Origin of the sequence: Roseivivax jejudonensis (genome assembly GCF_900172265.1) — a bacterium.
GTDB classification, from domain to species: Bacteria; Pseudomonadota; Alphaproteobacteria; order Rhodobacterales; family Rhodobacteraceae; genus Roseivivax; species Roseivivax jejudonensis.
On sequence record NZ_FWFK01000003.1, the window covers coordinates 559789 to 616104 of the forward strand.

A 56316-nucleotide genomic window follows, 5' to 3' on the forward strand; every position below is an offset into this window, starting at 1 on the left:
CCGCGATCAGCGAGGGCGAGCGCGCGCGCATCGGCAAGATCTGCGCCGAGGCCGTGGCCGAGATCGGCTATTCCGGCGCCGGCACGATCGAGTTCCTCTACGAGGACGGCGAGTTCTACTTTATCGAGATGAACACCCGCCTGCAGGTCGAGCATCCGGTGACCGAGGCGGTCTTCGGCGTGGATCTCGTGCGCGAACAGATCCGCGTCGCCGCCGGCGAGGAGCTGTCATTCGTGCAGGAGGATCTGCAGATCAACGGACACGCGATCGAGGCGCGCATCAACGCCGAGAAGCTTCCGAGCTTTGCGCCCTCCCCCGGCCGGATCACGCAATACCACGCTCCCGGCGGGCTGGGCGTGCGGATCGACAGCGCACTTTACGACGGCTACCGAATCCCGCCCTACTATGACAGCCTGATCGGCAAGCTGATCGTGCACGGCCGCGACCGGACCGAGGCGCTGGCCCGGATGAACCGCGCGCTCGGCGAGTTGATCGTCGATGGCGTGGACACCACGATCCCGCTGTTCCGCGCGCTGCTGGAGGAGGAAGCGGTCCAGACCGGCGCCTACAATATCCACTGGCTCGAACACTGGCTCGCCCGGGACGGGGTGTGACGGTCTCCCCTCAGCTCGTTCTGCAGGCCTACCGGGTCGGGGTCTTTCCCATGGCCGAACACCGCAACGACCCGGATATCTTCTGGGTCGATCCGCGGCACCGCGGGATCATTCCGCTCGACCGGTTCCGCATATCGAAGAGCCTTGCGCGGACGCTTCGCAAGGATCGGTACGAGGTGACGCTGGACCGCGACTTCGCGGGCGTGATGCATGCCTGCGCCGACCGGCCGGAAACCTGGATCAACGCTGAGATCCTCGGGCTCTATGCGGCCCTGCACGAACAGGGTCATGCGCATTCGCTGGAAGTCTGGCAGGACGGCGAACTCGCCGGAGGCGTCTACGGCGTCGCCTTCGGTGCCGTCTACTGCGGCGAGAGCATGTTCAGCCGCCGCCGCGACGGATCGAAGATCGCGCTGGCCTGGCTCGTCGATCACCTGAAGACGACCGGGTTCCAGCTGTTCGATACGCAGTTCCTGACACCGCATCTCGCATCGCTCGGCGGGGTCGAGATCACGCGTTCGGAATATCAGGACCGGCTGGCGACCGCCGCTGCAGCAAGCGCCGATTTCCTGGGTGCGCCGCTGCCCGCGAGCGGTCAGGACGTGGTGCAGCGCAACACCCAGACGTCATAGCGCGGGTGATCCATCGGGTTGAGCGCTGGTGCGGTGGCGATCATCCAGCCGCGAAACACCGGATCGGGAACACCGACTTCGCGCACCGTCAGGAAGGCAAAGGCGTCACCGGCCGGGTCGCCCTGCGGATAGCGGCATTCGTCGAGCGTGATCTCGATACGGCCCACCGGTTCGGACCGGCCGGCCGCGAGCTGAACGTCCTGCACCTGCCCCGTAAGCTTGTCGAGCGCGCGCAACTCTGCGCCGCCGCCCTCGCTGGTGGCCACGCGATCCTGCGCGGACGCCGGCACGGCCAGTGCCGCCGCGGCAGCAACGCCAACGGCACGCGCGATCCCGCGGATCCGTCGGGTCACTCGGGGCTCCACGCCTCGTAGTCGGCGCGCTCCGCCGGCTTTTCGCGGCGGATCGACCCCGCCGGCGCATAGGCCAGCGCCGTTCCCGTCAGGTTTTCGACATGGGGTTTCTCCCACGCGCGGTGCGTCAGCGGACGCTCCGTCGGCGGCTCTTTCCAGGTGTGATGCAGCCAGCCGTGCCAGTCGGGATCGACGCGCGAGGCCTCGGCCTCGCCGTTATAGATCACCCAACGGCGCTTGCCATCTTTCGTCTGGTAGAACGTGTTGCCCTGCGCGTCCTCGCCGACCTTCTGCCCGTGACGACGGGTATAGAGCAGCGTGTTGAGCGTGCCCCCGTTCCACCACGTGACGGCTTGCAGGAGTGTTTTGAGGATGCCCATGGACGACTCCGTTTTGGCTGGGCCGGTTATGCCGCAGCGCAGACCGAACGTCCAGTGGCCCGGCGCCGCAGGCAATCGAACGCAGGCCAGGTGATCGGGAACATGCCGGTCCGTCACGAAGGTCCGGTGCGCGCCGGGCACGGAAGTCTCCGAAGGGCGCACAGTGGCCCGAGGCCTGGCGGCCCCGGGCAAAGCGTGGCCGGGGCGCTGCCCCGGCCGGACGCGATCAATTCATGTAGTCTTGGGTGAAGCTGTCCATGCTTTCGAGGTCTTCTTCGTTCAGACGCGTCACGAAGGCGTAGTCATCGCTCTCGACGAGGTTCACGTCATCGAGCTGGATCAGGATGTCCTTGTCCCCGATGTCGAGAAAGCCGCCGATCTCGGCGACGAAGCCGCTCAGATTGCCGGACGTATCGAACACGACGTCGGAGATCGTGCCGATCTGGTTCCAGTCTCCGCCGACGGCATCGTAAGTGAAGTCGGGATCCCAGCCTTCATCCTGCGCTTCGTTGGTCGTGTAGATCTCGGCGCCGGTGATGTCGCTGGCTCGGATCATCTGACCCTGCGCGTCGGAACCCGAACCGCTGTCGGAGGCCATGTCGGTGTCCGACATGTCGGATCCGTCTTGGCTGTTCGTTGCGGCGTTCTGCGTGTCCTGCATGGACCCGCCGTCGGACGCCGCGTTCTGCTCGGAATTGTGCTGGTCCGCGAAGGCCGCCGGGGTTGCGGCGACAAGCAGAGCGGCGGTGGTGGTGAGCAGATGTTTCAAGGCTGTCTCCTTGCGTTGTTGGATCTGTCCACCAACGGATGCACCTGCGCCACGTTCCTGAATGTTACATTACAAGCGATTACAAAGCGACGCTCATCCATCGGCGCCGGGTGTACGCCCACGCGAAAGGGGCGCGCCGGTTTCCCGGGCGCGCCCCTCGAACACGATCAGGCGATGGTCGTGCCAATCAGCCCGCTGTCGCGCTCTCCTTCTTCTGGTCGGCGTAGATCATCAGCGGCTTGGCCTCGGACGTCACCGCCTCGTCGTTCACCACGACCTCGACCACGTCTTCCATGCCCGGCAGGTCGAACATCGTGTCGAGCAGGATATCCTCGAGGATCGAGCGCAGCCCCCGAGCGCCCGTCTTGCGGGCGATCGCCTTCTTCGCGATGGCCGACAGGGCATCGTCGGTGAAGGTCAGCGTCGTATCCTCGAGCTCGAACAGTCGCTGGTACTGCTTGACCAGCGCGTTCTTCGGCTCGGTCAGGATGGTGACGAGCGCATCCTCGTCGAGATCCTCGAGCGTGGCCAGCACCGGCAGACGGCCAACGAATTCCGGGATGAGACCGAACTTCAGAAGGTCCTCGGGCTCCAGATCCTGGAACACCTCGCCGATGTTGCGGTCCTCGACGTTGCGCACGTCGGCGCCGAAGCCCATGGCCGAGCCCTTGCCGCGCTGCGCGATGATCTTGTCCAGCCCGGCGAACGCGCCGCCGCAGATGAACAGGATGTTCGTCGTGTCGACCTGCAGGAACTCCTGCTGCGGATGCTTGCGTCCGCCCTGCGGCGGCACCGACGCGACGGTGCCCTCCATCAGCTTCAGCAGCGCCTGCTGAACGCCCTCCCCCGAAACGTCGCGGGTGATCGAGGGGTTCTCGGACTTGCGGGTGATCTTGTCGACCTCGTCGATGTAGACGATGCCGCGCTGCGCGCGCTCGACATTGTATTCGCTCGACTGCAGCAGCTTGAGGATGATGTTCTCGACATCCTCGCCGACGTAGCCCGCTTCGGTCAGCGTCGTCGCGTCTGCCATCGTGAACGGTACGTCCAAGATCCGCGCCAGCGTCTGCGCCAGAAGCGTCTTGCCGCAGCCCGTGGGACCGATCAGCAGGATATTCGACTTCGACAATTCGATGTCGGAGGATTTCGCCGCATGGTTCAGACGCTTGTAGTGGTTGTGCACGGCAACCGACAGCACGCGCTTCGCCATCGCCTGACCGATCACGTAGTCGTCCAGAACCTTGCAGATCTCGTGCGGCGTCGGAACGCCGTCATGGCTCTTGAGCCCGGATCCCTTGGTCTCTTCGCGGATGATGTCCATGCACAGTTCGACGCATTCGTCGCAGATGAACACCGTCGGGCCGGCGATGAGTTTGCGAACCTCGTGCTGGCTCTTGCCGCAGAAGCTGCAGTAGAGCGTGTTCTTGCTGTCGCCGCCAGAGTTCGTCGCCATATTCAAACCTTTCCCGGCCTTCGCAGAATTCGGCCCGGACGCGCAGCGGGTGACCCGCAGCGCCGTCCGGTAACGAGACTAGGACAGACCCCGACCCGTCACAATCCGAAAAGTTGTCACGGGGCGCGCGCGCCCCGCGTCGTGCTTAACGTCTGGTCCTGCGCCGCGCGCGACGCTCAGGACGTCGCCTCCTGAGCCTCTTCGCGGCTCGCGACGATGTCGTCGATGAGGCCCCATTCCTTCGCATCCTCGGGCGACATGAAGTGGTCGCGCTCCAGCGCGGCCTCGACCTTCTTCAGCGTCTGGCCGGTATGCTTCACGTATATCTCGTTCAGACGCCGCTTGAGTTTGATGGTCTCTTCGGCGTGGATCATGATGTCCGTCGCCTGGCCCTGGTAGCCGCCCGAGGGCTGGTGAACCATGATGCGGCTGTTGGGCAGCGAGAACCGCATTCCGGTGGCACCCGCGGTCAGCAGCAGCGAGCCCATCGAGGCCGCCTGACCGATCACCAGGGTCGACACCTTCGGCTTGATGTACTGCATCGTGTCGTAGATCGACAGTCCGCTGGTCACCACGCCGCCAGGCGAGTTGATGTACATCGAGATATCCTTCGACGGGTTCTCCGCCTCGAGGTGCAGAAGCTGCGCCACGATCAGCGACGACATGCCGTCGTGAACCGGCCCGTTCACGAAGATGATCCGCTCCTTCAGCAGGCGCGAAAAGATGTCGTAGGCACGCTCGCCGCGGCTGGTCTGCTCGACCACCATCGGCACCAGCGTGTTCATGTAGGTCTCGAACGGATCGGTCATGTCAGCCTGCCTCATGTCGGAAGATTGTTGCCGGTCTGGCGTTGCCAGAGTCTTAGTAGTGCCTCCGCACAGCCGCAAGGGGCGCCCCGGTGATTTGGCCCCGCGGCCGCGGGCGACATCCGGTCCCGCGGCCGAGCGCCGCGTTGAAGCCCGCTAGGCGCCCGCTAACTGCCCGCGAAACCACCTCTGGAGGACCGGCGATGCAGGCGCTCGAGCACTTTCCCCCGACCCGCGAAACCGGCCTCGACCGGCTGGCGCAGTTCGTGCCGCGGGCCGGGAAGGACTACCAGACGAACCGCAACTTCGATCTCGGGTCGGGCGCGCATGACCACGTCTCGCAACTCTCGCCCTACTTCCGAACGCGGCTCGTGACCGAGGAAGAGGCGCTGCGCGCCGTGCTCGAAGAGCACAGCCGCTCGGCCGCCGGAAAGTTCATCGACGAGATGTTCTGGCGCACCTACTCCAAGGGCTGGCTCGAGATGCGCCCGACGGTCTGGTCGGCCTACAAGGGCGAACGCGACCAGGCCTGGGACGACGTGCAGACCCAGTCCGGCCTGCGTCAGGAGTGGGAGGCCGCCTGCCGCGGCGAAACCGGCATCGAGTGTTTCGACCATTGGGCGCACGAACTCGTCGAAACCGGCTACCTGCACAACCATGCGCGGATGTGGTTCGCCTCGATCTGGATGTTCACGTTGCGCCTGCCCTGGGCGCTCGGTGCGGATTTCTTCCTGCGCCATCTCTGCGACGGCGACCCGGCGTCGAACACGCTCGGCTGGCGCTGGGTCGGCGGGCTGCACACGCCGGACAAGACCTATCTCGCGCGGGCCTCGAACATCCGCAAATACACGAACGAGCGGTTTCATCCGAAATACCAATTGGCCGGAGAAGCCGCGCCTGTGGACGGCACCCCCAATCCCGAGCGCATGGCCCCGCCCGAGGGCGACACGCCCGACCGCGAGCGCCGCACGGTCCTGCTGCTTCACGAGGACGATTGCGCGCCCGGCTGGATGCTCGAGGACGGACCGGCGCCGGTCGCCACGGCCACGCTCGACGCGACCGGCGGCATCTCGCACCTGGAGCCCGCGCCGCACGTGAAGGCGTTCCGCGATGGCGCGCTGGCCGACGCGGTCGCGCAGCACGGCGATGTGCTGGGACCGGTGACCTACGCGCTCGACAGCGCATCGGCCATCGCCGCGTGGGCGCGCGAGCATGGTGCAGAGCAGATCGTGACCTCGTATCCGCCGGTCGGCCCGGCCGCCGATATCATCGCCGGGATCGACGAGGTGCCGGTGATCCGCCGGCTGCGCCCGTTCGACGCCCGCGCGTGGCCCTACGCGACCGCCGGGTTCTTCAAGTTCAAGGACAAGATCCCGAAGCTGCTCGGGGCGCTTAAGGGGGTCGAGGTCGCCTGACCGCCGCCCTGCCCGGCCCCCTCAGGCCGCGCCGAAGACCGGCACATCGCGGCAGGCATGAACCGCACACTCGAGCTCCAGCGTCGAATGGCCGATCCCGAACCGATCCGACAGCGCCATTTTCACGCGCGCCTTGATCTCGTCGGCCCGGTCCCACGCCCCGGCCTCGACAGCGACATGTGCCTCGAACGACACCGTGTGCTGGCTCATCAGCCACAGATGCGCGTGATGCACGCCGGCGACGCCGGGCACCTCGCGCACGGCCTCCACGACGCGTTCGGAATCCATGTCCTCCGGCGAGCCGAGCATCAGGATCCGGATCACCTCGGGCATCTCTCCGAGGCTCGTCCAGAGGATGTAGCCCGCGATCAGCAGCGTCACCGCCGGATCGACCCAGACCCAGCCGAAGAGCAGGATCAGCGTTCCCGCCGCGATCACCCCGACGGACCCCAGCGCGTCGGCCACGTTGTGCACGAAGGCCGCGCGGATGTTCACGCTGTCCTTCGACATCGCGTAAGTCAGCGCCGCGGTGCCCAAATCGACGATCAACGCGATGCCGGCGACGATCACCACGATCCAGCCGGTCACCGGTTCGGGGGCGAAGACGCGGTGAATCGCCTCGTAACCGAGGTAGAGCCCGATCACGACCAGCGTCGTGTAGTTGACGAGCGCGGCCACGACCTCGGCCCGGCGATAGCCGAAGGTCATGTCGGCATCGGCCGGCCGCCGCGCGATCCGGCGCGCGACGAAGGCGATGACCAGCGCGGTGGCGTCCGAGAGGTTGTGGATCGCATCGGCGATCATCGCGAGGGAGCCCGAAACGATCCCGCCGACGATCTGCGCCACCGTCAGCGCGACATTGAGGCCCACGGCCGCGGCGACGCGACCGTCGCCGGCCTCGGGATCGACGTGATGATGCCCGCTGTCATGCGGCATGGCATGTCTCGCTTTCCACCCAAGAGGATGGCGCGGGCCCGCTGGCGCGGCAAGGGCTGCGCCCGCTGCCCGTCACCCCGCTTCGGTCAGGCGTGCGACGTAGCGGGCCAGCGTGTCGATCTCGAGGTTCACGCGATCTCCGACCTCGACCGCGCCCCAGGTCGTGACCTGCTTGGTGTGCGGAATGAAATTGATGCCGAAATCGGCGCCCGACACTTCGTTCACGGTCAGCGATGTCCCGTTCAGCGCGACCGATCCCTTCGGTGCGATGAACCGCGCCAGCGCCTCGGGCGCGCGCAGCATGACCCGCGTGCTGTCGCCGTCATCGGTGATCGCCACGACCTCGGCGACGCCGTCCACGTGTCCGGACACGATATGCCCGCCAAGCTCGTCGCCGACCTTGAGGCTGCGTTCGAGATTCAGCCGGTAGCCCACGTTCCATGCACCCAGATTGGTCTTCGACACGGTCTCGGCGCTGATCTCCACGTCGAACCAGTCGGACCCGGTGCCGACGACCGTCAGGCAGACCCCGTCGCAGGCGATCGAGGCGCCCATGTCGATCGTCGCGGTCGGATAGGCCGTGGCAACGCGCGCCCGCAGGTCGCCCCGCTGCTCGAGCTCGCGGATCTCGCCGATATCGGTCACAATTCCGGTAAACATGCTGTCCCCTTCCGGGCCCGGCCCGGCAGTGGCGCGGGCCTTAATTTCGCCGGCATCCCTGCGTAGGATCGCGGCGCGAACGATGCGGGGAATAGACGCGCCACATGGTCATGGCAACCGGAGAGCGACGGGTTTTTCTCTTCCTGCAGGGGCCGCACGGGCCGTTCTTCCACCGGCTCGGCGCGATGCTGCGCAAGACCGGGGCCGAGGTCTGGCGCGTGGGCTTCAACGCCGGCGACCGGGCCTTCTGGTTCCACCCGGAAAGCTACCTGCCCTACAGCGGATCGGCAGCGGACTGGCCGGACACAATGGGCCGGATCTGCGCCGAAAAGGGCGTGACAGATCTCGTGCTCTATGGCGACGTTCGCCGCATCCATGCCGAGGCAGTGGACGCGGCGCGCGCCCGGGGCCTCACCGTGCACGTGTTCGAGGAAGGCTACATGCGGCCCTACTGGATCACCTACGAACGCGGCGGATCGAACGGCCACTCGCGGCTCATGACGATGTCGGTCGATGACATGCGCGCGGCTCTGCAGCATTCGGACATGGAAGCTCCCTTGCCGCCCGCGCATTGGGGCGACATGCGCCATCATGTCTTCTACGGGGCGCTCTACCACTTCTTCGTGCTCTTCCGGAACGGCGACTACCGCAACTTCCGCCCGCATCGCGGCCTCGGCGTGGCGCAGGAATTCGCGCTCTACCTCCGCAGGCTGCTGCTGATGCCGCTGATCGCCGCTGAGCGGTTTGTGGCGCAGTCGCGGATCCGGCGCGGCGGCTTTCCCTACCATCTCGCGCTTCTGCAGCTCGAACACGACGCGAGCTTCCAGCGCCATTCGCCGTTCGAGACCCTGACCGATTTTCTGGAGGTCGTCGTGCGCGGCTTTGCCGAGGGCGCGCCGGGCCACCATCACCTCGTCTTCAAGGCGCATCCGCTCGAGGACGGCCGCGTGCCGCTGCGGCGCACGATCCGCCGGCTGGCGGTCGATCACGGCGTGGCCGATCGGGTGCATTTCGTTCGCGGCGGCAAGCTCGCGCGGCTGCTCAACGACGCGCGCACCGCGGTGACGGTCAATTCGACCGCCGCGCAGCAGGTGCTCTGGCGCGGCATCCCCCTCAAGGTCTTCGGCGACGCGGTCTACGCCAAGCCCGAGTTCGTGTCCGACCAGCCGCTGCCCGAGTTCTTTGCCACGCCGACCCGGCCCGACGCCCGCGCGTACCGCCAGTATCGCCGCTACCTTCTCGAAACGAGCCAGCTGCCCGGTGGCTTCTACTCGTCCCGAGGCCGGCGTCAGCTCTTGCGGCAGGTCGTCGACATGATGCTGGCGGCCGACGATCCCTACGACGCGCTCCGGCGCGGCACCGCCGCCCCGCGCCCGCCATTGCGCGCGGTCACCTGAGCCGCGCCGACACCGCCGCTTCGGCCGCCGCATCCCCGGCCAGCGATGCCGTCCGCGTCTGCACGCCATGCGCGGCACCGCGGCCCTGCCGCAACACCGTGGCCCCGGCCCGGTTGGGCGAATCGTCTACAATCTTCCGTTTCCACGAAACTTTGCTACGGTGGCGAAAAAGACACCGAGGCAGACAAGAACAGGTCGAGGAGACCGAGCAGTGCAACGATCCCCATCCCGATGGACGCGGGGGGTCGCGATCGTCGTCGCGGCGTCCCTCCTTGCGTCGTGCGGCCTGCCGCGCGTCGGCCCGAACAAGCGAGAGATCTTCGCGGGCTCGGTCCAGCGTGAAGGCGACGCCTTCGTCGTCGAGGTGAACGATCGCGTGACCCGCGCCACCGCCGTCGTCCCGGCGTTGGGCTTCACCGACCAGCTTCGAAATGCCGGCGTCGTCGGCTCCGACACGATTTCGCCGGGCGACTCGCTCGGCCTGACCATCTGGGAGAACGTCGACGACGGCCTTCTCGCCGGCACGGGCGCGAATGCCACCGTGCTGGAAGAGGTGCAGGTCGACGGATCCGGCTTCATCTTCGTGCCGTATGCAGGACGCATCCGCGCCGCCGGCAACTCGACCGAAGCCGTGCGCCGGATCATCACCGACCGCCTCGGCGACCAGACGCCGGACCCGCAAGTCCAGGTGCGCCGCCTCGCCGGCGACGGCCAGACCGTGTCGATCCTCGGCGCGGTCGGCGCGCAGGGTGTCTACCCGATCGAGCGGCCGACCCGCACGCTGGGCGCCATGCTGGCCAACGCCGGCGGCGTCGCCATTTCCCCCGAGATCGCGCAGGTGAAGCTGCAGCGCGGTGGCCACACCGGAACCGTATGGTTCCAGGATCTCTACGATCATCCCGCGATGGACATCGCCCTGCGCGGCGGCGACAAGATCCTCGTGGAGGAGGACACCCGATCCTTCACCGCGCTCGGCGCGTTCGGCACGCAGGCGCGCGTGCCGTTCGAGAGCCAGACCATCTCGGCGGTCGAGGCGCTGGCGCAGGTTGGCGGCCTCGTCGCCACGGCGTCGGACCCGACGGGCGTCTTCGTCTTCCGCAACGAACCGGCCGAGATCGCCAACCAGGTGCTCGGGCGCACCGACCTGATCGGCGCGCAGCGTCTGGTCTACGTGCTCGACCTGACGCAACCGAACGGCATGTTCACCGCACGCGATTTCGTCATCCGCGACCAGGACACCGTCTACGTGACCGAGGCGCCCTTCACCCAGTGGAGCAAGGTCATCTCGTCGGTCACCGGCACGCTGGGGACGGTCTCGACGCTGGCCACGACATCGGAAACGCTCTCCGCCGCCGGCGGCTGACATGGCCCGACCGGGCCCGGACGAACCCGACGACGCCGGGGCGGTCTCGCCCCGGCGTTGTCGCGTCTACGCACTCGGCCTTCTGCGCGACGCCCGCATCCGCCGCATCCTCGCGACCGCTGGCTGGAAGGTCGCGCCGGGCTGGCCCACGGGCAACGACGCGGTCGCGGTCTGGGGCGCCTCGCCCCATGCCTGGCGCGGCGAACGCGTCGCGGCCCGGACCGGCGCGCCGCTCCTGCGGATCGAGGATGCGTGGCTGCGCTCGCTCGACCCCGGGCGCACCGGCGAGCCGCCGCTCGGGCTCCTGATCGACAGCGCGGGCGTGCATTTCAACGCCGCCCGCCCCTCGGATCTCGAGACGCTGCTGGCAAGCCATCCCCTCGACGATGCCGCGCTGATGACCCGCGCCCGCCACGCCATCGCGCGCCTCCGCCGCGCGCACCTGTCGAAGTTCAGCGCGACGCTCCCGGACGTGCCGGCGCCCGAGCCCGGCTACGTGCTCGTGGTCGACCAGACCCGTGGCGACGCCTCGGTCCGGGCGAGCGGCGCCGACGCCGCGCGCTTCCGCGAGATGCTCGTCTTTGCGCAGGAGGAACACCCCGGCGCGCGCATCCTCATCCGCGCGCATCCCGAAACGGCCCGCGGCTTCCGTCCCGGGCATTTCGACGACTCCGACCTCTCCGCGCGCGTCGCCTTCTGCGACGCCGAGGTCTCGCCCTGGACGCTTCTGGAGGGCGCCGTCGCCGTCTATACCGTCTCCTCGCAGATGGGCTTCGAGGCCATCCTCGCCGGGCATCGCCCCCGCGTTTTCGGACAGCCCTTCTACGCGGGTTGGGGGCTGACCGAGGACGATCGCCCCGTCCCGCGGCGCGAGCGCCGGCTGTCCCGCACACAGCTCTTTGCCGGCGCGGCGATCCTCTACCCGGTCTGGTACGATCCCTATCGCGACCGGCGCGGTGACATCGAGGACGTCATAGGCGCGCTCGAGGCCCGCGCGCGGGCCTGGCGCGAGGATCGCGCGGGCTGGGTCGCGCGCGGCATGCGGCTGTGGAAACGCGGCCCGCTGCAGAGGGCCTTCGGCGTCCCGCGGGGCGTGGTCTTCGAAAACGATCCCGACCGCGCGGCCGGGCTCGCCGCACGCGACGGCCGCCGCGTCATGGTCTGGGCCGGCAAGGCACGCGACACCGAAGCCGAGGGCACCGTGCGGATCGAGGACGGCTTCCTGCGCTCGCGCGGGCTCGGGGCGAAGCTCGTCCCGCCGGCCTCGCTCGTCGCCGACGACTTGGGCATCTACTACGATCCGCGGCGCCCCTCGCGGCTCGAACGCCTGATCGCCGACAGCGCCGACCTGCCGGAGGACGCCCGCGCCCGGGCGCGCGGGTTGATCGACATCCTCGTGTCGCGCGGGCTGTCCAAGTACAACCTTTCCGGGGCTCTGCCCGACCTCGCGACCCTGCCCGAGGGGCGCCGCATCCTCGTGCCCGGACAAGTGGAGGATGACGCCTCCATCCGGCTCGGCAGCCCCGAGATGCGCTCGAACGCCGCGCTTCTCGCCCGCGTCCGAGCCGAGAACCCCGACGCCGCGATCATCTGGAAACCGCATCCCGACGTCGTGGCCGGCCTGCGCCCCGGCGCGGTCGACGCGCCCGAACGCTGGGCCGACATGACCGCGACGGGCGACATTGCGCCCCTGCTCGACGCGGTCGACGAGGTCTGGACACTGACCTCTCTCACCGGGTTCGAGGCGCTCCTGCGAGCCCGGCGGGTGACCACGCTCGGCGCGCCGTTCTACGCTGGCTGGGGTCTCACGCGCGATGTCGGTCCGGTGCCCGCGCGCCGTCTGGGCGGGCCGCGTCCGACGATCGAAGGGCTGGTTCACGCCGCGCTGATCGCCTATCCGCGCTACGTCGACCCGCTCACCGGCCAGCCCTGCCCGCCCGAGATCGTCGCCGAACGCCTCGCCACCGGCGCGGTCGCGCACCCCGGTCTGGGCAATCGCGCGCTGTCGAAGCTGCAGGGTCTTCTGGCCAGCCGCGCGGACCTGTGGCGGTGATCCGCCGGGCGCTGGAAACCGCCGCGCCGGCCGCTATCTGGCCGCTCATCGACGAATGGGGACCGACATGATCCGCCTGCTTTCCGCTCTCGCCCTCATGCTGACGCTCGCGGCACCGGCTGCGGCCCTCGAACGCTTCAGCTTCCCGTCGATCGATGGCGGAACCATCGACAGCGCCGACTGGTCCGGCCGGCCGGTTCTCGTGGTCAACACCGCTTCGCGCTGCGCCTTCACCGACCAGTATGCGGCGCTTCAGGATCTCTACGACCGCTACCGCGACTCGGGCCTTGTCGTCCTCGCCGTGCCGTCGAACGACTTCCGCCAGGAGCTCGGAAGCGAGGCGGAGGTGAAGGAGTTCTGCGAGATGACGTTCGGTCTCGACCTGCCGATGACGACGATCACGTCGGTGCGGGGCGACGAGGCCCACCCGTTCTACCGCTGGCTGGCCGAGACCGAGGGCTTCGCGCCGTCGTGGAACTTCAACAAGGTGCTGATCGACGGCACGGGACGCGTCGCGGGCACCTGGGGCTCGACGCAGCGCCCGCTGTCGTCCGAGATCACGTCGCGGATAGAGGCGCTCCTGCCGAAGTCCTGAGGCCCCTATCCGCCGCGGATCGGCTTCCGCGAACGCGTCGCTCAGGCCTCGGCGCGCGGCACTTCTCCCAGCGCGGCGCGCGTCAGCATCGCGTAGATCGCATCCTTCAGCGCCGCGCGCTCCTTGCGCTTCAGCATCTCCTCGAGGTCCTCGAGCGGCCGAGCGTTGATCTCCGACAGGTGAATCGCGTCGTTGACCTCTTCGTACTCCGCGACGAGCCGGGCAAAATGCGCGTCGCTGCGGCGCAGGTCGTGGATCGTCTCGCGATGTTCCGGAAAGTCGTCGACGAGGCGGTGCGGCGTGTGGGTCATGGTGCTCTCCTTGATGCGATCTGTTTCGGGTCTCGCATGCAGGATTGCCGCCCGGGTGCACGGGCGCCTTGATCCGGATCAAGGGAATCGACCGCCGGGCCGCTTCGCCTCAGCGCTGGCACGTCTCCCATTCGGGATGCACCCACGGCACCGCGTTCTCGGCCGGCAGCCGGCGCCCCAGCACGTGATCGGCGATCTTCTCGCCGACCATGATCGATGGCCCGTTCAGGTTGCCGTTGGTGATGCGCGGGAAGATCGAGCTGTCAGCCACGCGAAGCCCGTCGACGCCGATCACCCGGCCCTCGGGATCGACTACAGCCTCGGGATCGTCGCGCCGGCCCATCCGCGCCGTGCCGCAGGGATGGTAGGCGCTCTCCGCGTGATCGCGCACGAAGGCGTCGAGTTCCGCGTCCGACTGCGCCTCGGCGCCCGGCTGGATCTCGTCACCGGCATAGGCGGCGAAGGCCGGTTGGGCGAAGATCTCGCGCGTCATCCGGATCGCACGCCGGAAATCGGCCCAGTCCGTGTCGTGGCTCATGTAGTTGAACCGGATCTCGGGCGCGGCGCACGGATCTCCCGCACGCAGCCGCACCGTCCCGCGCGAGGGCGAGCGCATCGGCCCCACATGCGCCTGGAACCCGTGTCCCTCGGCCGCGGCCTGCCCGTCGTAGCGCACGGCGAGCGGCAGGAAATGATACTGGATATCCGGGTACGGAACGCCCGCGCGCGATCGCACGAAGGCCGCGCTCTCGAACTGGTTCGACGCGCCCGGACCGGTCTTCGTCAGCAACCACCGCGCGCCGACATACGCCTTGCCGAGGAGGCTCCAGTACTTGAAGAGGCTCACCGGCTGCGTCGCAGACATCTGGATGTAGAGTTCGAGATGATCCTGCAGGTTGCCGCCCACGCCGGGGCGGTCCGCCACCACCGGGATCCCGTGCTCGAACAGGTGCGCGCCCGGCCCGATCCCCGACAGCATCAGCAGCTTCGGTGTGTTGAAGGCCGACGCCGACAGGATCACCTCGCGCCGCGCGCGGATCGTCTCGCGCACGTCGCCGCGCACGACCTCCAAACCGGTGGCACGGCCCGCCTCGATCGTCACGCGCCGCACCTCGCCGTGGTAGAGTTCGGCACCCATGCGCTGCGCCGGCCGCAGGTAGGCCTTGGCTGCCGACCACCGGCGGCCGCGATGGATCGTCGCCTCCATGGCGCCGAACCCTTCCTGCTTCTCGCCGTTGTAATCCTCCGTCGCCTCGTAACCGGCCTCGATCCCGGCGGCGACGAAGGCGCGGGTCAGCGGGTTCTCGCGGCGCCCGCGGCTGACGTGAAGCGGCCCGTCGGTGCCGCGCCAGCCCGGCTGGCCGCCGTGGCTCGTCTCCATCCGCTTGAAGTACGGGAGCACGTCGGCATAGCCCCAGCCATCCGCACCCGCCTCGCGCCAATGATCGAAATCCATCGCGTGGCCGCGGACGTACACCATGCCGTTGATCGACGACGACCCGCCGATCACCTTGCCGCGCGGCGCGGCCAGCCGCCGCCCGCCGAGGTGCGGCTCGGGCTCCGACGCGTAGCCCCAGTCGTAGATCGGCATGTTCATCGGGTAGCTCAGCGCGCCCGGCATGTTGATGAACGGCCCGCCGTCCCAGCCACCATGTTCGACCACGATCACCGACTTTCCGGCTTCGACCAGCCGGTAGGCCATGGCGCAGCCGGCACTTCCGGCCCCGACGATCACGTAATCCGCTTCCATCACACACATCTCCCGCCGCGGCGCGTCGCCCGAGGGTCAAGGATGGCCGACAGGCCACCGCCGGCAGGCGGCGCGAAGCGTCCTTGAGGCTCGGGCGGCGGGCCCATCACACTCGATGTGGCGCCTCGGGGGGCAGACCTGCCCCTCGAGCGCCTCTCAGCAAACTCTCCCGCGCATCCGCTCCGCGACCGGCCGCGATCCCGGGACCGGCGCGGTCGAAGACGCCCGCGAGGGCGGATGAGAGCCCTCAGAAGGGCGCCTCGACGCGCCCCATCCGCACGTAGACGGACTTCACCTGGCTGTAGTGCTCGATCGCCGCCTTTGCGTTCTCGCGGCCGATCCCCGACATCTTCACGCCGCCGAACGGCATCTCGACCGGCGCGTCGTTGTAGGAGTTGATGAAGCACGTGCCCGCGCGCAGCCGCCCGATCACCCGGTGCGCCCGGCCGATGTCGCGGGTGAACACGCCCGCCGAAAGGCCGAACTCGGTCGCGTTGGCGCGCGCGATGCCCTCGTCCTCGTCGTCGAATTCAAGCACCGACAGGACCGGGCCGAAGATCTCCTCGCGGGCCATCGTCATGTCGTCCGTCACGCCGTCGAACAGCGCCGGCGTCAGCCAATAGCCCGGCCGGTCGAGCCGCTCGCCGCCGACGACGCGCCGCGCGCCCTCGTCCTCGGCGATCTTCAGGTAGCGCTCGACGATCTCCATCTGCCGCGCCGAAACGAGAGGGCCGAAATTCGTCGCCTCGTCCAGCGGATCGCCGATCACGGCGTCCCGCATCCGCTCAGCCATGCGCTCGACGAACCGCGCACGCAGTCCCTTCTGCACGAAGACCCGCGTGCCGTTGGTGCAGATCTGCCCGGACGAATAGAAATTGCCGAGGATCGCGCCGCCGACCGCGTCCTCGAGATCGGCATCGTCGAAGACCAGCATCGGGGACTTGCCGCCGAGCTCCATCGTGACGTGCTTCATGCTCTCCGCGGCGGCAGAATACACCTTGCGCCCTGTCGGCACCGACCCGGTGAGCGACACCTTGTCGGCGCGCGGATCGGTCGTCAGCGCGCCGCCCACGGCGCCCGCCCCCTGCACCACGTTGAAAAGCCCCGCCGGCAGGCCGGCCTCGATCAGGATCTCGGCGACCTTGAGCGTGCAGAGCGGCGTGGTCTCGGACGGCTTGAAGACCATCGCGTTGCCGCAGGCCAGCGCCGGCGCCGCCTTCCAGCAGGCGATCTGCGTGGGGTAGTTCCAGGCGCCGATTCCCACGCAGACACCCAGCGGCTCGCGGATCGTGTAGGCCCAGTCCTCGCCGAGCGGGATGTGCTCGCCGGTCAGTCCGGCCGCGATCCCGCCGAAATACTCGAGTGCGTCGGCCCCGCTCGTGGCGTCCGCGACGAGCGTCTCCTGCAGCGGTTTGCCGGTATCCATCGTCTCGAGGATGGACATCTCGCGGTTGCGCTCGCGCAGGATCTGCGCGGCGCGGGTCAGCACCCGGCCACGTTCGCGCGGCGGCGTCGCGGCCCATGCGGCCTGCGCCGCGCGCGCGCTCTCGAAGGCGCGGTCGATCACGGCCTGGGTCGCCGCGTGCACGGTCGCGATCACCTCGCCAGTCGCGGGGTAGATCACGTCGATCGTCTCGCCCGCGTCGTCTTCCACGTAGACGCCGTCGATGAAGTGGCTTGCGCGCGGGCGCGCATCGGGTCTGTTCGTCTGCCTCATTGTCCGCCTCACTCGCCGCGCGGAAAGCGCTGGCTCTCCTCCACGACGTTCAGGTCCATGTGATTGCGCATGTATCGCTCCGACGCCGACTTGAGCGGCTGGAAATCCCACGGGTAGTAGCCGCCTTGCCGAAGCGCCTCGTAGACCACGTGCCGCCGCGCCTGGCTTTGGCGCACCTCCGCGTCGAAGCGTTCGAGGTCCCAGCGCAGGGCCGCCATCTCGCGGAAGCGCTCCAGCGTTGCGCCGTGAGCGGGGTCCTCCGCGAGGTTCGTCATCTCGTCTGAGTCCGCCTCGAGGTCGAAAAGCTGTTCGGGATCGACCGCGCAATTGGTGTATTTCCACCGCCCGTCGCGCAACGCGACCAGCGGCGAGATCGAGGCTTCGGCCGCGTATTCCATCGCCACCGGGCTGCGTCGCGTACCGCCCTGCCCCAGCCGGGCGAGGCTTTCGCCCTCGGTCCACGGCATCACCGCCGCCATCGACACGCCGGCGAGCTCGCACAGCGTCGGGCAGACATCGATCGTCGAGACCGGCGCCTCGATCAGGCCCGGCGCCATATCGGGCGCGGCGATCATCAGCGGCACGCGGGCCGAGCCCTCGTAGAGCGACATCTTGAACCACAGCCCCCGCTCGCCGAGCATGTCGCCGTGGTCCGATACGAATACGACGATCGCCTCCTGCCGCGTGCGCTCCAGCACATCGAGGATGCCGCCGATCTTGTCATCGAGATACGAGATGTTGCCGAAATACGCGCGGCGCGACCGGGCCACGTCGTCCTCGGAAATCTCGAAGCTGCGCCAGTCGTTAGCGTCGAAGATCCGCTGCGAATGCGGGTCGTGCGCGTCGTAGGCCAGCGGCGGCCGCTTCGGCGCGAGCTCCGGACAGTCGGCATAGAGATCCCAGTACTGGCGGCGCGTCACGTAGGGATCGTGCGGGTGGGTGAAGCTGACCGTCAGCATCCACGGCCGCGCATCGTGCCCGCGCGCGAGATCGTAGAGTTTCTGCTCCGCCTCGAAGGCGACCTCGTCGTCGTATTCCATCTGGTTCGATATCTCGGCGACTCCCGCGCCGGTCACCGAGCCGAGGTTGTGATACCACCAGTCGATCCGCTCGCCCGGCTTGCGGTAGTCGGGCGTCCAGCCGAAATCGGCGGGGTAGATGTCGGTCGTCCGACGCTCCTCGAAGCCGTGCAGCTGGTCGGGGCCGACAAAGTGCATCTTGCCCGACAGGCATGTCTGGTAGCCCGCGCGGCGCAGATGATGCGCGTAGGTCGGGATGTCGGACGAGAACTCGGCGGCATTGTCATAGACGCGGGTCATCGACGGCAACTGCCCGGACATGAACGATGCACGCCCCGGCGCGCAGAGTGGCGAGGCGGTATAGGCGTTCGCGAACCGCGTCGACCGCGCCGCGAGCCGCTTGAGGTTGGGCGCGTGCAGCCAGTCCGCCGGGCCGTCCGGGAACAGGGTGCCGTTCAGCTGATCGACCATCAAAACGAGGATGTTGGGCGCGCTCATCTGGCCTCCGTCGATTGCAGACGGGGCCATGGCTAAACGACGCTGATTGACTCGTCAATCAACCTCATCTCCGGATATGAAAAGACCCGGCGGATCCGGAGGGATCGGCCGGGCCGTCAGGATGTGTCTGGCATCGGAGGTCAGGCCTCGATCACGCCAAGCACCGTGTTCTGTGGCAGGCGCGCGACTTCGTAGCCGGCGTCGATCTTGCGCAGGCCGTAACCATAGCCGCGCAGGCGGAAGCGCCACTCGCGCTCCGACACCGATTTTGCGCGCTCGGTCAGGATGAAGTCGCGGATATCGCGGAAATTTTCCGTCAGCGACGTGGAATTGGCAAACATGCTGGGCACTCCGTAGGTCTTTTTTTGTGACCCGGAGCTTTGCCGCGGAATAAGGCGAGACCTTGCTTCCCTAACGGCAATTTCCCGACAGGAAACAAAAGGCCGCCATTCAGCCCTTTGTTGCGTGGATCGGCGGCGTCACGCCCCGACGCCGCAGGCGCGCCTCACGCCAGGTGATGAACGTCACTGCGGCGATGATCACGCCGCCACCGGCGATCACGAACGGATCGGGCGGTTCGCCGAAGAAAGTCGCGCCGATCGCCACCGACCAGACCAGCTGAAGGAACGTCACCGGCTGGGTGACGGTCACCGGCGCGGCGGCGAAAGCCCGCGTCATGCTGTAGTGACCCGCCGTGGCGAAGGACGCGACCCCCATGAGGATCGCAAGCTCGCCCCAGCTGGGCGTCACCCAGTCCATCAGCGCGAAGGGCGCGAGGCCCACGGTTACCGTCATCGACAGCATCGCAACGACGATCGCCGCGGAATGCGCACCAGACAGGATTTTCGCCGTCAGGTAGCTGCCGGCGAACAGGAGCGCCGTGAACAGCATCGCGACATGTCCCGGATCGAGCGCGCGAAACCCCGGCCGCAGGATCAAGAGCGCGCCGGCGAGGGCAGCGACGATCGCCAGGATGCGCCGCGCCGCCATTCTCTCGCCCAGAAAGAACACGGCGAGGATCGAGACATAGACGGGGTTGAGGTAGTTCATCGCCGTCACCTCGGCGATCGGGATCCGCGTCATCGCGTAGAACCAGCAGATGACGCCCAGCGTATGAAACACCCCGCGCGCCCCGAAGAGCCGCCAGTCGCGCGCCGTCAGCTTCAGCCCGGCCAACTGCCGCCACGCCGGGACGAGGAACACGAGCCCGAGGAGGTAGCGCAGGAACGCGCTCTCGGCGGCCGGGATCCGCCCGCCCAGAGTCTTGACCAGAGCGGTGACCATGACGAAGCAGAAACCGGTCACGATCATCCACAGAATGCCCGCGACGGGCCGGTTCGCCTGGTCGTCCATGGCGGGCATCGGACGCGCCTCGGACGGATTTTGCAACCCGCCCCTCATGTCAGGATCAGCGACCCGGCGATCGCCCACATGGTCAGTCCGATTCCGGCGTCGAGCACACGCCACGCGGCCGGACGGGCAAAGAGCGGCGCCAGTGCCCGCGCACCGTAGCCGAGCGCGAAGAAGAACACGAACGACGCGCAGACCGCCCCCGCGCCGAAGGCCGGACGGCTGTCGTAGCCCGCAGAGACCGCACCGAGCAGCACCACCGTGTCGAGGTAGACATGCGGGTTCAGCCAGGTCAGCGCGAGGCACGTCAGCAGGGCGCCGCGCAATCCCTCTGCCGCGCCGCTCGCGCCCATCGCTGCACCACCGCGCCATGCCGCGCGCAGCGCGCGGGCGCCGTACCAGATCAGGAAGGCCGCCCCGCCCCAGCGCATGGCCGGCGCGAACCACGGCACCGCCGCGCCCAGAGCGCCCATGCCCGACACCCCGGCCGCGATCAGAACCGCGTCCGACACCGCACAGGTCAAAACCACGGGAAGCACATGGCGCCGCGCCAGCCCCTGGCGCAGGACAAACGCGTTCTGCGCCCCGATCGCCAGGATCAGGGACAGGCCGAGCGTAAAACCGGCCAGCGCAGAGGTCAGGACGGAACCGGACATGCGGCAAGGGCCTATCCCCTGCCGCGAAGGAAGACCAGCGCGCCCGCACGGCGCCCGCTGGCGGCGCGCTCTTGCCCCTCTCCCCCGCCCTGCCCTATAGAGTCGCTCGATTTCAGAACAGGCGATCGCACGAGGCACGACCATGGCCGGCCACTCCAAATGGGCGAACATCCAGCACCGCAAGGGGCGGCAGGACGCCGCGCGCTCCAAGCTCTTCTCGAAGCTCTCGAAGGAGATCACCGTCGCCGCCAAGATGGGTGATCCCGACCCCGAGAAGAACCCGCGTCTGCGCATGGCGGTGAAGGAGGCCAAGGGCCAGTCGATGCCCAAGGACAACATCGACCGCGCCATCAAGAAGGCGACCGGCGGCGAAGGCGACGCCTACGAAGAGATCCGCTACGAGGGCTACGGGCCGAACGGGGTCGCGGTGATCGTCGAGGCCATGACCGACAATCGCAACCGCACCGCCGCCAATGTCCGCGCGACGTTCTCCAAGAACGGCGGCAACATGGGCGAGACCGGATCGGTCGGCTTCATGTTCGAGCGCAAGGGCGAGATCGTCTACCCGGCCTCTGTCGGGGACAGCGAAACGGTGCTCGAGGCCGCGATCGAAGCCGGCGCCGAGGATGTCGAAAGCTCCGAGGACGGCCACGTGATCTGGTGCACCGACACCGACCTCGCGGACGTGTCGTCGGCGCTGGAAGAGGCGCTCGGCGAAAGTGAATCGACAAAGCTCGTCTGGAAACCGCAGAACACGACCGAGCTCGATCTCGACGGCATGCAGTCGCTGATGAAGCTGATCGACGCGCTCGAGGACGACGACGACGTCCAGCGCGTCACTACGAACTTCGAAGCATCCGACGAGGTCCTCGCGCAGCTCTGACGACCGGCGCGGCCGGTTACTCGGCCGTTGCCTCGGCGTCCGATGCCTCGCGCGAGAAGCGGATTTCGACCCGGCTGCCCGGGTCGAGCCGCGTCACCTGGATTTCGGCATCGAGCGAGCGGGCCAACGCCACGACGATCGATCCGCCCACGCCCGGCTCCGCGCCCTCGCCCGTGGTGTCGAGCGGGCCATCGCCCTCGGCCGCGCGGGCGCGCTGCTCCGACAGGCTGTCGGCGCCCCACGGCCAGTTGCTGCCGTTCGGCAGGCCGATCCCGTCATCCTCGACCACGAGTTCCACGCGCCCGTCATCGGCCAGCCCGAAGTGCACCGAAACCGCGCCGCGGTCGCGCGACTCGAACGCATGTTCGAGCGCGTTGGTCACCAGTTCGGACAGCAGAAGACCCGACCGCGCGGCCTGATCCACCGACAGCTCGACCTCGTCGCACACCACGTTGACGCGCACGGCCTCGCGACCCTCGATGCCCGACAGGACCGAGGCGATCCGACTCAGATACGCGCCCGCGTCGATCGCCTCGCGACCGGCCCGCGGATCGATGTTGAGCTTGAACAGCTCCTCGTACAGCAGCGCAAGCGCCTCGATCCGCCGCGACAGCGCCGAAAAGCTGTCCGGCGTCACGTCCCGCCGCGCCTGCATCCGGATCATCGACACCACCATGGCAAGGTGGTTCTTCACCCGATGCTGAAGCTCGCGCAGCATGTCGACCGAGCGGTCGCGCACCTTGTTGGCCTCGTTGCGCGCCATCTCTTCGTGCTCGCGCTCCACCTCGCGCTGCAATCCGAAGAAGGCCACCAGCGTGCCGTTCTCGTCGTGCACGGGCGAGATCATCAGGTGATTGAGAAAGGGCGTGCCGTCGGCCTTGTGATTGACGATGGTCAGCTCGAACTGGCGCGCCTCCTTGACCGCATCGCGCAGCGCCTGCGCATCGGCGGGATCGGTTTCTTCACCCTGCAGGAAGCGGCAGTTGCGACCGAGCGCGAAATCACGGCTGTAGAGCGTCGTGCGCTGAAAGCTGTCGTTCACGTACGTGATCGGATTGTCGTCGAGGCGTGGATCGGTCAGCACGATAGACAGCGACGAATGGCGCACCGCGCTGCCAACGAGCGCCTCGGCTCCCTGTTCCGACATGCCGGTCATGGTCTTCGGTCCCCCGCTTCAATCCGAAGCAGCGCTCTACACGCTCACCGCGTCTAGAGACATTCCAAGCTGATACACAATCCCGTCAGATAAGACACAGGGTATGTCTTCCCATTGCGCTCTCGGCAACTGCGCCGTTGCGAATTCGTCAGTTCGCCTCGGTCTCCGATGCGCGCTCCGCCTCTATCTCGCGCCAGCGCGCGACGTTGCGGTTGTGCTCGTCGAGCGTCTCGGCAAAGGCGTGCCCGCCGGTGCCGTCCGCCACGAAGAACACGTAGCTTGTCTCCGCGGGATTGAGCGCCGCCTCGATCGCCGCGCGCCCCGGGTTGGCGATCGGCGTGGGGGGCAGCCCCTCGATCACGTAGGTGTTGTAGGGCGTTGCCGCGCGCAGCTCGGATTGCCGGATGCCGCGGCCCAGCGTACCCTCGCCCTCGGTGATACCGTAGATCACCGTCGGGTCGGTCTGGAGCCGCATGCCGCGCCGCAGACGGTTGACGAAGACACTCGCGACTTGCGGGCGTTCTTCGGCCACGCCGGTCTCCTTTTCGACGATAGAGGCAAGGATCAGGGCATCCGCCGGAGTCTCGAGCGGCAGTTCGTCCGCCCGGTTGGCCCAGGCTTCGGCGAGGATTGTCTCCTGTGCCTGCTGCATCCGGTCGATCAGGTCGGCCCGGCTGTCGCCCGGCACGATCTCGTAGCTGTCCGGCGCGAGCGAGCCCTCGGCCGGCACCTCGACCTCGCCCTCGAGCACGTCCACGGAATTGAGCTCTTCGACCACCTGCCACGAGGTCACGCCCTCGGCCAGGGCGACGCGAAAGCGCGTGCCGGAAGCATCGCGTACCTCGGCGAAACGCTCCGGCGGCTCTTCGGAGGCCGGGTCGAACTCCATCACCTCGGCAAAACGGCCAGTCGCGGGATCGACCTCGCGCACTTCGACCGCGGCCGCGGTGACGCCGATGCGATAGACGACCTCGGTGCCGCAGGTCGACGCGCCGCCGCGCGTCACGATATCGACGATCTCGGCCATAGAGGCGCCCTCGGGCACGAGATAGGATCCCGCTTTTAGCTGCGCGCTCTTGTCGGCGTAATCCGCGCCAAGGCGGAACAGCACCGACGAGCTCACCGCGCCTTGCCCCTCCAGGTCCTCGGACACGCGGGAAATATTCGTGCCGCGCGGCACGTCGAGGCAGATCGGCTCGGTCAGCGGGCCGGCCTCCTGGTAGCTGCGCTGCGCCCAGATGAGCGCGCCGCCGCCGACGAAAACCAGCACCACGAGGAACGTCAGCGCGTTGGAGGCGATGTGTCGCCACATGGGGTCAGGCCACCTTGCCGAAGAGAACGCTCGCGTTGGTGCCGCCGAAACCGAAGGAGTTGGACAGCGCGTAGGTGATCTCGCGCTCGCGCTTGCCGTTCGGCGCAAGGTCGATCGCGGTCTCCACCGCCGGATCGTCGAGGTTGATCGTCGGCGGCGCCACCTGGTCGCGGATCGCGAGGATCGAGAAGATCGCCTCGATCGCGCCGGCGGCCCCGAGCAGGTGCCCGGTCGCCGACTTCGTCGAGGACATGGTGACCTTCGACGCGGCGTCGCCCAGCATCCGTTCGACGGCCGCCAGCTCGATCACATCGGCCATCGTCGAGGTGCCGTGCGCATTGATGTAGTCGAGATCGCCGGGCGCGATCCCGGCGCGCTTCAACGCGGCGCGCATCGACCGTTCGGCGCCGTCGCCGTCCTCGGCCGGCGCGGTGATGTGGTAGGCGTCGCCGGACAGCCCGTAGCCCACGACCTCGGCATAGATCGTCGCGCCCCGCGCCTTTGCGTGCTCGTAATCCTCCAGCACCACAATGCCCGCGCCCTCGCCCATGACAAAGCCGTCGCGGTCGCTGTCGTAGGGCCGGCTGGCCGTTTCGGGGGCGTTGCCGCGCTTCGTCGACAGCGCCTTGCAGGCGTTGAAACCGGCGATGCCGATTTCCGAGATCGCGCTCTCGGCGCCGCCGGCGATCATCACGTCGGCATCATCGTCGCGGATCAGCCGCGCCGCGTCGCCGATCGCGTGTGCGCCGGTCGAACACGCGGTCACGACCGAGTGGTTCGGCCCCTTGAAGCCGTATCGGATCGACACCTGGCCCGAGATGAGGTTGATCAGCGCGCCCGGGATGAAGAACGGCGACACGCGCCGCGGCCCCTTGTCCCGAATGAGGTAAGCGGTCTCGGCGATCGAGTTCAGACCGCCGATGCCCGAGCCGATCATGACGCCGGTGCGAAGCTTCTGCTCGTCGGTCACCTCTTTCCAGCCCGCCTGCCGGACGGCCTGTTCGGCGGCAGCGATGCCGTAGAGGATGAAATCGTCGACCTTGCGCCGCTCCTTGGGCGCGAGCCACTCGTCGGGGTTGAAGGTGCCGTCCGACCCGTCGCCATAGGGAACCTCGCAGGCATAGGTCGTGGCGAGGTGCGAGGCGTCGAACTTGCTGATCGTTCCGGCGCCCGAGCGACCTGCCAGGATACGCGACCAGCTCTCTTCCACGCCCGAGGCGAGCGGTGTGACGAGACCCATTCCGGTGACGACGACGCGACGCATGCTGACTGCCCTTCTCGACCTCTTCTGCGGTTCGCTCATATCCCGCCGGCGGGGACAGGAGCAAGAGCGAGCGGGACCGCGAACGGTCGGATCCCCGCCGACGGACGCGCCGTTTTCAGGCCCAGCCGGGACCGAGATCGTCCCGCGCCGCATCGATCCAGTGCGCGCGCAGCCAAGCGCAGGGTTTCGACCGGCGGATCAGCGACGCATTATACCCGTCGACCGCCTCGGACATCTTCGGCCGCCCGTGAAAACACACCACGCGGGCGTCCTCGGGCAACCGCGGGGGCCGGATCCAGTTGCGTGGAAAGGGGTTGCAGTCGTACTTGAACGATACGACCCAAGGATCCGGAATATATGTGAAAACGCCGCGATCCATCGCCTTGTGCGAGGTGTATCGCTGCTCTGACCCGCGCGCGGCCTCGACTTCGGCGTAGGCGTCGGCGGCCAGATCGTCGTAGAGAAACCCGTGGTGCCGCGGATCGTAGCGAAAGACGGATCCGTGGCCGGTCGTGCGCCCCTTGCGCTTTTCCGTCCAGTCATGACGCATCGCGACCGTGCCCGGGGCCAGGTCGAGGATCGGATCGAGCGCGCCGGTGATGACCACGTCAAGGTCGAAGCCCAGGACCGGACCGTCGAGATCGGGGATCGCCCCTGAGCGGAACAGCGACACCTTGCGCATCGCGCCCTGTCGGTTCGCGACGGCCAGCGCGGCATCCATCTGCGCGCGGAACGGCTCGCTCGGCAGATCGAGGATCTCGATGTCTGGATGCAGCCCCTCGGCGCGGTCGGTCATGCACAGGAAGCGAACAGGCCGCGACAGGTTCCGCCGCACACCGGAATACAGGCGGTTCACGTAGTCGGGGCCGAAAGCCGTCCCCCACTTGATGCAGACGATGGTCGCGCGGGTCATGCAGCGCGGCTTATCCGGGCCCGCCCGCGCCCGCAATACTGCGGGCGGCGCGCGGTGGCGCCGCCCTGCTTTCGGATCACTCGCCGCCCGGCTCTTTGCCCGCGGCGCGCAATGCATCGTTGGTCGCGTCCATGAACGCCAATTGGCGGTCGAGGAACACGGCGCGGTTCACCTCGGGCTCGACCTCGGCGAGCGCTTGGCAGTAGCTCGCCGTGAGCACCGCGATCGCGTCGCCGTAGCTCACGTCCGGCTCGGCGCTGGAATAGCCCGACACGATGGGTTCGAGGGCCTCGGGCTCGACCGTGCGGTTCGCCAGGTCGGCAACGCTGCTCTGCACTCCGGCGGGCAGGCTCAGCCCTTGGGGCGCCGCCGGGCAGCTGGTCACGAGTTCGAGGCTCATCTCGGTCTCGGCATCGGGCCGGCGGGCCGCGACCAGCTCGGGCGTCGCCGCCTCGATGCCGTCGTTGTCCCATTCGCGCCGGACATAGTTCGTGACGTCCGAAATCTCCTCGTCGGTCAGCGTCTCCGCGAAGCTCGGCATGGCGCTCCAGCCATTGCGCGCCTCGATCCCCATCAGGAGCACGTTCACCACGTTCGTGGGCGATTCCGCGTTCACGCCACCGTTGTTGACAAGCCGCGCGGCGTTGCCGCCGCCCATGCCGTCCGAGCCGTGGCAGGCGAGGCACTGACCTTCGTAGATGGCTTGGCCGCTGGACAGAACGTCCTCCGGAATATCCTCGAGTTCGGCCGTGCGGCCTTCTTCGTCCTCTTCGGCGCGGTCGAGGATGTAGGCCGAGATCGCCTCGACATCCGCCTCGCGCGCATCCTGAAGGCTGGTCGTCACCTGGTACATCGCGCCGAACGCCGCGAGCCCGTCCGGGTTCTGGTTGGCGAGATAGGCGGTCAGCGTGTCGTGATCGAACTTCTCGAGCGCCGAACCGGCCGATCCGCTGATGTTCGGAGCATACCAGCCGTCGACCAGCGCACCCTGGTAGGGGCGGTCCTCGACCGGGCCACCGATGGCGTTGCGCGGGGTGTGGCACGACGTGCAGTGCGCGAGCCCCTCTGCAAGGTATTCGCCGCGGTTGATCTGCTCGCTCTTCGACATGTCGGGCTCGAACCGCCCGGCTTCGAAGTAAAGCGCTTGCCACACCTCGACGCCGCGACGGACGTTGAACGGGAACGGCAGCTGGATCACCTGAACCTCGTGCTCGATCGGCTCGATCGACCGGAAGTAGGCCCAGAGCGCGTTGATGTCCTCGTCACTCAGCAGCGTGTAGGAATTGTACGGCATCGCCGGGTAGAGCGGCCCACCATCCTTCGTCACGCCGCGGCGCAGGGCGCCCTCGAAATCCTCGCGCGTCCAGGTGCCGATTCCGGTCTCGGGGTCGGGCGTGATGTTGGGTCCGACGAGTTCACCGAACGGTGTCTCGAGCACCACGCCCCCGGCGTAGGCGCCGGCATCGGCGCTGTGGCAGTGCTTGCATCCCCCCAGCGTCGCGAGGTATTCCCCCTGCGCGACAAGGTCTGCCGGACCGTCGTCCGTCGCGGTGCCATTGGATTGTGCCGCGGCGACGCCGGGCAAAAAGAAACAGGCACCTGCGGCCGAAACGGCCAGCAGGCTGCGCAGGGAAAGGCCGCTCATCAGACCGCTCCTTTGTCCGTGTGATACCTTGACAAATGGAGCTAGGCCGCCCGCGCCCGCCGGCAACCGGCGCGCGCGCGTGGTGGGTCGTGACGGATTCGAACCGCCGACATTCTCGGTGTAAACGAGACGCTCTACCAGCTGAGCTAACGACCCGGACCGCGCCGCGATCCGGGTCTAGCCTCCGCCGACAGCGGCATCAAGAGGCTTTGGCACGCGCCGCGTCAGGGTCCGTAGACCACCCCCGGGAGCCACGTGATGATCCCGGGAAAGACCATGCACAGCACCAGCCCGACGATCTGCAGAGCGAGGAACGGCAACGCCGCCTTGAAGATGTCGCCCATCGGGATTTCCGGCGGCGCGACGCCGCGCAGGTAGAACAGCGCGTATCCGAACGGCGGCGACAGGAAGCTCATCTGCATGTTGACGAGGTAAAGGACGCCGAACCACAGAACGAGTTCGTTGGGATCGGACAGGCCAAACGCGGTGGCTCCGAGCGCCTTCACGATCGGCACGAAGATCGGCACGCACAGCAGCAGGATCCCCACCCAGTCGAGGAACATGCCCAGCGCGACCAGCAGGATCTGCATCAGGATCAGGATGCCCCACGGGCCAAGCCCCGTCGCGGCGAGCGCGTCGTTCACGAATTGCTGGCCACCCTCGAGCACGTAGAGCCCGACGAAGATCGTCGCGCCGAACATGATCCAGATCACCATGGCGCTCGCCTTGAGCGTGGTCAGGCAGGCCTCGCGCACTGTCTGCCAGTCGAGCTTGCGGTGGATCGCCGCGACGATGAATGCGCCGAACGTGCCGATGCCCGCCGCCTCCACCGGCGTCGCCACGCCCGAGAATATCACGCCCAGAACGATGACGATCAGCAGGATCGGCGCCGCCATGCGGGAGATCAGCTGCACCTTCTCCGCGAACGGGATCCGCTCCTCATCGGGGATCGGCGGCCCGAGCCGTGGACTGATGTAACTGAGCCCCACAACGTACAAAATGTACATTCCCGATAGCAGAAGACCCGGGAACACCGCGCCGATGAACAGCTCGCCCACCGACTGCTCCGCCACCACCGCGTAGATGATCGCGAGGATCGACGGCGGGATCAGGATACCGAGCGTGCCGCCGGCCATGATCGACCCCATCGCGATCTTCGGATCGTAGCCGCGATTGAGCATCGCGGGCAGCGCGATGATCCCCATGGTCACCACTGCCGCACCGATCACGCCGACCATCGCCGCAAGCAGCGTCGAGGCCATGATCGTCGCGGCCGCCAGACCGCCCTTCAGACCGCCGAGGATCTTGTAGATCACGTCGAACATGTCGTTGATGATGCCGGCCCTCTCGAGCATCGCCGCCATGAAGATGAACAACGGGATCGCCGAGAGCTGGTAGTTGGTCATCAGCGGGAAGATGCGGCTCGGCACGATGTTGAGCGCGTTCGCGTCACCGAGGATGAACAGGAAGACGCAGGCCAGCCCGCCGGTGACGAAGGCCAGCGGCAACCCCATCATCAGGAGCGCCAGAAGCGAGCCGAACATGATGAGGGTGAGCCACCCGATTTCGATTTCGAGACCCATGGCTCAGCCCTCCTGCAGTGCCCGGACGTCCTTCAGGAGCTTGGAAACCCCCTGAAGCACAAGCAGAAGTCCGCCGATCACCATGACCCATTTCATGGGCCAGAGCGGCACCTCCCATTCATTGAAACTGATCTCGCCCCAGCGGATGTTGTCGTCCGTCCACTGGCCCCAGTTCCAGTTCGCGACCATCTCGGTCGTCGCGATGTCGCCGCGCGCCCATTGCGACAGAAGTCCGTTGCCCGTTGGCACGGCGAGCGCGTCCATCGCGAAGATGAAGCTTGTGCCCAGCAGCGTGAAGGCGAAGATGAAGAAGAAGATCGAGGTCAGCAGATCGACCCATGCCTTCCTCTCGCGTGTCCAGGTGGCGTAGAAGATGTCGACCCGCACGTGCGTTTCGGTCAGCATCGCGTAGGCGCCCGCGATCAGGTACTGCATGCCGAACATCAGGTACATCGCCTCATGCGCCCAGTTCGTCGGCGCGTTGAAGACGTAGCGCGAGATGACCTCGAAATAGTAGACGAAGACCGCGATCACGGCCCAGTAGGCCACGAACTCGCCCGCGCGCAGGCAGAGCCGGTCGATCCAGTTCTCGGCGTAAGCTTCATCCGGGGTCGACACGCCGATCCCGGCATCGCGCAGGGCCTGCTCGTTCGCGTGCTCCTCGTCGGGCTCGATGGTGCGGTTAGCCTGCACCACAAGGCGCTTCATCAGGACGGCGTCGACCAGCATCATGATCAGAAGCAGGTAGAAGGCGTAGCGCGCGAAGTTGTTCCAGTAGATCAGGTCGCCGCGCGCCTCCTCGAGCGGCACCTGCATCTGGCCGAGCGTCGCGCGCGCCTCCGCGAGCCGCTCCTCGCCGCGCTGAATCGTCGTTTCGGCCCGGTCGAGCCGCCGCTGCGCCGCGCGCTCGGTAAAGGATCCCTCCTCGGCCTCGGCCAGATCCGCGCGGTATTGCTCGATCTCGGCGCGGGCGTCCTCGACCCGCGGCTCCTCCCGCTCGATCGAACGCTCTGCGACGCGCACCTGGTTGGCAAGGTTCGACACGACCTCGCGCGCGTCCTTCTGCTGCCCGTTGGCATAGAGGATGAGGAGGAAGACCGGGATAAAGACGAAGCCCCAGAGGCTCTTGAGATAGAACCGGTGCAGGCCAAGCATGCCCCCTGTCACCAGGATCATGTAGCCCAGCGACATCGAGTATTGCTTGTCCTCCACCTTCGGACGGCGCGCCAGCGCCATCGCGATCAGCGGAAAGACGATCAGCCCCACCCAATAGAGCCAGTGCGGCAGCGTGTAGCTTATGTCGGGCATGTCCCCTCGGTCCCTCTTGCGGTCCGTCTTGGCCCCCGGCGGGGGGCGGTCGCGCGCGCGGTCGCGCCCTGAGAGCGCGCCCCGCGGCGGTGTCGGACGGGCGCGCCGTCAGGGCGCGACGATGGCGGCGGGGCGCCCGAAGGCCCCCCGCACCCGTATTCGGTCAGAGCTTGAGTTCCAGCCCGTCGGTCAGCGCCGGATCCACGTAGCCGAGCGAGCCCGACTGCATGTACTTGAGCTGGATGTCGAAGACCCGCGCCGCCTGCGGATCGCGGTTCGCGTAGTCGAACCAGATCGGCACGGCGACTTCGGTCATCAGTTCCACGTCGTCCTGGGTCAGGCGCGTCACCTCGGTGCCGTCCTCCTCGAACTTCACCCAGGCTTCCTGGTCCGCGGCCTGGATGGCGGCGTGGTGCATGTCGGAATAGGTGTGAGTCTCCATCTCGACGAACTGCTTCATCTCGTCGCTGAGAGCGTTCCAAGCGTCCATGCCGACGGTGATGTCCATGATGTCCACCGGCTGGTAGAGCGACATGAAGCCCGGAGGGCCCATGACGATGTAGTCGGTCACCTGGCTGAAGCCGAGCGCGTAGTTCACCGCCGGACCCACGTAGTCGGCCACGTCGATGGTGCCCTTCTCGAGCGCCGGGAAGATCTCGGACCCCGGCAGAACGGTGGTCTCGGCCCCGATCTCGGAGAAGATGTCGGCGACCATGCCGCCCGGCAGGCGCATCTTGCGGCCGGCGAAATCGTCGATCGAACGGATCGGCACCTTGGAGTGGATGATGTTCGGGCCGTGGTGCACGGGGCCGACGAAGTGCATGCCCTGCGCGGCGTAGAGCTCGCGCGCGATGTCGATGCCGCCGAGACCGTAGTAAAACACGTCGAATTCGTGCGGATTGCGCAGCCCGAGCGGAATCGACGTCAGGAAGGTCGCGGCCGGAATGATGCCCTGCGCGTAGATGGTGAACGGGTTCACCGCATCGAGCACGCCGTTCTTGACCGCGTCGAAGAGCTGGAAGTCACCGACGACGTCGTTGGCACCGAACGGCTGGAACGCGAGTTCGCCGCCGGTCTTCTCCTGGATGCTGGCGCACCAGTCGCGGAAGATCTGCAAGCCCGCACCGCCGGGCCAGGACGTCTGGATCCGCCAAGTCGTGCCGTTGGCCTGTGCCCCGGCGATATGCGGTGCCGCGAGTGTGGCCGCGCCGGCCCCGGCCAGGGTGCGCAGCGCGCCCCGGCGATTGGTGATCTTTGTCATGATTTCCTCCCCTTCAGGACCTTTTCGGTATCTCTCTGAACCGTCGTCCGACCTTCGTGCGGTGCGCCATGCCTCCGGGACGGAGCCCGTTCGGGCCCCTGTCCCCTCCCTGCGCGCCCGGCGGACCGGCGACGTCAGGCATGCTAACGGCTTGAACCCGCGAGGCAAGGGCGGTTGTGCAAGAATGTCATGCACGCGACACGCAGGCGCAGTCGGGCCGCGCCCGGCGTGCCGGTCCAGTCGATCGGAGGGGGAAATGGTGGGTGATAGAAGATTCGAACTTCTGACATCTTCGATGTGAACGAAGCGCTCTACCACTGAGCTAATCACCCGGTGCCGCGCGTCTTAGACTCACTCCGCGGCTGGTGCAAGAGGGTCCGAACCGTCCTCGTCGCTGCCGTCCGCAGCCTCGTCAGCGGGACGCCGGCCCGACGGATCGGGCTGCCGGATGCGTGCTGTGAGCACCTGCCCGTTCGTGGCTTGCTTGTGCTTGGTCACGCGCACCTTGCCCAATGGCGCGAGGTTCAGCTCGCGACCGTCGGCAAGCTGTTCGCCGAGAACCGCGAGCGCGGCCTCGACGACGGGCTTGGCATCCTTCTTCTTCATGCCCGACCGGGTCACCACGAGGTCGATGAGTTCGCGCTTGCGCAGCGCGCGGCGCTGGTGCGCGGGTTTCAACGCTGGGTCGAGCGTCGCGGCGACGGCGGTATCGAGACGAGCCTCGGCCGTTTCGTTCGCGTCGGTTTCCTCGGTCGCGGTGGTCTGCGCTGCGACATTCGGCGCCGCGCGGGTTTTCCTGCCTGCGCCCGCAGCCTGCGGGCGGTTCGATGTCGATGTGGCCATGCCTGACGGCTCCCTGCTCGCTGCGCAGCGCCCGATCCGATCGGGTCCGCCGCTGGCGCGAACGATACCACGACGCATCCAAAATCCTAGTACCATCATGGGATCGCGCCGCAAGATCTGCCCAATCGGTCACGATATTGCCGCAGGTGTGACCGGGCGGCGGCGCATCGGCCCGGCCCATGGTTCCTGCTCGACACGCAGACAGCCTGTCACGCGAACGAAAAACGCCCCCGCGGGTAGCCGCGGGGGCGTCGGAAACGCTCGAGCCGAAGGTGGCTCCGTCAGTGGGCGACTGCACCCGGCTCCTTGCCGTCGTCGGTACGCTGCATCGCGTCGACAGCCGCCTCCTCGGCATCCTCGTCCCAATCCACGGCCTCCGGCTTGCGGATCAGCGCGTGTTCCAGAACCTCGGACACGTGTCCGACCGGGATGATGTCCAGCCCGTCCTTCACGTTGTCAGGCAGCTCGGCCAGATCCTTTTCGTTCTCCTTCGGGATGAGAACGGTCGTGATCCCGCCGCGCAGCGCCGCGAGCAGCTTTTCCTTCAGGCCGCCGATCGCGCTGGCGTTGCCGCGCAGCGTGACCTCGCCGGTCATCGCGATGTCCTTGCGGACCGGGATGCCGGTCAGCACCGACACGATGGCTGTCACCATGGCCAGACCGGCCGACGGCCCATCCTTGGGCGTGGCGCCGTCGGGCACGTGAACGTGGATGTCCCACTTCTCGAAGCGCGGCGGCTTGATACCCACCTGCGGGGCGATAGAGCGAACGTAGGAGGATGCCGCGTCGATCGATTCCTTCATCACGTCGCCAAGCGTGCCGGTCGTCTTCATCCGGCCCTTGCCCGGCAGGCGCAGTGCCTCGATGTGCAAGAGGTCCCCGCCCGTCGAGGTGTAGGCGAGCCCGGTGACGACACCGACCTGGTTCTCGTCTTCGGCCAGCCCGTAGCGATGACGGCGCACCCCGAGATACTCCGACAGATTGTCGGGGGTGATGGTAACCACGTCCGCCTGCTTCTTGACGATCTGCGTGACGGCCTTCCGCGCAAGCTTTGCCAGCTCCCGCTCGAGGTTCCGCACGCCCGCTTCGCGGGTATAATAGCGGATCGTGTCGATCATCGCCTGATCCTCGACCACGAACTCGGTCTTCTTCAGACCGTGGTTCTTGATCTGCTTGGGCAGCAGGTGCCGCTTGGCGATCTCGGCCTTCTCGTCCTCGGTGTAGCCCGACAGCGGAATGATCTCCATCCGGTCCAGAAGCGGGCCCGGCATGTTGTAGGAGTTCGCCGTCGTCAGGAACATGACGTTCGACAGATCGTACTCGACCTCGAGGTAGTGATCCACAAAGGTCGCGTTCTGCTCGGGGTCGAGCACCTCGAGCATCGCGCTGGCCGGGTCGCCGCGGAAGTCCTGACCCATCTTGTCGATCTCGTCGAGCAGGATGAGCGGGTTCGTCGTCTTGGCCTTCTTCAGCGCCTGGATGATCTTGCCCGGCATCGAGCCGATATAGGTCCGGCGGTGGCCGCGGATCTCGGACTCGTCACGCACGCCACCCAGCGAAATGCGGATGAACTCGCGCCCAGTCGCTTTCGCAACCGACTGCCCGAGCGACGTCTTGCCCACGCCCGGCGGGCCGACGAGGCACATGATGGGCCCCTTCAGCTTTTTCGAGCGCTGCTGCACGGCCAGATACTCGACGATCCGTTCCTTCACCTTCTCGAGGCTGTAGTGGTCGTCATCGAGGATCTTCTCGGCCCGGCCGAGATCCTTCTTCACGCGGGATTTCGTCCCCCACGGGATCGACAGCATCCAGTCGAGGTAGTTGCGCACGACGGTCGCCTCGGCGGACATCGGGCTCATGTTCTTGAGCTTCTTGATCTCCGCTTCGGCCTTCTCGCGCGCCTCGTTCGACAGCTTGGTCTCGGACACGCGCTTCTCGAGTTCCTGGACCTCGTTCTGGCCGTCCTCGCCGTCGCCGAGTTCCTTCTGAATGGCCTTCATCTGCTCATTCAGGTAATACTCGCGTTGCGTGCGCTCCATCTGCGACTTCACGCGGGTCTTGATCTTCTTTTCGACCTGCAGGACAGACATCTCGCCCTGCATCAGGCCGTAGACCTTTTCCAGCCGGTCGGACACGGCAAGCGTCTCCAGAAGCTCCTGCTTCTGGTTGACCTCGATACCGAGGTGACCGGCCACGAGGTCGGCGAGCTTCGCCGGTTCCGTCGTGTCGTTGACGGCGGTCAGGGCCTCCTCGGGAATGTTCTTCTTGATCTTCGCGTAGCGTCCGAACTCGTCGGCGACCGAGCGGACCAGCGCGTTGATCGCGGTCGCGTCGCCCGGCATTTCCTGCATGTTCTCGGCCCGCGCCTCGAAGAACGAGTCGTTCTCGAGATACTCGGTGATCTTCACGCGGCCCTGCCCCTCGACCAGCACCTTCACGGTGCCGTCGGGCAGCTTGAGCAATTGCAGGACGTTGGCCAGCACGCCGGCGGTATAGATACGATCCGACGTGGGGTCGTCCTCGGCCGGGTCGATCTGACTGGCCAGCAGGATCTGCTTGTCGTCCTGCATGACCTCCTCCAGTGCGCGCACGGATTTGTCGCGGCCGACGAACAGCGGCACGATCATGTGCGGGAACACCACGATGTCCCTCAGCGGCAGCACCGGATAGGAGGAGTTGAGAGGCTGTTCCATGAGACTTCCTTCTGCTCGGCAAGACGGCCCGGCCCCGACAAACGGCAGCGCTGGTCGCCTCCTCTTCAGACCTAGGACTTGTGGCTGAGGCTAGCGCTTTTCAAGCGCGGCGCGCCAGCGCGTTCTTGCCCCGTCATCCCGGATTTCGCGGGTTATCCACACAAAAGGCGGCGGTCGCTTCGCCGCGATACCCAATATGTAGGCATTCGATCGCGCTCTGTCACGCAACCGTCAGTTCGGAGGGCGGCTCTTCGGTGAGCGTCGAGACGACCAGGAGCTCGCTGACCGGCGCATCGGGCGTCGCGCGCACGCCGGTCACGGTCACGTTCCAGCATGCTGGCGTGCCGCGCGCCGTGGGGCATTCCGCCACGAAGGACACGTCGCGACCCGACGCCGCGAGCTCCACTGCGTCGCGCAGGCGCGGTCGGGCCTCCTCTGGCCAGAGCGTCCACCAAAGGCGGCCGAAGATCGGACCGGGATCCGCGATCTCCATCGCACAGCGACCGTTGCGTGACATGTAGTGCAGCGACCCATCGAGGCCCACGAGCTTGATGCAGTCGCGCGACAGCGCCATCAGGATCGCCGTGCGCGGATCGATATCGATTCCGTGCGCGCGGGCATCCTCGATGTCGCCATGTGCGATCCGCGTCAGTTCCAGCATCAGTCGGCCCTTCCCGCTCTTCGCTTCGGGCCCGGTCTAGCAACCTTTCGGCCGTCTGGAAAAGCCTCGACACCGCGACAGTCACGCGCATGCTGCGCAGCCGGGGCGCCGCACTCCGGCGCCCCGGCCACGATGCGCTCCGCGATCACTCCGCCGCGGTCTGGGCGGCCGCCGCGCTCTGTTCGAGGAACGGATAGTCGGTGTAGCCTTCGCGCCCACCACCGTAGAAGGTGTCCTTGTCCGCGCCGTTCAGCGCCGTGTTGCGGGCCAACCGCTTCGGCAGGTCCGGATTGGCGATGAACGGCACGCCGAAGGCGACGAGGTCGGCATCGCCGCGTTCGACACGGTCGATCGCCATGTCCCGGTCGTACCCGTTATTGGCCATCCATGTCGTGCCGAGGCGATCCTTCAGCGCGCGCAGGTCTGCACCCTCGGGCAGGTCGCGCGGCCCGCCGGTCTGACCCTCGATCATATGCACGTAGGCCAGGCCGCGATCCTTGAGGATCTCGACGAGGTGGTCGGCCAAGGCCGCGGGATCGCTGTCGGTCGCGTCGTTCGCAGACGAGAACGGCGACAGCCGCACGCCGGTGCGCCCGGCGCCCCAGACGCCCTCGACGGCATCGAGCACCTCGAGCAGAAGGCGCGAGCGGTTCTCGAAGGATCCGCCGTACGCGTCGTCGCGCTTGTTCGGGCCGTCTTTCAGAAACTGGTCGATCAGGTAGCCGTTCGCGGCATGCACCTCGACCCCGTCGAAGCCCGCGGCCTTCGCGTTCTCGGCCGCGGTCCGGTATTCCTCGATCAGGCGCGGGATTTCGTCGAGCCGGAGCGCGCGCGGCTCGGAGACATCCACCATCTTCTCGCCGTCGAAGGTCGGCGCGTTCGCGCGGACCACGGACGGTGCCACCGGCGGCTGGCCGTCGGGCTGCAGCGAAGTGTGCGAGATTCGGCCCACATGCCAGAGCTGCATCACGATCTTGCCGCCGGCGGCGTGCACGGCGTCGACCACCTCCGTCCAGGCGGCGACCTGTGTCGCCGAATGGATGCCCGGCGTCCAGGCGTAGCCTTTGCCCTCGGGGGTGATCTGTGTCGCCTCAGTGACGATCAGCCCGGCGCCAGCGCGCTGGGTATAGTATTCGACATGCATGTCCATCGGCGCGTCGTCGTCGTTCATCGCACGGTTGCGCGTGAGCGGCGCCATGACGATGCGGTTCTTCAACTCGATGTCCCCGGCACGCGTCGGGGTGAAAAGCTTTGCCTCGGTCATCGCGGCGTCCTTTCGTTTCAGTGCGCCCGCGGATGCGCGGGCACCGACGCGCAAGAGCTAGGAAACCGCGGGCGCGCTGCCACCCCCGCCGACCGGGTGGCGGCCATGCGCCCTCGCGCAGGAACCGTGCGCCTTCGCGCGGATCCCCGACCGCGCGCGCATCCGGGCAGTCCTCCGGCCCTTCGCGCCCCGCCGCGGGCAGCCATCGGCGGGCCGACGTCGCGCCGGATCGGACGACGCGCGGGCGGCGCCTGCGTGCCGCGCCGCTTGCCGCGCGTTGCAAAAGGGTCATTTTACTTTCACACGGTGCGCGCCTAGGACGCGGCGTCAATCTCGGCCGCCGCGCCCGCAAGACCGCGGCGGCGGCGCACCATTTCGCCGCGACCGATGCGGCGGGCACGACAGCCGCACGCGCGGCAGAACAACCGGACGGGACGGAGGACATCCATGCGCATCGCCATTCTCGGAGGGGACGGCTTCTGCGGCTGGCCCACCTCGCTGCAACTCTCGGCAGCCGGCCACGAGGTCCATATCCTCGACAACCTGTCCCGTCGCTGGATCGACACCGAGCTCGGGGTCCAGTCGCTCACGCCGATGGATTCGATCCAGGAACGCTGCCGCATCTGGAAAGAGGTTTCCGGCGAAAGCCTGCATTTCCACCTGCTCGACCTCGCCAAGGAATACGAGCGGCTCAAGGCGTGGCTGGTCGAATATCGCCCCGACGCCATCGTGCACTTCGCCGAACAGCGCGCGGCGCCCTACTCGATGAAGAGTGACCGCCACAAGGTCTACACGGTCACCAACAACACGAACGCCACCCACAACCTGCTGGCAGCGATGGTGGAGTCGGGCATCGACGCGCACCTCGTCCACCTCGGCACGATGGGCGTCTACGGGTATTCGAGCGTGGGCGCGCCGATCCCCGAGGGGTATCTCGACATCGAGATCGACACGCCGGACGGCAAGAGAGCGCAGGAGATCCTCTACCCCACGCGTCCGGGCTCGGTCTATCACATGACCAAGTCGCTCGATCAGATCCTCTTCCAGTTCTACGCCCAGAACGACGGCCTTCGGATCACCGACCTGCACCAGGGCATCGTCTGGGGCACCCATACGGACCAGACGCGGCGGCACGAACAGCTCATCAACCGCTTCGACTACGACGGCGACTACGGCACCGTGCTCAACCGCTTCCTGATCCAGGCGGCGATCGACCATCCGCTGACCGTGCACGGCACCGGCGGACAGACCCGAGCCTTCATCCACATCCGCGACAGCGTGCGCTGCATCGAACTCGCTCTGGACGACGCGCCCGAGGCCGGCGACCGGGTGAAGATCTTCAACCAGATGACCGAAACGCACCGCGTGCGCGACCTTGCGGAGCTGGTGGCCAAGCTGACCGGCGCGAAGGTCGCCTACCTGCCGAACCCGCGCAAGGAAGCGCCCGAGAACGACCTGATCGTGAAGAACGACCAGTTCCTCGCGCTCGGCCTCGATCCGACGACGCTGGCCGAGGGGCTCCTGTCCGAGGTCGTGGACGTCGCGAAAAAGTTCGCCCACCGTATCGACCGCTCCCGCGTTCCCGCGGTGTCGGCCTGGACGAAGGATCTCGGCTCCCGCGTGGAACGCGACCCCGAGGGCAAGGCGCTCAAGTCCGTCTCGTGAGCGCGCTCCGCCCCGAGCGGGAGGCCCGGTCGTCCCGGGCCTTCGTCACCCTCGTCACGAACGCCGACTTCGCCCGCGGCGCCGCGGCGCTGCTGCACTCGCTGTCGCTGACCGGCACCGACGCGGATCGCGTGGTCCTGCACACCGCGGCGGTCCCGGGGGACGCGCGCGCCACTCTCCGCGAGCGCGGCGCACGGCTCGTCGAGACCGATCTCCTGCCGACGAGCGCCGCGTTCAACGCCGCTCACGCGAAGGACCGGATTCACGGCAACAATCCCTTCACCAAAGGCGAGAAGCCGCCCTTCCATACGCCTCTCGACAATTTCGCCAAGCTGCGGCTGTGGCAGCTCGACTACGAGCGCGTCGTCTTCCTCGACGCCGACACGCTGGTGCTGCGCCCGATCGACCGGCTGTTCGACTACCCCGAGTTCTGCGCGGCGCCCAACGTCTACGAAAGCCTCGGCGACTTCCACCGGATGAACTCCGGCGTCTTCACGGCCCGGCCCGACCCGACGACCTTCGCACGCATGCTCGCCCGGCTCGACGCGCCGGGCGCCTACTGGAAACGAACCGACCAGACCTTCCTGCAGGATTTCTTTCCCGACTGGCACGGCCTGCCGGTCTTCGACAACGTGCTGCAATATGTCTGGTTCACCCTGCCCGCCCTGTGGGACTGGCAGGCGATCCGCGTGCTGCATTTCCAGTACGAGAAACCGTGGACGGCGCACGCGAAGGCGGATCGTCTCGCGCCGCTGATCGCGCTCTGGCACGCCTACGCGGCCGGCGAGACGCCCGACCTCGCAGCCTTGCCCGCCCCGCCGGCATGAGGATCGCCGTCACCGGCGCCACCGGCTATGTCGGCCGCTTCGTCGTCGCCCGCGCGCGGCGCGACGGCCACCATGTCACCGCCCTGACGCGCCGTGACCCGGGCGTCGGGCTCGCGCACATGCCCTACGATCTTGCCGCGCCACCGCCCGATCTCGCCGGCATCGACCTGCTGGTCCACCTCGCCCTCTCCCACCGTCCCGGCCGCTACCGTGGCGGAGAAGGCGACGATCCCGACGGCTTCATCGCGGCCAATCTCGACGGCACCCGCAGGCTCTTCGACGCCGCGGCGACGGCAGGTGTGCCGCGGGTGGCGTTCCTGTCCTCGCGCGCGGTCTTCGACGCGCTGCCGCCGGGCACGTCGCTGCCCGAGGGCACGCCGCCCGCGCCCGCCTCGCTCTACGGCCGGACCAAGGCGGCTGCGGAGACCCATCTCGCCGACCTGTCCTGCGCCGGATGGGCCCTGCGCGCGACCGGGATTTTCGGCCGCTCCCCTGCGGCCCCGCCCCGGGCCGCTCCGCCCGACTGGCGGAAATGGCAGGCCGAACTGCGCGCCGCCTTCGCCGGAGAGACTCTCGCGCCGCGGCGCGGCACCGAGGTTCACGGCGCCGATCTCGCCGATGCCCTCTTCCGTCTGGTCGCCCAGGACGCGGCGCCGGGGCCGGTTCATGTCTCCGACATCCTGCTCGACCGCCGCGAACTGATCGCCTGCGCCGCACGCGCGGCCGGACGCGCCCTCCCCCTGCCGCCGCCATCCGACACGCCGATCAGCGCGCTCGGCTGCGCCACGCTCGCAGGGCTCGGCTGGACGCCCGACGGACGGGCCCGGCTCGACGCCGAGATGCCCGCGCTCCTCACCGATTTCGGCCTCGCCTGAGGCGCTTCCGCCCGACCTTCTTCTTGGTCCAAATACTCCGGGGAGCGCGAGGGGCAGCGCCCCTCACACCGGCCCGAACGCCCCGCGCTCAGTTCTCGGCCGGGCGCCCGACGGACGGGCCCGGCTCGACGCCGAGATGCCCGCGCTCCGCGCCGATTTCGGCCTCGCCTGAGGCGCTTCCGCCCTACCTTCTTCTTGGTCCAAATACTCCGGGGAGCGCGAGGGGCAGCGCCCCTCGCACCGGCCCGCGCGCGCACCAGCGCGGTCAGCCCTAGACCACCTCCTGGCGCTGCGTCCCGAGCCCCTCGACGCTCAGCTCCATCACGTCGCCCGGGCGCAAGAAGCGGTGCGGCGACATGCCCATGCCGACACCCTCGGGCGTGCCGGTGGCGATGATGTCGCCGGGCACGAGGCGCATGAAACGGCTCATGTAGGCCACGATCTCGGCCACGCCGAAGATCATGTCGGCGGTGCTCGATCGCTGCGTAGCGGCGCCGTTCAGCGTAAGCGACAGCGCCAGGGCCTGCGGGTCGGCCACCTCGTCGGCGGTCACGAGCCACGGGCCGACCGGGCCGAAGCCCGGCGCGGACTTGCCCTTGATCCACTGGCCCTTGCGCTCGATCTGCCATTCCCGCTCGGAGACATCGTTGACCACGCAGTAGCCGGCGACGTGATCGAGCGCCGCGGCCTCGGACACCTGCCAGCAGTCCTGGCCGATCACCACGCCCAGTTCGACCTCCCAGTCGGTCTTGGTCGATCCCGGCGGGATCGCCAGGGGATCGTCGGGCCCGGCCAGCGCGGAGGCCGCCTTGGAAAAGACGATCGGCTCCTCCGGCGGGGTGGCGCCGGTTTCGGCGGCGTGGCGCGCGTAGTTCAGACCGATACAGTAGAAGGTCGGCACCGAGGCGAGGCAGGCGCCGGTCCGGCCCGGCGCCTCCACGACCGGGAGGTCGGCGGGGTCGAGGGCGCGCAGCGCGTCGAGCGCCGGCAGCGCCACGGCGTCGCCGGCGAGGACCGGCACGTGCGCCGACAGGTCGCGCACCTGTCCGTCGGCCTCCAGCAGCCCCGTCTTTTCCTGCCCCGGCGGGCCATATCGCAACAATTTCATGCCGTCTCCCTTCCTGCACCAATCGTTCCGCCCCGCGGGCACATGTCGTGTCGGCCGGCGTGGCCCTGCGCGGTCGCGGCCTCCGGCGGGACCGGGGCGACAGCGCCTGCCCCCGCTCGGCCCGCGCCTTCAGATCACCGGCGTCGCCAGGTCCCGACCGTCGAGAAAGGCCGCCACGTTCTCGCGCTGGAGCGCCGCCATCGCCGCGCGCGTCTGGCGGGACCCGGACCCCTGATGCGGCTGGATCACCACCGAGGGCAGCGCGTAGAACCGCGGGTCGATGTCGGGCTCGCCGCGGAACACGTCGAGCCCCGCTCCGGCGATCCGCCCGGCCTCCAGCGCGTCGAGAAGCGCGTCTTCATCCACCAAGGATCCCCGCGCGATGTTGACGAGAACGCCGCGATCGCCCAGCGCGTGGATGACCTCGGCCGATACCATGCCTTCGGTCTCGGCCCCGCCGACCAGCGCGACGAAGAGCGTGTCGACGGCCTCGGCGAGCGCGACCGGATCGGCGTGGTAGCGCCAGCCTGGCGTCTCCTTCTCGCTGCGGGAGTGGTAGTGGATCTCCATGCCGAAGCCCTCGAGCCGGCGGGCAATCGCCCGGCCGATCCGCCCCAGCCCGAGAATCCCGGCGGTGCCGCGGCTCGCCTGGGTGTTCAGGCGGTATTCGCCCTTCGCCTTCCAGTGACCCTCGCGGGCCCAGCGGCTCGCTTGCTCCATCTCGCGGCGCTGCATGAGCCACAACCCGATGGCGAGGTCGGCCACGTCGTCGGTCAGCACGTCGGGCGTGTTGGTCACGCGAACGCCCCGCGCCTGCGCCGCGTCAAGGTCGATCGCGTCGTAGCCGACGCCATAGTTGGCGATGAGTCCGAGCGACGGAAGAAGATCCATCTCGGCCGGGCCGAAAGGGGCATGGCCCTTGTAGGCGACGGCGCGGATCGCTGCGCGCTCTGGCGCATCGACGCGCGCAAGGTCCGACAGCCGGTCGAGGTGCAGCGCGTCGAACGTCTCGGCGAGCGCGGCGCGCTCGTTCGGCTGGTAGCGTCCGATCGATGCGGTTTCGGTCATGGCAGGCCCCCTGCGTCAGCGTTTCGGGCGCAGATGACGCAGGCGGGCGCATGCTGTCAACGCGGGCGCCGCACCGAACGGCGACGCGGCGATTGCAGCCGGCGGTGCGCCGCGGCTATGACAGTCGGACAGAGCAGCGAGCCGTGAAAGCCCACATGCAGACGATCCTGATCCTGAACGGTCCGAACCTGAACCTCCTCGGCCGGCGCGAGCCCGAGATCTACGGCCATGAGACCCTCGCCGACGTGGAGGCGCGTTGCCGCGCGGTCTGTCCCGCGGGCGTGTCGATCGATTTGCGGCAATCGAACCACGAAGGCGTTCTGATCGACTGGATCCACGAGGCGCGCGAGAGTGCAACAGCCATCGTCATCAATCCCGGCGCATTCACGCACACGTCAATCGCGATCCTCGATGCACTGAACGCCTTCGAGGGGCCGGTGATCGAGGTTCACGTGTCGAACGTGCATCGCCGCGAGGCCTTCCGCCACCATTCCTACGTGTCCGGCCGGGCCGACGGCGTCATCGCCGGGTTCGGGATCGAGGGGTACGAGGCCGCGACGCGGCGGATCTGCACGCTCATCGGCGCGGGCCACTAGCCCGCGGCGCCGAACCGGGCGCGGAACCGCGCGAGGTCCGCCTCGGACGGCGCCTCGCCGCAATAGACCTTCACGTAGCTCGGCACCCGCTCCAGCCGGGTCGCGAGGGTCTCGTCCGTCTGCAGTGCGATATAGCCGATCTGCACGAGGTATGCCGTGCGCGCGCGGGTATCGGCCTCCGCCCCGGTGAACCCCCAGCGCTCGAACAGCGCTCGGATCGCGCGCAGTCGCTCGATGTCGGCGGCATTGACCCGTTCGGTCACCGCCGCCGATCTGTGCGCCCAGCCGCGCACGGCAAGGTCGAGCCCGGGGTCGAAGCCGTCAGGGTCGAGAAACGCGCCGATCAGGTTCAGCATCGCTTCGGGTGCGGTCGCCGCGTAGGCGTTGCAGGCCGCCGCAAGACGACCAGTGTTTTGCGCCTCCCACGTCTCGAGCAGCGCGTCGAGCAACGCGGCGCGATCGCGGAAGAACCAGTAGAAACTGGTGCGAGACAGGCCGAGCCGCGCGGCGAGCGGCTGGATCTTCACGGCGTCGAGGCCGCTCTCGACGAAGGCCGCGCGCGCGGTGTCGAGCCACAGCGCCCGGGAGCCGCGCCAGCCCGCCGCCCCGGCAGCCGCCCCGGCTGCGTCCCGTGTACCGCCCTCACCCATGCCCTGTCGCTAGGCCAATGGGCGCCGATGCGCCAGCAAAAAATAAACACTGCAGTCTCCAAACTTGACACCGGTGAACATTTTGCGGAACGGATGTCGGCAGGCGCCCTGATCCGGGCGCCGAACCCGAGGAGCGCGCCCATGTCCACCGATCCCCTTCTCCAGCCGTTTCGGCTGAAACACCTCGAACTGCGCAACCGTTTGATGATCTCGGCGCACGAGCCGTCGTATGCGGAGGACGGCATGCCGAAGGAGCGATATCGGGCCTATCACGTTGAACGCGCGCGGGCCGGTCTGGCCCTGACGATGACCGCGGGCTCTGCCCTCGTCAGCCGCGACAGCCCGCCGGCCTTCAACAACATCCTCGCGTGGAAAGACGAAGTGGTCGGCTGGATGAAGGGGCTGACCGATGCGTGCCACGACGAGGGCTGCGCGGTGATGATCCAGCTCACCCATCTCGGGCGGCGCACCCGGTGGGACCGGGGCGATTGGCTGCCCACCGTGTCCGCCGGCCCGGAGCGCGAGCCGGCGCACCGCGCCTTTCCCAAGGTCGTCGAGGATTGGGACATCGAGCGTCTGACCGAGGACTACGCCGCGGCGGCCGAACGGATGCAGGCTGCCGGGCTCGACGGGATCGAGATCGAATCCTACGGGCACCTGATGGATGCGTTCTGGTCGCCGCGGCTGAACGCGCTCGACGGGCCGTATGGTGGACCGGATCTCGAGAACCGGATGCGCTTCACTTTCGACGTCCTGCGGGCGATCCGTGCGCGCGTCGGCCAGCAGTTCATCGTCGGGATGCGGTACTCCGCCGACGAAAGCGTCGCCGGGGGCATCACACGCGACGAGGGCCTCGAGATCTCGCGCCGCCTGCGCGACTCGGGGCTCGTCGATTTCCTGAACGTCATCCGCGGGCATATCGACACCGATGCCGGTCTGACCGACGTGATCCCGGTGCAGGGCATGGCGAGCGCGCCGCATCTCGACTTCGCCGGGGAGGTCCGGGCCGAAACGAGGCTTCCCACCTTCCACGCAGCCAAGATACAGGACATCGCCACGGCGCGGCACGCGGTCGCGAGCGGCAAGCTCGACATGGTCGGGATGACGCGCGCGCACATCGCCGACCCGCATATCGTCGAGAAGATCCGCGCCGGCACCGAGGACCGGATCCGCCCCTGCGTCGGCGCGAACTACTGCCTCGACCGGATCTACCAGGGCGGTGCCGCGCTTTGCCTGCACAATCCGGCCACGGGCCGCGAATTGAGCGAGCCGCACCGGATCGCACCCGCCGGGGTGTCGCGCCGCGTGGTGGTCATCGGTGCCGGTCCCGGAGGGCTCGAGGCGGCGCGGGTGGCGGCGGCGCGCGGGCACGAGGTGACCGTGCACGAGGCCGCGTCCGACCCCGGGGGCCAGATCCGGCTGACCGCACGGACCCGTCGCCGCTCGGAGATGATGCAGATCGTCGACTGGCGCGTTGCCGAATGCGAACGCATGGGCGTGCAGTTTCGCTTCAACAGCTTTGCCGAGGCCGACACCGTGACGGAGGACGCGCCCGACGTGGTGATCGTCGCCACCGGCGGACTCGCGCATGCGGAACTGCCGGCGGGCGGCGACGAGCTCGTCGTGACCGCGTGGGACATCCTGTCGGGCGATGCGGCGCCCGGCCGCGAGGTTCTCATCTGGGACGACGCGGGGGACTACGCGGCGCTTCAGGCGGCCGAGGCGCTGGCCGAAGCCGGCGCGCGGGTCGAGCTCGTGACCCGCGACACACAGCTGTCGTCCGAGGTGATGGCCATGTCGCTGACGCCGGCGCTGCGCAAGCTGCAGGCGCTGGACGTGACGGTGACGCTCGGGTGGCGGCTCGACGCGGTGGGGCGCGAGGGCAACGCGTTGCGCGCGACGCTGGGCACCGATTACGGACCGGCCACCCGCACCCGCGACGTGGATCAGGTGGTGGTGAACCAGGGCACACGCCCGCTCGACGAGATCTACTTCGATCTTCGCCCGGCCTCGCGCAACCACGGCGCCGTCGATCACGAAGCGCTCGTGGCCGGTCATGCGCAGGACATCGTGCGCAATCCCGACGGCGCCTTCAGCCTCTTCCGGATCGGCGACGCGGTGGCGGCCCGCAACACGCACGCCGCGATCTACGATGCCCTGCGGTTGATGAAGGCGATCTGACCGACGCGCCCCAAAGAAACGGGGCCCCGCAGATCCTGCGGGGCCCCGAGCGATGTGTTGTGCGGTGCGCGTCCGCGAAGCCTACCGCGGTTCGCTCGCCAGCGCCTTCAGCGTCGAGAAGCAGAGCACCAGCAGAACCACCGTGAAGATGATGCCGGTCGCGTTCACCATCGCCTGCAGCGCGGTAAGACCGCCACCGATCAGCAGCACGATGGCCACGATGCCCTCCGTGGTCGCCCAGAAGACCCGCTGCGCGGTGGGCGCCTCGGTCTTGCCGCCGGCGGTGATCGTGTCGATCACGAGAGAGCCGGAGTCCGACGACGTGATGAAGAACACCAGCACGAGGATGATACCCAGCGTCGAGGTGACCATCGTCAGCGGCATGTCTCCGAACATCGCGAACATGGCGATCGAGTCGTTGTAGTTGGCGATGACGTTCTCGTAGACGCCGCTCTCTGTCCCCTGCTCGATCACGTGGGTGATGGCGGTGCCGCCGAACGTCGCCATCCAGAAAATCGACACCACGGTCGGGATCAGGATCACGCAGGTGATGAACTCGCGCACCGTGCGGCCCCGGCTGACGCGGGCGATGAACATGCCCACGAACGGCGACCAGGAGATCCACCACGCCCAGTAGAACGAGGTCCAGCTCTCGCGGAAGCTGTCGTCGTCACGCCCGATCGGGTTGGACAGCGGCACGACATCCCGGACATAGGTCGACAGACCGGTCCAGAAGTCGCTGAGGATCTGCATCGTCGGTCCGGCGAAGAACACGAACAGCAGAAGCACCGCGGCGAAGAACATGTTGATGTTCGACAGGAGCTTCACCCCGCCGTCGATCCCGCGAACCACCGACACGAGCGCCACGCACGTCACGCCGATGATGACGATGATCTGTGTGTTGAGACCCTCGGGCAGTCCGAAGACGTAGTGCAGACCCGAACTTGCCTGCTGAGCGCCCAGGCCGAGCGATGTCGTCAGGCCGAAGAGTGTCGCGAATACCGCGATGATGTCGATGATGTGACCCGGCCAGCCCCAGACGCGATCGCCGAGGATCGGAAAGAACGCCGAACGGATCGAGAGCGGGAGCTGCTTGTTGTAGGTAAAGAGCGCCAGCGCCAGCGCGACCACCGCGTAGATCGACCAGGGGTGCAGACCCCAGTGGAAGATGGTCGCGGCGAGACCGTGCGCGCGGGCCTGCTCGACGAGATCGGCATTCACGCTGCCGTCCTCGTTCAGCGGGCCCTCGAGACCGAGCGGTCCCGACACCTGCATGTGATACACCGGTTCCAGAACGCCGAAGAACATGAGGCCGATGCCCATGCCCGCGGCGAAGAGCATCGCGAACCACGACAGGTAACCGAAGTCGGGCTCGGCCGCGGTGCCCCCGAGCCTGACGGCGCCGTAGGGGCTGACGATCAGCGCGAGGCAGAAGATGACGAAGATGTTGGCGGCCGACAGGAAGAACCAGTCGAACGTCGTGGTGACGAAGGTGAACAACCAGTTGAACACGGCCGACGCCTGATCCTGGAAGATCAGCGTGACGAGCACGAAGCCAAGCGTTGTCAGCGACGAGATCAGGAAGACCGGGTTGTGAATGTCGAAGACAAGCGGACCGATCGATGGGGTGATGTTGTCCTGACCGACCTCATAGGTCGTGTCGATCGTGTTGACCTCTCCGTCCGGTGACGGAATGTCCAAGCCTTCGGACGACGATGTGTCCGTCATTGGCAAGTCCCTCCTGTTGTTGCGGTTTCGGGTATCTTTGCACGAATGGCGAAGTAACGCGAGGGGCCGCCGAAACACCACCGCTTCGACGGACAAATGCCGCGTAGGCCGAAAAGAGCGCGGAACACGCTGTAATACTTCGTGAAAAAGAAACCGGGGTCGCTACGAAACCGCGTAGGTGGACGTGCGTTCGCGCGCGCGGAGACACTCCACGGACGGCGGCGGCCACCGTCAGCCGTTCACATCGACCACGACCCGACCGCGCACGCGGCCCTTCAGGATGTCGGCGCCCAGTGCCGGCAGGTCGTCGAGGGTGGCCGGATGAACCATCGCCTCGAGCTTCTCGAGCGGCAGGTCGCGGCCGATCCGCTCCCACGCGGCAAGCCGACTGTCGTAGGGCTGCATCACGCTGTCGATCCCGAGGAGGTTCACGCCGCGCAGCAGGAAGGGCACGACCTTCGCCGGAAGATCCGCGCCTCCCGCGAGGCCCACTGCAGCCACAGACGACCCGTATTTCATCTGGCCGAGAACGCGCGCCAGCATGGCGCCGCCCACCGCGTCGATGCATCCGGCCCAGGTTTCGGCCTCGAGCGGCCGCTTCGTCGTCTCGGCCAGATCCTCTCGCGGGACGATCTGGGTCGCGCCGAGGTCGCGCAGGTAGTCCGCGCTTTCGGGGCGACCGGTGACGGCGGCGACTTCGTAGCCGAGCCGGCCGAGGATCGCGGTCGCGACCGATCCCACGCCGCCCGACGCGCCGGTGACCAGAACCGGCCCCTGCCCCGGCGCGAGGCCATGCGCCTCGAGCGCCATGACGCCGAGCATTGCGGTAAAGCCGGCAGTGCCCACGGCCATCGCGGACCGGGTGTCGAGTCCTTCGGGGAGCGGCACGAGCCAATCGGCCTTTACACGCGCCTTCTGCGCATAGCCGCCCCAATGCGCCTCGCCGACGCGCCAACCGGTCAGCACCACGCGGTCGCCGGGCGCGTACCTGTCGTCGTTCGACGAGTCCACGGTTCCGGCAAAATCGATGCCAGGCACGTGCGGATAGCGGCGCACCAGCCCGCCGCCGGGCCCGATGCACAGGCCGTCCTTGTAATTGAGCGTGGAATATTCGACCGCGACGGTGACCTCGCCCTCGGGCAAATCGTCCTCGGAGATGTTCTTGACCTCCGCATGGGTCTGGCCGCTCTCCTCGTCCTTCTCGACTAACAGGGCCCGGATCATGCTGCCTCCCTCGCGCGGTTGTTACCCCGAAAGACCTACCGCAGAGCTGAGCGAAGGCAACCCGAAGCGCGTCACAGCACGCGCGCGTCGTCCGGCATGAAGGCGAGATCGGAAACAGGGGCGCGCACCCCGGCCTGGCTGAGCATGGCGTGAACCTGTCCGCGATGGTGGGTCTGATGGTTGAACATGTGCATCACGCAGACCGCGCGCGGACGCTCGACAGTGCGCCCTTCGGCGCCGGAATACCATGACAGCATGCCGGTCAGCTCGACGCTGCGCAGCCGCTCTGACCACAGCACCATCTCCGCATCACGGCGAAAGCGCGCGATCTCCCATGCGTCCAGCGTCGCCGTGAGCGCGACACTCTCGGCGATGCCGCCGTCGGGCCGGGCTGTCCCGGCGAGCCGGGACAGCCACACGCCATCGGCCCAGAGCAGATGGTTCAGCGTGGCGAAGATCGATCCGAAGAACGCGCCGCGATCGCGCATCAGGTCGTCGCGCGACAGCGCCCCGAGGGCGGACTTGAGCTGGCGGTTCTGCCAGGCGTTGTAGCGCGCCATCTGCACGCAATAGGCGGCATCGATCATGGGCGGGGCTCTCCGGGCTTCGCAACGTCGACGAAGTTGGCCGAAGCGCCACCGGCTGGCAATGCTGCTCCGGCAGCCCGCGCAAGGCAGGCTCACGCCGATAAGTGCGACGCTCGGCGATCAGGCTGACGTCGCTTGCCGGGTCGTCCGAAGCCGCGCTGTATCGCGCTGATGCCCGATGTCGGGACTGACGAGGAAACGAACGGCGCGGCTGCGCCTGCTGTGCGGTCTTGCAAGCGACGCAGCACCGAACCCGCGCAAGTGTCGAGAGAATCCGCGCGCCCCCTCTTTTCACGGGGCCGTGTCCCGACTATCTTTGAACTGTCTCGCAAGAGACTATGGGCATAAACGCGCTCGTAATAAGCGGATCGGACCCGGGGGCGGTACCCGGCGGCTCCACCAAACATCCCGTCGTTGGGGGATCATGGGGCCGAAACAGGATCGACGAACGTGTAAAGGGGTAGCTTTGTCCCGGTGAGATACCACCGTTATCGGTTCACTAAGCATAATTGCCAACGACAATCGTGCTCCGGTCGCTCTCGCCGCGTAAGCGGTGCGAAAGACCGAAATCTGAAGTCCAGTTCCTCTAGCAAGGGCTGGCGGGGTTCGCAGGCACCTGGCAACAGAAGCCTGCATTTCATCCCAGATGCGGACTTTTGTGCATGGCTGAACGGGCGTCATGAATTCGTCGCAGCCCGCCGATAGCCGTGTGGCGATGCTCCAGCCGACCCTGCCCGACCTCGCGCGCGTGTTCCATCGCATCGGATGGTTGTCCTTCGGCGGGCCGGCGGCGCAGATCGCGCTGATGCATCGCGAATGCGTCGAAGAACGGCCGTGGCTGACAGAGCGGCAATATCTCAACGCGCTCAGCTTCTGCATGCTGCTGCCGGGCCCCGAGGCGATGCAGCTCGCGACCTATGCCGGCTGGCGTCTGCGCGGCATTCCCGGCGGTCTGATCGCCGGAGGGCTGTTCGTGGCTCCGGGCGCACTCGTGATCGCGGCACTGGCGCTGGCCTATGTCACGCTCGGCACGGCCCCCGGCGTCGATGCCGTGCTGCTGGGCGTGAAGGCCACAGTGATCGTTATCGTGGTGCAGGCGCTCTTCCGGCTCACGCGAAAGGGGCTGACCGGCGGCGCGATGGTGGCGCTCGCCGGCGCGGCCTTCGTGGCAATCTATGTGTTCTCGGTCCCGTTTCCCGCGATCGTCGCGGCCGCCGCGCTCTTCGGGTTCGTGACACGGCGCGAGACCATGGATGGGCCGGCGCCCGAGGCCGTGCCCGCCCTGCCCTGGCGGACCATCGCGGTCTGGGCCGCGCTGTGGCTGCTGCCGCTGCCGATCCTGTGGCTGTCCGGCGCGACGCTCTTTTTCGATCTCGCGGCCTTCTTCGCAAAGCTCGCTGTGGTCACCTTCGGCGGCGCGTACGCGGTCTTGGCGTACATGTCCGACGTCGTGGTCGAGACGAACGGCTGGCTGTCGGCCGGCGAGATGATCGATGCGCTGGGCCTCGCCGAGACGACGCCGGGGCCGCTGATCCTGGTGACGCAGTTCGTCGGCATGCTCGCCGGCTTCGGGGCCGGCGGTATCGCTGCGGCGCTTGCGGCAGGGCTGCTGACGCTCTGGATGACCTTCGTGCCGTGCTTTCTGTGGATCTTCGCCTTCGCCGGCCACGTCGAATCGCTTCTTGCGCGGCCACGGCTGCAGGGTGCGCTGTCCGCGGTCACCGCGGCGGTCGTCGGGGTGATCCTCAATCTGTCGATCTGGTTCACCATCCACGTCCTCTTCGGCGAGGTGCGCCAGGTCGGCGCGCTGGAGGTGTCTCTGCCGGTGCCCGGAACGCTCGATTGGCGGGCCGTGGCGCTCACGGCGCTGGCCGCGACCATGATGATCGGGCTCGGGCGCGGCCCCGTCTTGACGCTTCTGGTGGCTGCTCTGGCGGGTGGCGCGCTGGGCCTGATCTGACGCGAAATCAGGCACAAGACCGGTGTCGCGGTTTTTCGGCGCGTGCCCTTTCATCTGGTGTCAGATGCAATATGCTGCCGGCACGCAACGGGAAGGGCGACAGGTCATGTCCCAAGGCATCGACTACGGCAATCTTATGCATCGCGCGATGCGTGGCCTCATCCAGGAGGTTCTTACGGATGTGGCCGTGCGCGGACTGCCGGGCGACCATCATTTCTTCATCACGTTCGACACGGCGCATCCGGATGTCGAGATCGCGGACTGGCTGTCGGATCGGTATCCGGGCGAGATGACGGTGGTGATGCAGCACTGGTTCGACGAGCTCGACGTCACCGACGAGGGCTTTGCCGTGACGCTCAATTTCGGCGATGCGCCGGAGCGGCTCTACATTCCCTTCGACGCGATCAAGACCTTCGTGGACCCCTCCGTCGAGTTCGGCCTGCGCTTCGAGACGCAGGACAGCGAAGAGGACGACGAGGACGAACCGCTGCGCGTCGCGCCCGATGGCGACGACACAGAGGACGACGAGCCGCCGCGCAAGGATGCCGACGTCGTCAGCCTAGACAGCTTCCGCAAGTAAGGCCGGACCGCCGCGGCGCGTTGCCCCCGCGGCCGCCGCGCGCTATGCGACGTCGCGACATCGTTATCCCAATCGCGAGGCTCCGTGATGACCGCCACCCGCACCGAGACCGACAGCTTCGGACCGCTCGAGGTTCCCGCCGACAAGTATTGGGGCGCGCAGACGCAGCGGTCGATCAAGAACTTCCCGATCGGGTGGGAGCGTCAGCCGGTGCCCATCGTCCGGGCGCTCGGGGCGATCAAGAAGGCCTGCGCGCTTCAGAACGTCGAGCAGGGCACGATGGACCGCGAGATCGGCGAGGCCATCGCCGCCGCCGCGCAGGAGGTGATCGACGGCAAGCACGACGACAACTTCCCGCTGGTCGTCTGGCAGACCGGTTCGGGCACGCAGTCGAACATGAACGCCAACGAGGTGATCTCGAACCGCGCGATCGAGATGCTCGGCGGCGAGATGGGATCGAAAGCGCCGGTGCACCCGAACGACCATTGCAACATGGGCCAGTCGTCGAACGACACGTTCCCCACGGCGATGCACGTGGGCATCGCAATGCAGGCGCGCGACGTTCTGCTGCCGGGTCTGCGCAAACTGCATGATGCGCTCGAGGCGAAGTCTCGCGACTTCAAGGACATCATCAAGATCGGCCGCACCCACACCCAGGACGCGACACCCCTGACGCTGGGCCAGGAGTTCTCCGGCTACGCGCACCAGGTCGCCAAGGGGATCGAGCGGGTAGAGGCGTGCCTGCCCGACATCTACGAGCTGGCACAGGGCGGCACCGCCGTGGGCACGGGGCTCAACACCCGCGGCGGCTGGGCCGAGGGCGTCGCGGCCAGGATCGCCGACATCACCGGCCTGCCCTTCGTCACCGCACCCAACAAATTCGAGGCGCTCGCGGCGCACGACGCGATGGTGATGTTCTCGGGCGCGCTCAAGACCGTGGCCGCATCGCTCTTCAAGATCGCGAACGACATCCGGCTTCTGGGCTCGGGTCCGCGATCCGGCCTCGGCGAACTGATCCTGCCGGAGAACGAGCCCGGATCGTCGATCATGCCGGGCAAGGTGAACCCGACGCAGGCCGAGGCGCTGACGATGGTCTGCGCGCATGTGATGGGCAACGACGCGGCCGTCGGCTTCGCCGGGTCGCAGGGCCATTTCGAGCTGAACGTCTACAATCCGATGATGAGCTACAACGTCCTGCAGAGCATGCAGCTTCTGGGCGACAGCGCCTCGGCCTTCACCGACAACATGGTCGCCGGCATCGAGGCGAACGAGACGCGCATCGGCGAGCTGATGCGCAACTCGCTCATGCTGGTCACGGCACTTGCGCCCACGATCGGCTACGACAACGCGACCAAGGTGGCCAAGACCGCGCACAAGAACGGCACGACGCTGCGCGAGGAAGCCGTGAAGCTTGGGTTCGTCGATGAAGAGACGTTCGATCGCGTGGTGCGCCCCGAGGACATGATCGGCCCCAAGGACTGACCGCAGGGTCGGGCTTGGCCCAGTGCCAAGCGCGAGGTAGCCTCTGGTCATGACGACGCCGATCAACCTCAACCGGGTCCGCAAGCAGAAGGCCCGCGACGCCAAGCGCGTCGCGGCAGATGCGAATGCCGTGAAGTTCGGCCGCAGCAAGGCGCAGAAGAGGGCCGAAGAGGCCGACGCGACCCGCGCGCGCGATCACCTCGACGGTCACAAGAAAGACGAGTGACCGGCAAACCGCAGAAGCGGTCGCTCACGCTGCGCGGCCACCGCACCAGCGTGTCGCTGGAACAGCCGTTCTGGGAGGTGTTCCGCGACATCGCCGCGGCGGACGGCAAGCCGCTCAACGCGCTCGCGGCCGAGATCGACGCGACGCGCGACCTCGATACCGGGCTCGCCTCTGCCATCCGCGTCTATGTGCTGCGCCGATTGTTGCGCGACCGCGCCGCCGATCAGTCGCCGAGCGCGTAGACGATCCGCACCCGCGTCGACACGGTCGATTCGCCAGCCGCCACGGGAACGGATGACGCGCGCATCTCGGCCATCGGCATCGGTTGGTTGCCGCCACCCGTCTCCTCGATCTGCAGCACCTCGCCCAACGCCGTGCCAGCCGTTTCGGCCAGAAGCTCCGCCTTGGCGCGCGCGTCCGACACCGCCGCGCGGCGCGCCGCATCGAGGAGCGGTTTCGGCTCGGACAGGTCGAACTGCAGCCCGCCGAGCGACGTCGCCCCGTCGTCCAGCGCGGCGGCCAGGACATCGCCCAGCCGCTCGAGATCGCGCACGCGGACGGTGAGCATGTTGCGTGCCTCGAAACCGCGCGGCTCCGGCGATGCTCCGGGTTCGCCGTTGCGGTCGTAGACCGGCTCGAGCGACAGGTTCGTGGTCTGAACGTCCGAATCGGCCAGCCCCATCTCCGACATCCGCGCGAGGATCCGGCCCGCGGCTTCGGACGCGGACTCCATAGCCGCATCGGGCGCATCGGCGCGGATCTGGACGCCGAGCGTGATGAGCGCGATGTCTGGCACCGCCGACGCCGTGCCCTCGCCGGTCACGGTGACGTGCCGCTGCTCGATCTCCTGCGCCGCCGCTGCGCCGCCAAGCGCGCAAAGTGTCATGATCGTGATCAGAAACCGCCGCATCGGGTCTCTCCTTGCCTGTCGTTACATGGAACTGTCGCGCGCCGAGGGGTCCGGAGCAAGCCGGCTCCCTTCCGCTCGGCAGTTCGCTGCTGTAAACCCGGGATACTCCCGCCGGCGGACTCCCATGGGAGATACCGAAATGGTAAAGATCGAGCCATGAAGACCGATTACGCGCTGAATCTTTCGGCTTCGGGGATCGCCCTCCTGCAACGCGCCCGGCGCGGCTGGGTGGTTGCCGGTGAAGCCGCGCTCGACGGGGACCTCGAGGCCCAGATGGCCGCCCTGCGAGACATGGTCGCGACCGATGGCAACGGCCGCGCGGCCGTGAAGCTCGTCATCCCCGACGACCAGATCAAGTTCCTGCGGCGCGACGACCCCGGCGAGGCCGAGCGCATCGCGGCGGCAAGCGCGCTGCTCGAAGGCGCGACGCCCTACGCGCTGGACGAGTTGAGGCAGGACCACGCCGTTCGCGGCGACACGCTGTTCGTCTCCGCGGTGGCGGAGGAGACGCTCGAGGAAGCGGAGCAGTTCGCCCTCGCCTACGGCTTCGCGCCGGTTTGCTTCGTCGGGCTGCCCCGTCCGCAGAAATACAAGGGCGAGATGTTCTTCGGCGCCGCGAAGTCGTGGGACGGCCCGGCCCCGAAGCGGGATACGCCGATCCGCATCTACCCGCCCGAGGAGGCGTGGGCCGGCCCCCAAAAGGCCGCGAACGCGCCCAAGGCATCGGACACCACCACCGACGCTCCTGCCGGGTCGGCAGACGGAACGCCCGCGTCCCCGGCCGACTCGCAGCCCGTGGCGACGTCTCGGACCGAGGCAAAGCCCGAAGCGCGGCAGGACGAAACACCGCCCGAGGTCGCCGTCGAGGCCGTGCAACGGGCCGTGGATCAGGCCGAGCACACTGCCCCGGACGAGACCGCGAAGGCGGAGACGGGCGATCGCAGTGACGCCACCGCGACGGCGCCGTCCGATAGAGGATCCCAGGACGCCCAGCCCGCGGCGGACAGGCCGTCCGCGGAACCGCATGTCGAGGACCCGGCCCCAGCACGGACAGAGCCTGCGCGCCCTCAAACCCAATCGACATCCGCGTTAGTTGCGCCAGCGCAGTCCGTGGCCGCTGGAGCGGACTCGTCCGC

The 56316-nt window shown here is 67.8% G+C and carries 52 protein-coding genes, 2 tRNA genes and 1 other RNA gene (2 of these 55 cut by a window edge); 20 read left to right on the plus strand and 35 right to left on the minus strand.

All coding sequences use genetic code 11. From position 1 onward, the window contains the following. Both accC and aat read left to right on the plus strand, forming a co-directional pair. Positions 1–614, plus strand: partial view of an acetyl-CoA carboxylase biotin carboxylase subunit gene (accC, locus tag ROJ8625_RS10545; protein ID WP_085791837.1) — the final stretch only. 733 nt of this gene lie to the left of the window's left edge; the window shows 614 of its 1347 coding nt (coding positions 734–1347); its start codon lies beyond the left edge, outside the window; the stop codon is at positions 612–614. Further along, positions 611–1246, plus strand: coding sequence for a leucyl/phenylalanyl-tRNA--protein transferase (gene aat, locus ROJ8625_RS10550; protein ID WP_085791838.1), 636 nt, complete (start codon positions 611–613; stop codon positions 1244–1246). Before accC ends, aat begins: the two co-directional genes overlap by 4 nt. On the opposite strand, the gene ROJ8625_RS10555 is transcribed toward aat, so the two are convergent. The 5 genes from ROJ8625_RS10555 to ROJ8625_RS10575 all read right to left on the minus strand — a co-directional run bounded on the left by ROJ8625_RS10555 (position 1210) and on the right by ROJ8625_RS10575 (position 5010). Continuing rightward, the gene (locus ROJ8625_RS10555; protein ID WP_234984230.1) at positions 1210–1599 is read right to left on the minus strand and encodes a DUF2155 domain-containing protein; all 390 of its coding nucleotides are present in this window, start codon (positions 1597–1599) and stop codon (positions 1210–1212) included. The genes aat and ROJ8625_RS10555 overlap by 37 nt on opposite strands. After that, positions 1596–1979, minus strand: coding sequence for an NADH:ubiquinone oxidoreductase subunit NDUFA12 (locus tag ROJ8625_RS10560; RefSeq protein ID WP_085791839.1), 384 nt, complete (start codon positions 1977–1979; stop codon positions 1596–1598). The genes ROJ8625_RS10555 and ROJ8625_RS10560 overlap by 4 nt, the downstream gene beginning before the upstream one ends. Before the next feature lie 226 nt (positions 1980–2205). Next, entirely contained in the window at positions 2206–2748 is a 543-nt protein-coding gene (locus ROJ8625_RS10565; RefSeq protein WP_085791840.1) for a PRC-barrel domain-containing protein, read from the minus strand. A 187-nt stretch (positions 2749–2935) separates the two neighbouring features. Next, positions 2936–4201 (minus strand): ATP-dependent Clp protease ATP-binding subunit ClpX, encoded by a 1266-nt coding sequence (clpX, locus tag ROJ8625_RS10570; RefSeq protein WP_085791841.1) that lies wholly within the window; start codon positions 4199–4201, stop codon positions 2936–2938. A 176-nt stretch (positions 4202–4377) separates the two neighbouring features. Further along, a complete protein-coding gene (locus tag ROJ8625_RS10575) occupies positions 4378–5010 on the minus strand; it encodes an ATP-dependent Clp protease proteolytic subunit (RefSeq protein WP_085791842.1) in 633 nt (210 codons plus the stop codon). A gap of 200 nt (positions 5011–5210) precedes the next feature. On the opposite strand from ROJ8625_RS10575, the gene ROJ8625_RS10580 reads away from it, so the two are divergent. Further along, on the plus strand, positions 5211–6422 hold the full coding sequence (locus ROJ8625_RS10580) for an FAD-binding domain-containing protein (RefSeq protein ID WP_085791843.1): 1212 nt from the start codon (positions 5211–5213) through the stop codon (positions 6420–6422). 21 nt (positions 6423–6443) lie between these two features. Here ROJ8625_RS10580 and ROJ8625_RS10585 read toward each other — a convergent pair whose 3' ends face one another. Both ROJ8625_RS10585 and ROJ8625_RS10590 read right to left on the minus strand, forming a co-directional pair. After that, on the minus strand, positions 6444–7358 hold the full coding sequence (locus ROJ8625_RS10585; RefSeq protein ID WP_085791844.1) for a cation diffusion facilitator family transporter: 915 nt from the start codon (positions 7356–7358) through the stop codon (positions 6444–6446). A 72-nt stretch (positions 7359–7430) separates the two neighbouring features. Continuing rightward, complete coding sequence (locus ROJ8625_RS10590) at positions 7431–8018, minus strand: riboflavin synthase (RefSeq protein ID WP_085791845.1); 588 nt, start codon at positions 8016–8018, stop codon at positions 7431–7433. A 104-nt stretch (positions 8019–8122) separates the two neighbouring features. Here ROJ8625_RS10590 and ROJ8625_RS10595 point away from each other — a divergent pair, with 104 nt between their 5' ends. The 4 genes from ROJ8625_RS10595 (at position 8123) to ROJ8625_RS10610 (ending at position 13426) form a co-directional block, all read left to right on the plus strand. Continuing rightward, the gene (locus ROJ8625_RS10595) at positions 8123–9415 is read left to right on the plus strand and encodes a capsule polysaccharide biogenesis protein (protein ID WP_085791846.1); all 1293 of its coding nucleotides are present in this window, start codon (positions 8123–8125) and stop codon (positions 9413–9415) included. A 211-nt stretch (positions 9416–9626) separates the two neighbouring features. Further along, positions 9627–10778 (plus strand): polysaccharide biosynthesis/export family protein, encoded by a 1152-nt coding sequence (locus ROJ8625_RS10600; RefSeq protein WP_234984231.1) that lies wholly within the window; start codon positions 9627–9629, stop codon positions 10776–10778. Between the two features lies 1 nt (position 10779). Then, complete coding sequence (locus ROJ8625_RS10605; protein WP_085791848.1) at positions 10780–12831, plus strand: capsule polysaccharide biogenesis protein; 2052 nt, start codon at positions 10780–10782, stop codon at positions 12829–12831. 67 nt (positions 12832–12898) lie between these two features. After that, a complete protein-coding gene (locus tag ROJ8625_RS10610) occupies positions 12899–13426 on the plus strand; it encodes a glutathione peroxidase (protein WP_085791920.1) in 528 nt (175 codons plus the stop codon). Between the two features lie 41 nt (positions 13427–13467). Here ROJ8625_RS10610 and ROJ8625_RS10615 read toward each other — a convergent pair whose 3' ends face one another. The 7 genes from ROJ8625_RS10615 to ROJ8625_RS10645 all read right to left on the minus strand — a co-directional run bounded on the left by ROJ8625_RS10615 (position 13468) and on the right by ROJ8625_RS10645 (position 20712). Then, complete coding sequence (locus tag ROJ8625_RS10615) at positions 13468–13737, minus strand: HP1242/YdcH family protein (protein ID WP_085791849.1); 270 nt, start codon at positions 13735–13737, stop codon at positions 13468–13470. A 109-nt stretch (positions 13738–13846) separates the two neighbouring features. Beyond that, positions 13847–15487 carry a choline dehydrogenase gene (gene betA / locus ROJ8625_RS10620; protein ID WP_085791850.1) on the minus strand — a complete coding sequence of 547 codons (1641 nt, stop codon included), beginning with the start codon at positions 15485–15487 and terminating at the stop codon, positions 13847–13849. A 247-nt stretch (positions 15488–15734) separates the two neighbouring features. Beyond that, the gene (gene betB, locus ROJ8625_RS10625; protein WP_085791851.1) at positions 15735–17204 is read right to left on the minus strand and encodes a betaine-aldehyde dehydrogenase; all 1470 of its coding nucleotides are present in this window, start codon (positions 17202–17204) and stop codon (positions 15735–15737) included. Between the two features lie 8 nt (positions 17205–17212). Then, the gene (gene betC, locus ROJ8625_RS10630; protein ID WP_085791852.1) at positions 17213–18721 is read right to left on the minus strand and encodes a choline-sulfatase; all 1509 of its coding nucleotides are present in this window, start codon (positions 18719–18721) and stop codon (positions 17213–17215) included. 140 nt (positions 18722–18861) lie between these two features. Beyond that, positions 18862–19062 (minus strand): hypothetical protein, encoded by a 201-nt coding sequence (locus ROJ8625_RS10635; RefSeq protein WP_085791853.1) that lies wholly within the window; start codon positions 19060–19062, stop codon positions 18862–18864. 109 nt (positions 19063–19171) lie between these two features. Then, positions 19172–20083, minus strand: coding sequence for a DMT family transporter (locus tag ROJ8625_RS10640; protein ID WP_370738472.1), 912 nt, complete (start codon positions 20081–20083; stop codon positions 19172–19174). Positions 20084–20118: 35 nt separating this feature from the next. Next, a complete protein-coding gene (locus ROJ8625_RS10645; RefSeq protein WP_085791922.1) occupies positions 20119–20712 on the minus strand; it encodes a LysE/ArgO family amino acid transporter in 594 nt (197 codons plus the stop codon). A 157-nt stretch (positions 20713–20869) separates the two neighbouring features. Between ROJ8625_RS10645 and ROJ8625_RS10650 the strand changes: the two genes are divergently transcribed. Next, entirely contained in the window at positions 20870–21610 is a 741-nt protein-coding gene (locus ROJ8625_RS10650; protein WP_085791854.1) for a YebC/PmpR family DNA-binding transcriptional regulator, read from the plus strand. Positions 21611–21626: 16 nt separating this feature from the next. On the opposite strand, the gene ROJ8625_RS10655 is transcribed toward ROJ8625_RS10650, so the two are convergent. The 14 genes from ROJ8625_RS10655 to ROJ8625_RS10720 all read right to left on the minus strand — a co-directional run bounded on the left by ROJ8625_RS10655 (position 21627) and on the right by ROJ8625_RS10720 (position 37513). Next, a complete protein-coding gene (locus tag ROJ8625_RS10655) occupies positions 21627–22766 on the minus strand; it encodes a PAS domain-containing protein (protein ID WP_085791855.1) in 1140 nt (379 codons plus the stop codon). Between the two features lie 148 nt (positions 22767–22914). Next, positions 22915–24078 carry an endolytic transglycosylase MltG gene (mltG, locus tag ROJ8625_RS10660; protein WP_085791856.1) on the minus strand — a complete coding sequence of 388 codons (1164 nt, stop codon included), beginning with the start codon at positions 24076–24078 and terminating at the stop codon, positions 22915–22917. 4 nt (positions 24079–24082) lie between these two features. Continuing rightward, the gene (gene fabF, locus ROJ8625_RS10665) at positions 24083–25342 is read right to left on the minus strand and encodes a beta-ketoacyl-ACP synthase II (RefSeq protein WP_085791857.1); all 1260 of its coding nucleotides are present in this window, start codon (positions 25340–25342) and stop codon (positions 24083–24085) included. Positions 25343–25457: 115 nt separating this feature from the next. Beyond that, a complete protein-coding gene (locus tag ROJ8625_RS10670) occupies positions 25458–26255 on the minus strand; it encodes a glycosyl transferase (protein ID WP_085791858.1) in 798 nt (265 codons plus the stop codon). 76 nt (positions 26256–26331) lie between these two features. Then, on the minus strand, positions 26332–27900 hold the full coding sequence (locus ROJ8625_RS10675; RefSeq protein WP_085791859.1) for a cytochrome c: 1569 nt from the start codon (positions 27898–27900) through the stop codon (positions 26332–26334). An 80-nt stretch (positions 27901–27980) separates the two neighbouring features. Next, a tRNA-Val gene (locus ROJ8625_RS10680) sits at positions 27981–28056 on the minus strand. A 68-nt stretch (positions 28057–28124) separates the two neighbouring features. After that, positions 28125–29483: a TRAP transporter large permease gene (locus tag ROJ8625_RS10685; protein ID WP_085791860.1), complete on the minus strand. Its 1359-nt coding sequence runs from the start codon at positions 29481–29483 to the stop codon at positions 28125–28127. Positions 29484–29486: 3 nt separating this feature from the next. Next, positions 29487–30791 (minus strand): TRAP transporter small permease subunit, encoded by a 1305-nt coding sequence (locus tag ROJ8625_RS10690; RefSeq protein WP_085791861.1) that lies wholly within the window; start codon positions 30789–30791, stop codon positions 29487–29489. A 163-nt stretch (positions 30792–30954) separates the two neighbouring features. Beyond that, a complete protein-coding gene (dctP, locus tag ROJ8625_RS10695; RefSeq protein WP_085791862.1) occupies positions 30955–32052 on the minus strand; it encodes a TRAP transporter substrate-binding protein DctP in 1098 nt (365 codons plus the stop codon). 257 nt (positions 32053–32309) lie between these two features. Continuing rightward, positions 32310–32384 (minus strand) — tRNA-Val (locus ROJ8625_RS10700). A 19-nt stretch (positions 32385–32403) separates the two neighbouring features. Then, positions 32404–32895, minus strand: a complete 492-nt coding sequence (locus ROJ8625_RS10705) for an HU family DNA-binding protein (RefSeq protein WP_085791863.1) — start codon at positions 32893–32895, stop codon at positions 32404–32406. A 281-nt stretch (positions 32896–33176) separates the two neighbouring features. Continuing rightward, entirely contained in the window at positions 33177–35588 is a 2412-nt protein-coding gene (gene lon / locus ROJ8625_RS10710) for an endopeptidase La (RefSeq protein ID WP_085791864.1), read from the minus strand. Between the two features lie 220 nt (positions 35589–35808). Beyond that, positions 35809–36249 carry a PAS domain-containing protein gene (locus ROJ8625_RS10715; protein ID WP_085791865.1) on the minus strand — a complete coding sequence of 147 codons (441 nt, stop codon included), beginning with the start codon at positions 36247–36249 and terminating at the stop codon, positions 35809–35811. 145 nt (positions 36250–36394) lie between these two features. Further along, complete coding sequence (locus ROJ8625_RS10720) at positions 36395–37513, minus strand: alkene reductase (RefSeq protein WP_085791866.1); 1119 nt, start codon at positions 37511–37513, stop codon at positions 36395–36397. 447 nt (positions 37514–37960) lie between these two features. On the opposite strand from ROJ8625_RS10720, the gene ROJ8625_RS10725 reads away from it, so the two are divergent. The 3 genes from ROJ8625_RS10725 to ROJ8625_RS10735 are packed head-to-tail and all read left to right on the plus strand — an operon-like array spanning position 37961 to position 40880. After that, positions 37961–39178 (plus strand): NAD-dependent epimerase/dehydratase family protein, encoded by a 1218-nt coding sequence (locus tag ROJ8625_RS10725; RefSeq protein ID WP_085791867.1) that lies wholly within the window; start codon positions 37961–37963, stop codon positions 39176–39178. Continuing rightward, entirely contained in the window at positions 39175–40005 is an 831-nt protein-coding gene (locus ROJ8625_RS10730; protein WP_085791868.1) for a glycosyltransferase, read from the plus strand. The genes ROJ8625_RS10725 and ROJ8625_RS10730 overlap by 4 nt, the downstream gene beginning before the upstream one ends. Then, on the plus strand, positions 40002–40880 hold the full coding sequence (locus tag ROJ8625_RS10735) for an NAD-dependent epimerase/dehydratase family protein (protein WP_085791869.1): 879 nt from the start codon (positions 40002–40004) through the stop codon (positions 40878–40880). Before ROJ8625_RS10730 ends, ROJ8625_RS10735 begins: the two co-directional genes overlap by 4 nt. A 271-nt stretch (positions 40881–41151) precedes the next feature. On the opposite strand, the gene ROJ8625_RS10740 is transcribed toward ROJ8625_RS10735, so the two are convergent. Both ROJ8625_RS10740 and ROJ8625_RS10745 read right to left on the minus strand, forming a co-directional pair. Further along, entirely contained in the window at positions 41152–41988 is an 837-nt protein-coding gene (locus ROJ8625_RS10740; RefSeq protein WP_085791870.1) for a fumarylacetoacetate hydrolase family protein, read from the minus strand. Positions 41989–42117: 129 nt separating this feature from the next. Continuing rightward, on the minus strand, positions 42118–43056 hold the full coding sequence (locus ROJ8625_RS10745) for a 2-hydroxyacid dehydrogenase (RefSeq protein WP_085791871.1): 939 nt from the start codon (positions 43054–43056) through the stop codon (positions 42118–42120). Positions 43057–43211: 155 nt separating this feature from the next. Between ROJ8625_RS10745 and aroQ the strand changes: the two genes are divergently transcribed. Next, entirely contained in the window at positions 43212–43652 is a 441-nt protein-coding gene (gene aroQ / locus ROJ8625_RS10750) for a type II 3-dehydroquinate dehydratase (RefSeq protein WP_085791872.1), read from the plus strand. On the opposite strand, the gene ROJ8625_RS10755 is transcribed toward aroQ, so the two are convergent. After that, complete coding sequence (locus tag ROJ8625_RS10755) at positions 43649–44302, minus strand: TetR/AcrR family transcriptional regulator (protein ID WP_085791873.1); 654 nt, start codon at positions 44300–44302, stop codon at positions 43649–43651. The two genes, aroQ and ROJ8625_RS10755, sit on opposite strands and share 4 nt — an antisense overlap. 141 nt (positions 44303–44443) lie before the next feature. On the opposite strand from ROJ8625_RS10755, the gene ROJ8625_RS10760 reads away from it, so the two are divergent. Further along, entirely contained in the window at positions 44444–46483 is a 2040-nt protein-coding gene (locus ROJ8625_RS10760; protein ID WP_085791874.1) for an NADH:flavin oxidoreductase, read from the plus strand. An 81-nt stretch (positions 46484–46564) separates the two neighbouring features. On the opposite strand, the gene ROJ8625_RS10765 is transcribed toward ROJ8625_RS10760, so the two are convergent. From ROJ8625_RS10765 to ROJ8625_RS10775, 3 genes are all read right to left on the minus strand, one after another. After that, on the minus strand, positions 46565–48211 hold the full coding sequence (locus ROJ8625_RS10765; RefSeq protein WP_085791875.1) for a BCCT family transporter: 1647 nt from the start codon (positions 48209–48211) through the stop codon (positions 46565–46567). Positions 48212–48442: 231 nt separating this feature from the next. Beyond that, complete coding sequence (acuI, locus tag ROJ8625_RS10770) at positions 48443–49435, minus strand: acryloyl-CoA reductase (protein WP_085791876.1); 993 nt, start codon at positions 49433–49435, stop codon at positions 48443–48445. 71 nt (positions 49436–49506) lie between these two features. Then, the gene (locus ROJ8625_RS10775; protein ID WP_085791877.1) at positions 49507–50022 is read right to left on the minus strand and encodes a DinB family protein; all 516 of its coding nucleotides are present in this window, start codon (positions 50020–50022) and stop codon (positions 49507–49509) included. A 284-nt stretch (positions 50023–50306) separates the two neighbouring features. Here ROJ8625_RS10775 and ssrA point away from each other — a divergent pair. The 6 genes from ssrA (at position 50307) to ROJ8625_RS10805 (ending at position 54512) form a co-directional block, all read left to right on the plus strand. Beyond that, positions 50307–50659, plus strand: a transfer-messenger RNA (tmRNA) gene (gene ssrA, locus ROJ8625_RS10780). 78 nt (positions 50660–50737) lie between these two features. Beyond that, entirely contained in the window at positions 50738–51982 is a 1245-nt protein-coding gene (chrA, locus tag ROJ8625_RS10785; RefSeq protein WP_085791923.1) for a chromate efflux transporter, read from the plus strand. A 106-nt stretch (positions 51983–52088) separates the two neighbouring features. Next, positions 52089–52562 carry an SspB family protein gene (locus ROJ8625_RS10790; protein WP_085791878.1) on the plus strand — a complete coding sequence of 158 codons (474 nt, stop codon included), beginning with the start codon at positions 52089–52091 and terminating at the stop codon, positions 52560–52562. An 87-nt stretch (positions 52563–52649) separates the two neighbouring features. Continuing rightward, a complete protein-coding gene (gene fumC, locus ROJ8625_RS10795; RefSeq protein WP_085791879.1) occupies positions 52650–54044 on the plus strand; it encodes a class II fumarate hydratase in 1395 nt (464 codons plus the stop codon). Positions 54045–54093: 49 nt separating this feature from the next. Further along, complete coding sequence (locus ROJ8625_RS10800) at positions 54094–54270, plus strand: DUF4169 family protein (RefSeq protein ID WP_085791880.1); 177 nt, start codon at positions 54094–54096, stop codon at positions 54268–54270. After that, positions 54267–54512, plus strand: a complete 246-nt coding sequence (locus ROJ8625_RS10805) for a ribbon-helix-helix domain-containing protein (protein ID WP_085791881.1) — start codon at positions 54267–54269, stop codon at positions 54510–54512. Before ROJ8625_RS10800 ends, ROJ8625_RS10805 begins: the two co-directional genes overlap by 4 nt. On the opposite strand, the gene ROJ8625_RS10810 is transcribed toward ROJ8625_RS10805, so the two are convergent. Then, a complete protein-coding gene (locus ROJ8625_RS10810) occupies positions 54494–55180 on the minus strand; it encodes an SIMPL domain-containing protein (protein WP_085791882.1) in 687 nt (228 codons plus the stop codon). The genes ROJ8625_RS10805 and ROJ8625_RS10810 overlap by 19 nt on opposite strands. A 156-nt stretch (positions 55181–55336) precedes the next feature. Here ROJ8625_RS10810 and ROJ8625_RS10820 point away from each other — a divergent pair, with 156 nt between their 5' ends. Continuing rightward, a protein-coding gene (locus ROJ8625_RS10820) for a hypothetical protein (RefSeq protein ID WP_143535091.1) crosses the window boundary here: on the plus strand, positions 55337–56316 show its 5' end (the start). Its footprint extends 2170 nt past the window's final position; 980 of the gene's 3150 nt are visible here — the first part of the coding sequence; it begins with the start codon at positions 55337–55339; the stop codon falls past the right edge of the window.

What these genes read in the sequence shown, in the direction of transcription:
- ROJ8625_RS10560 (WP_085791839.1), bottom strand. Translation starts at nt 1,979, where the DNA reads ATGGGCATCCTCAAAACACTCCTGCAAGCCGTCACGTGGTGGAACGGG.
- clpX (WP_085791841.1), bottom strand. Translation starts at nt 4,201, where the DNA reads ATGGCGACGAACTCTGGCGGCGACAGCAAGAACACGCTCTACTGCAGC.
- ROJ8625_RS10575 (WP_085791842.1), bottom strand. Translation starts at nt 5,010, where the DNA reads ATGACCGATCCGTTCGAGACCTACATGAACACGCTGGTGCCGATGGTG.
- ROJ8625_RS10580 (WP_085791843.1), top strand. Translation starts at nt 5,211, where the DNA reads ATGCAGGCGCTCGAGCACTTTCCCCCGACCCGCGAAACCGGCCTCGAC.
- ROJ8625_RS10585 (WP_085791844.1), bottom strand. Translation starts at nt 7,358, where the DNA reads ATGCCGCATGACAGCGGGCATCATCACGTCGATCCCGAGGCCGGCGAC.
- ROJ8625_RS10590 (WP_085791845.1), bottom strand. Translation starts at nt 8,018, where the DNA reads ATGTTTACCGGAATTGTGACCGATATCGGCGAGATCCGCGAGCTCGAG.
- ROJ8625_RS10595 (WP_085791846.1), top strand. Translation starts at nt 8,123, where the DNA reads ATGGTCATGGCAACCGGAGAGCGACGGGTTTTTCTCTTCCTGCAGGGG.
- ROJ8625_RS10605 (WP_085791848.1), top strand. Translation starts at nt 10,780, where the DNA reads ATGGCCCGACCGGGCCCGGACGAACCCGACGACGCCGGGGCGGTCTCG.
- ROJ8625_RS10610 (WP_085791920.1), top strand. Translation starts at nt 12,899, where the DNA reads ATGATCCGCCTGCTTTCCGCTCTCGCCCTCATGCTGACGCTCGCGGCA.
- ROJ8625_RS10615 (WP_085791849.1), bottom strand. Translation starts at nt 13,737, where the DNA reads ATGACCCACACGCCGCACCGCCTCGTCGACGACTTTCCGGAACATCGC.
- betA (WP_085791850.1), bottom strand. Translation starts at nt 15,487, where the DNA reads ATGGAAGCGGATTACGTGATCGTCGGGGCCGGAAGTGCCGGCTGCGCC.
- betB (WP_085791851.1), bottom strand. Translation starts at nt 17,204, where the DNA reads ATGAGGCAGACGAACAGACCCGATGCGCGCCCGCGCGCAAGCCACTTC.
- betC (WP_085791852.1), bottom strand. Translation starts at nt 18,721, where the DNA reads ATGAGCGCGCCCAACATCCTCGTTTTGATGGTCGATCAGCTGAACGGC.
- ROJ8625_RS10635 (WP_085791853.1), bottom strand. Translation starts at nt 19,062, where the DNA reads ATGTTTGCCAATTCCACGTCGCTGACGGAAAATTTCCGCGATATCCGC.
- ROJ8625_RS10640 (WP_370738472.1), bottom strand. Translation starts at nt 20,083, where the DNA reads ATGCCCGCCATGGACGACCAGGCGAACCGGCCCGTCGCGGGCATTCTG.
- ROJ8625_RS10650 (WP_085791854.1), top strand. Translation starts at nt 20,870, where the DNA reads ATGGCCGGCCACTCCAAATGGGCGAACATCCAGCACCGCAAGGGGCGG.
- ROJ8625_RS10655 (WP_085791855.1), bottom strand. Translation starts at nt 22,766, where the DNA reads ATGACCGGCATGTCGGAACAGGGAGCCGAGGCGCTCGTTGGCAGCGCG.
- mltG (WP_085791856.1), bottom strand. Translation starts at nt 24,078, where the DNA reads ATGTGGCGACACATCGCCTCCAACGCGCTGACGTTCCTCGTGGTGCTG.
- fabF (WP_085791857.1), bottom strand. Translation starts at nt 25,342, where the DNA reads ATGCGTCGCGTCGTCGTCACCGGAATGGGTCTCGTCACACCGCTCGCC.
- ROJ8625_RS10670 (WP_085791858.1), bottom strand. Translation starts at nt 26,255, where the DNA reads ATGACCCGCGCGACCATCGTCTGCATCAAGTGGGGGACGGCTTTCGGC.
- ROJ8625_RS10675 (WP_085791859.1), bottom strand. Translation starts at nt 27,900, where the DNA reads ATGAGCGGCCTTTCCCTGCGCAGCCTGCTGGCCGTTTCGGCCGCAGGT.
- ROJ8625_RS10685 (WP_085791860.1), bottom strand. Translation starts at nt 29,483, where the DNA reads ATGGGTCTCGAAATCGAAATCGGGTGGCTCACCCTCATCATGTTCGGC.
- ROJ8625_RS10690 (WP_085791861.1), bottom strand. Translation starts at nt 30,791, where the DNA reads ATGCCCGACATAAGCTACACGCTGCCGCACTGGCTCTATTGGGTGGGG.
- dctP (WP_085791862.1), bottom strand. Translation starts at nt 32,052, where the DNA reads ATGACAAAGATCACCAATCGCCGGGGCGCGCTGCGCACCCTGGCCGGG.
- ROJ8625_RS10705 (WP_085791863.1), bottom strand. Translation starts at nt 32,895, where the DNA reads ATGGCCACATCGACATCGAACCGCCCGCAGGCTGCGGGCGCAGGCAGG.
- lon (WP_085791864.1), bottom strand. Translation starts at nt 35,588, where the DNA reads ATGGAACAGCCTCTCAACTCCTCCTATCCGGTGCTGCCGCTGAGGGAC.
- ROJ8625_RS10715 (WP_085791865.1), bottom strand. Translation starts at nt 36,249, where the DNA reads ATGCTGGAACTGACGCGGATCGCACATGGCGACATCGAGGATGCCCGC.
- ROJ8625_RS10720 (WP_085791866.1), bottom strand. Translation starts at nt 37,513, where the DNA reads ATGACCGAGGCAAAGCTTTTCACCCCGACGCGTGCCGGGGACATCGAG.
- ROJ8625_RS10725 (WP_085791867.1), top strand. Translation starts at nt 37,961, where the DNA reads ATGCGCATCGCCATTCTCGGAGGGGACGGCTTCTGCGGCTGGCCCACC.
- ROJ8625_RS10735 (WP_085791869.1), top strand. Translation starts at nt 40,002, where the DNA reads ATGAGGATCGCCGTCACCGGCGCCACCGGCTATGTCGGCCGCTTCGTC.
- ROJ8625_RS10740 (WP_085791870.1), bottom strand. Translation starts at nt 41,988, where the DNA reads ATGAAATTGTTGCGATATGGCCCGCCGGGGCAGGAAAAGACGGGGCTG.
- ROJ8625_RS10745 (WP_085791871.1), bottom strand. Translation starts at nt 43,056, where the DNA reads ATGACCGAAACCGCATCGATCGGACGCTACCAGCCGAACGAGCGCGCC.
- aroQ (WP_085791872.1), top strand. Translation starts at nt 43,212, where the DNA reads ATGCAGACGATCCTGATCCTGAACGGTCCGAACCTGAACCTCCTCGGC.
- ROJ8625_RS10755 (WP_085791873.1), bottom strand. Translation starts at nt 44,302, where the DNA reads ATGGGTGAGGGCGGTACACGGGACGCAGCCGGGGCGGCTGCCGGGGCG.
- ROJ8625_RS10760 (WP_085791874.1), top strand. Translation starts at nt 44,444, where the DNA reads ATGTCCACCGATCCCCTTCTCCAGCCGTTTCGGCTGAAACACCTCGAA.
- ROJ8625_RS10765 (WP_085791875.1), bottom strand. Translation starts at nt 48,211, where the DNA reads ATGACGGACACATCGTCGTCCGAAGGCTTGGACATTCCGTCACCGGAC.
- acuI (WP_085791876.1), bottom strand. Translation starts at nt 49,435, where the DNA reads ATGATCCGGGCCCTGTTAGTCGAGAAGGACGAGGAGAGCGGCCAGACC.
- ROJ8625_RS10775 (WP_085791877.1), bottom strand. Translation starts at nt 50,022, where the DNA reads ATGATCGATGCCGCCTATTGCGTGCAGATGGCGCGCTACAACGCCTGG.
- chrA (WP_085791923.1), top strand. Translation starts at nt 50,738, where the DNA reads ATGCTCCAGCCGACCCTGCCCGACCTCGCGCGCGTGTTCCATCGCATC.
- ROJ8625_RS10790 (WP_085791878.1), top strand. Translation starts at nt 52,089, where the DNA reads ATGTCCCAAGGCATCGACTACGGCAATCTTATGCATCGCGCGATGCGT.
- fumC (WP_085791879.1), top strand. Translation starts at nt 52,650, where the DNA reads ATGACCGCCACCCGCACCGAGACCGACAGCTTCGGACCGCTCGAGGTT.
- ROJ8625_RS10800 (WP_085791880.1), top strand. Translation starts at nt 54,094, where the DNA reads ATGACGACGCCGATCAACCTCAACCGGGTCCGCAAGCAGAAGGCCCGC.
- ROJ8625_RS10810 (WP_085791882.1), bottom strand. Translation starts at nt 55,180, where the DNA reads ATGCGGCGGTTTCTGATCACGATCATGACACTTTGCGCGCTTGGCGGC.